Here is a 57,671-nt window from a genome sequence, read left to right as displayed (position 1 = left end):
TGTTGTAGTTGAACGATGCCGCCAACGTGCCGGTGTCATCCTGATAAAGCGGCGTGCCGCGATCCTGCGCGGCCAGGAAGGCCGAACGCCACGAGTAGCTCACCCGCGCGTTCCAGGTGTCGTTTTCGAAGAACAGGCCGCCGTTAGCGGTGGTCTTCGAGGCGCCCACCATGTCGCATGGATTGCCGCTGGTTGCGGTCTGCATGGGAGGGCAGGAGTTCAGGTGCGAATCGGCCAGCGTGACGTTGCCATCCAGGCCGAAGCCCATGCCCAGCGGTACCTGCGCCGCCAGTTCCAGCCCCTTGACCTTGGCGCTGACGTTGATCGGCGAGGTGATGGTGTAGGTGGCGAACACCGCCTGCTTGCGTTCCTGCGAAGCGCGGGTGTCGATGAAGGTGCCAGTGCTGGTGCCGTAGCCCACGTAGTCCTTCAGGTCCATGTAGAACAGGCCGGCCGACAGCAGTGCGTGCGGCGCGTAGTACCACTGCAGCGTCAGGTCGAGGTTGTTCGACTTGACCGGCTTGAGGGCCGCATTGCCGCCGTTGCCGGTGTGGGTTTCGTCGGTCAGTTCCACCGTGCCGCCCAGTGCGCCGTAGTCAGGACGGGTCATGGTGCGCGACAGGCCCACGCGTGCGACCACGTCGGATCGCAGGTCGAACTTCAGGTTCAGGCTGGGCAGCGGGATGGTGCTGTTGTTGCCGGTCGCGGTCTGCTGCACGTAGCCGCCCCACGGGAAGGCTGGCAGGTTGCCGCCGACCGGTTGGTTCGGCAGGATTTGGTAGCCGTTCGAGGTGCCTTCGGTACGCACCACGCGCAGGCCCACGTTGCCGCTCCAGCCTTCGCCTTCCATCTCGCCCTGGACGTAGAATGCCTTGGTCTTTTCCTTCAGGTTGAACATGTCAGGGTAGTAGGTACGGCTGACGTCACGGTTGGAGTGCAGCGTGCCCCATGCGTCCAGGATGGCCCGGTCCAGCATCCACACGTTTTTCGGGAAGTCGCCACCCAGGTCTTTGGCGAAGTTGCCAGGGTAGGTGGTGCCGTTCCAGGCCGGGTTGGTGCTGCTGCCGCCCACATCGGTGTTCGCCCAGTTGGGACCCTGGGCTACTTCGAAGTTGGTGCGGGTGTGTTCGGTGCCGCGCAGGCCGAACCTGATCTCGTGGAAGGCGCCTGCGTTGAGCTGGAAGGCGGCGTCGATCTGGCCGTAGGTTTCCTTGTCGTCGGTGCTGGCCGGCGCGCTGCCGAACACCCAGTCCAGGATGGTGCCGGTGAATACGCTGGTGTTAATGCCCGGGAGCTTGACGGTCGCCGGCGAACCCAGGCCGTTCAGGGTGTAGACGAGGCCGGAGTTGTTGATGTCGCCTTCGTACACGCCCTGTTGCGGCGTCACGCCCTTGCCCTTGGTGCTGCCGACCTTGGCGGTGATGGTCAGGTTGCTGGTCGGGCGCCATTTGCCGTCCAGGTCGAAGAACTCGGATTGGGCGTACTCGCCGTTACGCACGATCTCGTCGACGACCCCATAGCGCAGCGGCGAGGCGGTGGTGCCCTTGTTGGTGAACGACGCCGACACCAGCGTGCCGTTGCGGATCACATAGCCCGGGTCAGGTGCGACGCCGGAACCCAGCGCGCCCGAACCGTTCATGTCGATCATGTAGTTGGTGTTGTAGTTCGAGGCGTCCATCTTCGAGCGGAAGTAGGTCGCTTCCAGGTTGAAGTCGCGGCTGGGCTTGAACTGCAGGTCGATCAGGCCGCCGGTGCGGTGGCGCTCTTGCTGGAACAGCGCGGAGCCGATCAGGCGCGGGAACCAGACGTGGGCCAGGTCGGGATGGGCCTTCAGGGCCGGGTTGTCGGGCTGGACCTGCGTCCATTGCAGCAGTTCCTGGCCGTCGCGGCGCAGCGAACGTTTTTCAGAGAAGCCTTGCGCCATCAGGCCCAGGGTGCCCTGTTCGTTCTTCCAGTTGAACAGGACGTTCACTTGCGGATCGGTCTTCTTCGGCAGCGTGGCGTACACCGCTTCCACGCCCGCTTCGAGCGAGATCGGCTGCCTGAAGTCCAGCGGGTGACGGGTGCGGATGTCGATCGTACCAGACGAGCCGCCTTCCACCTGCTCGGCGGTAGGGGCCTTGTAGACCACCACCTGGCCGACGATTTCCGACGGCAGCAGCGAGTACGAAGTGGAACGGCCGACCGCACCGCCTACCTGGTCCAGCACGAACCACTCGCCCGACGAGACGGCGTGGCCGTTGATCAGGGTCTGGGTCAGCGACGGCGCGGTGCCGCGCAGCGATACGCGGTCGTTTTCATCGAAGCCGCCCGAGCCTGCGCCCGAGGTCGAGATGTTCACGCCTGGCACGCGCTGCAGCGAATCGGCCACGTTCTTGTCGGGCATTTTGCCGACGTCTTCCGCGGTGATCACGTCCACGTTGCTGGAGGCGTTGCGCTTGACGGAGAGCGACTGCTGCAGCGAGCCGCGGATGCCGCTGATGACGACAACGGCGTCCGGCTCCCTGTTATCGGTAGTGGCCTGCTGCTGTTGCTGGGTCTGGGCCTGGGCATTCATCGCCACGCTCAGCGTCAAGATGGCCGCTGCTGCCGCGATAGGCGTCAGTTTGGGCAATTGGGTGCTATTTGAATTGTGATGCACATTCCCTCCCGTTGATGAAGGCTCCCCCGAGCCAAACGATTGTTGATGTGTCATTCGCGGTGATGGCGGCTGTCTCGGATTTCCATCGCCGCTTTTACTTCTTCTTTACCACCTTCAAAACCAATTCAACGCCAATATACTCGCCTTTTAATACCAGAAAACTACCACTTAAAATTCTTTTTTGATATGTTGTATGCAACCTACAGATTGTCCACAAGGCAACCCAAGAAGACCGGTTGGGAGGTGGCGTGGAAGCCCTGATGTGCTGCAATGCAGCGAGAAGAAAGCCTTTATCTACAAGGGCTCGCTCCGGATTTGTTAGAAAAAATATGCAGGGTTTTCTGCTTTCATGGATATGTGGTGGTCTTTTTTGGTATTATCATGTCACAAACAGAGAGGGCATATCCGCATTGCCATGAAAAGCGATCGAACGACACCGCTGGTACATATCCGACAGCACCTCAATGAGACCAGTAACCTGCCTCTGTACCAACGCCTGCAGCGCGCGCTGCGTTCGGCCATTGAGCGGCATCTGCTCAAGCCCGAAGATGCGCTGCCGGCCGAACGCCAAATGGCGGCCGATCTCGATATCTCCCGCATCACGGTGCGCAAGGCTATCGATGGCCTGGTCAGCGAGGGAGTGCTGGTGCGGCGTCCTGGCTCCGGCAACTTCATCAACACCCGCATCGAAAAGAACTTCTCCAAGCTGACCTCTTTTTCAGAAGACATGCGCGCCCGTGGACGCACGCCGCATAGCGTCTGGCTCCGGCGCTCGGAAGGCACGGTGACGCCGGATGAGGCGATGCGCCTGCGGCTCAGCCCCGGTTCCAGGGTCTATCGCTTCCACCGTATGCGCTATGCGGACGATGTGCCCATGTGCCTGGAGTACGCGACCATCGTGGCCTCCTGTTTGCCATCGCTGGACGCGGTCGACTTATCAATGTACGAGGCGCTGGAAAAGGCGGGCAACCGCCCGGTGCGCGCGTTGCAGCGTTTATCCGCTTTGCTGCTGAACACTGAGCAGGCCTCGCTGCTGCAAATGAAGGAGGGCGACGCCGGCCTGGCTGTCGAGCGTCTTGGCTTTTTGCGCGACGGGCGCACGGTGGAATTCTGCCGCTCGTACTTCCGTGGCGATATGTACGACTTCGTGGCGGAACTGAATGCGAACTAGGTCTATCTCCTGTGGGCTGGCCGCGGCCCTTGCGCTACCTGCCGGTGCGATGGAAGTCGTCGGCTACTATCCTGGCTGGAAGCACGAAGCTTTCCCCGTCACCGCAGCCAACGTCGACGCCAGCCGCCTGACCATGGTGCTGTACGCCTTTGCCGACGTGTGCTGGGACGGCAAGCACGGCAACCCCGAACCGTCGGTGAATTTCAGCGCACCTTGCCAGGAGCCGCTCAACGGCGCGCTGGCGTTCCGTGACGAAGCCTTTGATGCCGCCAACCTGCGAGCGCTGGTGGCGCTGAAGAAGGGACATCCAAAATTCAAAGTGGTGCTGTCGGTAGGCGGCTGGGACTGGTCCAACCGCTTCTCCAATGTCGCCTCTTCAAGAGAGGCTCGCGCCAATTTCGTCGCCTCGTCAATGAAGGTCTTGCGGCGCTATGGTCTGGATGGCCTGGACATCGATTGGGAATATCCCGGCGAGGCAGGCGTGCCTTGCGTGGCTGGCGAAATCTGTGCCCGTCCGGAGGACCGGCAGAATTTCATCACGCTCGTGCGCGAGTTGCGAACGGCATTGGACGCAGCCGGCAAACAGGATCGCAAACGCTACAGCATCACCATCGCTGCGGGCGGCAATGCCAATTACGTTGGTGACGGCGCATGGATCAAAGAACTGTCGCAGAGCCTGGACTGGATCAACATCATGGCCTACGACTACCACATGCCATGGGAGAAAAACAGCGGTCATCATTCCGCGCTGTTTGCGGACCCAAAAGATCCCGTCGTCGCCAACGGTTTCTATGCATCCGCATCAGTGGAACGCTACCTGCGTGCCGGCGTGGACAAGGACAAGCTGGTGCTGGGCGTGCCGTTCTACGGCTACGGCTTTAAGGGCTGCGCACCGGGGGCAAACGGCGATGGCGAATACCAGAGCTGCAATGGCGGCACCAGCACCGGCATCAATGGCGGCAATTCATATGGATTCGGCCTGCTGCAGAAGCACGGCATGCTGACGCCTGCCCATGAGGGCGGCAATGGCTACCGGCGCTACTGGAATTCGGCGGCGCGCGCGCCTTATCTGTACAACGCAGCGGAGCAGGTGTGGATCACCTATGAGGACCCGGCGTCTCTGAAGGAGAAAGCCCGCTATATCAGGCAGCAGGGTTTGCGCGGCGCGATGTTTTGGGAACTGAGTGGCGACGGTGGAAACCAGATGCTGCGCACCCTGTCGCAAGCGCTTCGTTAAGAACCGGGCCAAAATTTTAGGCGCTGTCACCGCTAGCTGGGGGGCGTAGGGTGGGCAGGTTCTCCTGCCCACGCGTTCAGCGAGTACAGGCCATCTTCGAACAGTTTCGCTGTTCGTTGAACGCGTGGGCGTTCGTAAAGTTTGACATAGCCAAATTTTATGTCGACTGTTCCGCTGGTGCGGCTGTTCGCTCTTCCTGCGGCTGCGCTCGCGCGGTCATCGGAATGACCTGCGACAGCACGGCCACCGGAATCGCGGACAGCATTACCCAGATGAAGAAGTGCTGGTAGCCCAGCGCGATCTGGATGTCGCCGCTGAATAGTTTGAACAGCACGAAGCCCAGCTGCATGATGCCGGTCGCGAAAGCATAGTGCGCGGTCTGGTATTTGCCCGGCGCGACCACCTGCATCATGTACAGGATCAGGCCGACGAAGCCGAAGCCGTAGCCGAACATCTCCACGCTCAGCGCAGCGCCGATCACGGTCAGCTCGGTCGGCTGGAAAAGGGACAGCAGATAGAAGGCCACATTAGGCAGGTTGACCGCGAAGATCAGCCACAAGATGGCGCGCTTGAGGCCCAGCCACGAAGTGAAGTAGCCGCCGGCGATGGAGCCGAGCAGGAAGGCCACAGTGCCTGCGGTGCCGTACACGCCGCCCACTTCGGCGGTGGACAGGCCCAGGCCGCCGAGGTTGCGTGCTTCGCGCAGAAACAGCGGGCCGATGGACTGCACCTGCGCCTCGCCGGCGCGAAACAGGATGATGAAGGCGATGGACACCCAGATGCCCGGCTTTTTAAAGAACTCCACGATCACTTCCCACAGCGTGCGGCCGATGGCGGCGACGTTGGTGTCTTTGCTGACGGTGTTTTTTGCCAGCGGCAGCGCCCAGCCGTTATACAGCCCCAGGCCGACCATAAGCGCGCCGAGGATGCAGAAGCTGATGGTCCATCCGGGAACCACGCCAATGGTCTGCTCGAAGTGCCCGGCCAGCAGCAGCAGGGCGCCGGTGGTGAAGAACTTGGCGGCGTTGAAGAAGGTTCCGGTCCAGCCAGCGTATTTCGCCTGTCCTTTTTCATCCAGGCTGGTGATGTACAGGCCGTCGCAGGCGATATCGTGCGTGGCGGCAGAGATGCCGACCAGTCCGAGCATGATCAGGCAGGCCGCGAACCAGAATGGTGCGTGCAGCGCCAGTGCGACCCCACCCAGGCACAGCCCGCCGAAAATCTGGAAGAACACCACCACCAGCTTTTTGCTGCTGGCCAGCTCCAGGAAGGGGCTCCACAAAGGCTTTAATACCCAGGCGAAGCCGATCAGGCCGGTCCAGTGATTCAGCTCGTCGTTGGGCACGCCCATGCTCTTTAACATCTGGTTGGCCACGATGGCTACCGCGAAGAAGGGCAGGCCTTGCGCCAGGTACAGGCTGGGCACCCATAGTTTCGGGTTGCGGATTTGTTTTTGTTCTTGCATCTGCTGTCTCCGTAAATTTCATTAATGTTGTCACCGTTAAGTGTTGAAGCGTCGTTCCCGCGGAGGCGGGAATCCATAGACAGCGTGAAATGATGCTCAGCATGGGTTCCCGCCTGCGCGGGAACGACGATTTGAGGTCAACACTTAGCGCAGACAGCCTTCTTATTCAAACCCTGGCACCGGTGCTTTACCGGTTGCTTCAAGCTCGCCCGCCAGCCAGGCGTTGATGGCGTCGAGCGCCGGCTGGGCGAAGCCGTAGGTCATCAGCGCCGGCGCGTCGATGTCCAGCGCCTGGTACGGATTCCACAAGGCCAGGTGCAGGTCGGGACGCCAGGTGCTGCGCGCATGCTGGCCGTAGCGCAGGCGCGAGGTTGAGGCCAGCATGGTGAAGCGGCCGTCCTGTGGCAGTGCGTTCCAGTCGAAGGTTTCGGCGTCGTCAAAGGTGACCAGTTCCACGTCGTACAGCTTGCGCAGCGATGCGGCCACCACCGCGGCAGGCACGCCAGCTTCCGATACGCCGTCGCTCACCACGTCCTGCCGCGCGACCAGCCGCACCTTGGCTCCCTTGGGTGGACGCTGCGGCGCGCGGTAAGCGGTCAGGCTCCGGCGCCAGCCCCGGGCCATGATCTCGCGGTCCGCCGCATCTTCCGTGTACGTACGCGGCGCGCATGGATAGGCGCGCGCCAGCGCGGACAGGCGGTCCAGCCGGATCTGGATTTCGTCCTGCGCAAGTATGCCCGAGTCGATAGCGGCGGCGATGGCATCCAGCGTTTCTTCCTGCGTTTCGGCTGTGCCCAGCGCCATCACCATATCGGCGCCTGCGGTCAGTGCCCGCACGGCGGCATTGCCAACGCCGTAGCGGCCGGCGATAGCGTGCATATCCATGCCGTCGGTGATGATGATGCCCTTGTACTTCCAGTCCTCCCGTAGCAGGTCGTGGAGGATGCGGCGCGACATCGTGGCCGGATTGTCCGGATCCAGCGCAGGGTAGACGATATGCGCGGTCATCATGGCGGGTGCGAAGGCAGAGGCGATGCGAAACGTCGCCAGTTCCTGCCGGTCCAGTTCTTCGGCCGGCTTGGCCACCATTGGCAGGTCGCGGTGCGAATCGACGCTGGTGTCGCCGTGGCCGGGGAAGTGCTTGACGCAGCAGGCCACGCCTTCCGCATGGCTGCCGGCCATCCACGTGATCGCCAGTTCTGCTGCGCGTTTCGGCTCGGCGCCGAAGGAGCGTTCGGCGATCACCGGATTGTGCGGGTTGTTGTTCAGGTCCAGCACCGGCGCAAAGTTCCAGTTGAAGCCCAGCGCCTTGACGGCGCGCGCGACAGCGGCGCCGGTGTCGCGCGCCAAGTCGGTATCATCTGCTGCGCCTAATCCCATGGCCGCAGGTGGCGCGGGCACCCAGGTCGAGCGCACAACGGCGCCGCCTTCCTGGTCGATCGCGATCAGCGAATCCGGCCCCATGACGGCACGCAGGTCGGCGGTCAGCCTGCCCAGCTGTTCGGAGTCGGTCATGTTCCCGCGGAAGAGGCATACTGCGCGGATGCTGTTCGCCTTCAGGAATTCGGCAGTGGCTGGGTCCAGCACGGTGCCGGGGAAGCGGATCATGATCAACTGGCCGGCGGTCTTTCTGAGTTCGTCTTGTTTTGTCATTTCACAGCTCCGTCCATGCCGCGCATGAAGAATCGTTGGGTAAACAAGAAGGCTGCCAGCGTGGGCAGGATGGTCAGCACAGTCCCGGCGGCGATGACCCGGGTGCTGCTGCCGAAGGTGCCGCGCAAATACAGCACGCCGACCGACAGCGGAAATTCGTCGGGCTTGCTCATCACGATGGAAGGCCAGATGTATTCGTTCCAGGCTTCCACCGCTGTCAATATGCCGACTGTGGCCAGCCATGGAGCGATCAGCGGCAGCATGATGCGGCTGAAGATAATCCATTCCGATGCGCCGTCCAGGCGGGCGGCGTCGATCAGGTCCTGCGGGATTTCTTCAAACGCCTGCTTGAGCAACAGGATGGCCACCGCATTGACGACGTTAGGCAGGATCACGCCGGCGTAGGTATCGACCAGGCTCAGTTTAGTCACGGTGATGAAGTTGACCAGGAAGTTCACCTCCGACGGCAGCACCAGCGTGGCGAGGATCAGGCCGAACACCAGCTTTCGGCCCTTGAACCGCATGCGTGCCAGCGGATACGCGGCGGCGGAGCAGAGCACCAGCTTCCAGAACACGGTGCAGGCGGCGATGAACACCGAGTTGCGCAAGAAGCTCCAGAGCGGGATCGTGTCGAACACTTCGATAAAGTTGGCGAACGATGGCTCCTTCGGCCAGAAGGTCGGCGGGAAGGCGAAGATGTTCCCTTCGGTGGACAGCGCGGTCACCAGCGTCCACCAGAACGGGAACACGCCGACCACGGCCAATGCGCACAAGGCGAGGTAATGGGCGATCGTCTTTGTCATCGGTGCCTGGGCTTTATGTAGCGAAGGCACAGCAGGGCGATGCCGATGCAGAAGATGGAGACGACGAAGCTTGCGGCCAGTGCGCGCGGCAGCTTCAGGTGCTTGAGGCCTTGGTCGTAGGCGTAATACAGGCCGGTGAAGGTGGAGTTCATCGGACCGCCCTGCGTGAGCACATCCACTTCCTGGTACGCCTTCAGTGCGGCCAGCACGGAGAGGATCGAGCAGACCGCAATTGTCGGGCGCAGCATGGGCACGGTGATTTTCCAGAAGCGCTGCCAGCGGTTGGCGCCATCGAGAATGGCGGCTTCCTGCATTTCGGCGGGAACGGCTTGCAGGGCGGCGAGGTACATCACCATGTACCAACCCAGGCCTCGCCAGAGCGTAACGAACATGATCGAGAACAGGGCGATGGTGTCGTTGGAGAGCCAGCCGACGGGGCTGTTCACGAGTTGGAGCGTGGTCAGCACGTAGTTGAGCGCTCCCTGTTCGTGGAACATGAAGCCCCACATGATGCCGACCACCGATACCGTGGTCACGACCGGCACGTAAAAGGCAGCGCGGAAGTAGCGGATGCCGGGCAGCTTGTTGTTGACCAGGACGGCCAGGCCCAGGGCGCCGATCTGCACGAAGGGGACGATCAGCAGGAACAGCAGCGAGTTTTTCAGGCCGGTGACGAACATCTCGTTGTCGAAGATGTAGCGGAAGTTGTCCAGGCCGACCCAATGGGTTTCACGTATCAGGCTGTAGTCGGTGAAGGCCAGCAAAGAGCCGAACAGCACCGGCCAGAATGAGAAGACGGCCAGCAGGATGAGGGCCGGTGCCAGGAACAGCCAAGCCGTCAAATCCGCGCGCCGCAGGCGCCCCATAACCCCAGAACCGTCGTCCCCGCGCAGGCGGGGACCCATACTGAGCATCCTGCCACGCGGTCTATGGGGGATCAATGCCGGGGTGCATTGATCCGCCTTCGCGGGGACGACGGAGGTGGCTTGCGCTGGACTGGTGTGGTCGGCACTCATCTCTCAGTGGCTCCGCTGCGAGGCAAGCTTTTTATTCCAGATCGCGACCGCCTGGTCCAGTGCCTGCTTGATGTCCTGCTTGCCTGTGACTCCTGCTTCGACGGCTTTCACAAGGTAGCGGCGCAGTTCGTCGTAGTCGGCGATGCCGGCCACGTACAGGGTATGCGAATGCGGCATTGATACCGCGCCTGCCGCTACGGCCTTCTCCGCCGCGCCGGCTCCCGGCGGCACCGTGGTAAAGAAGGGGTCGTTTGCCGCCTGCGCCATCGCCGGATACACGCTGGCCAGCCTTGCGAAGGCCAACTGGTTCGCATCGTTGGTCAGGTAGCGCGCGAACTTGCCGACTGCGGGCAGCAGTTTGGGGTCCACGTTTTTCGGCACGGCGAAGTGAATCAGCCAGCCGCCGTCGGCAATGCCTGTCGGGCCGAGCGGCGCGGGTGCGACGTCGGTGATGGCGTAGATATCCCTGGCGTCGCTTTCGATCCGCTTGACCGCGGTCGGCGGCGCGAGCAGCATGCCCAGGCGTCCGCCTTTGTAGGCGTCGATCGCGGCGGGGAAGTTATCTTCTGCGAAGAGTGCATCCTTCAGCAGGCCGCCGGCCTTGTAGGTCTCGGCCAGCTTTGCGATCAGCGCCACGTGCGCGGGAGAGTTGAAGACGGCTTTGCCGTCCTTGATGACCGCAAGACCCTGCTGCATCATCAGACCGTCGATTTTCGACAGGGCGGGGCACAGGCCAGCCTTGCCGGTGCGCGCTGCGATCTGGCGTGCAAACCGCAACTGCTCGTCGAGATCGCGCGGTGCGTGCGCAATGCCTGCCGCCTTGAAGATTTGCGTGTTGTAGGCGATGACAGCGACATTGCTATACATCGGGAAGCCGTAGGTCTTGCCGTTGAAGGTCAGGTCTTCCAGCGTGCTGGCGAGGTAGCGCGGGCGGGCATCGGCCAGCAGGTTATCGACCGGCGTGAGCAAACCGTCGCGGGCGAATTCATCGGCCCATGGCACGTTAAGATTGACCAGTGCCGGCGGCGCTCCTGCCACGATGCGCGTGACCAGCTTGGTCTGGATGACGTCCCACGGGAAGTCCACCCATTCCACCTTGACGCCGGGATTGGCCGATTCGTAATTGCGCACCAGCGTCTCGAAATAGGGCGTGAACCTGGGCTTCATGCTGAAGGTCCAGAACTCGATTTTTTCGGAGGCAAAGGCACTTGTCGCCAGCAGCAGCAACGCCGTCACGGCCGCTCGGGCAGCAATGACGGACGGGCGAACACGCTTAGCTGGTCTTGGTTCCATCGCTGGCCAGTTGCTGCGCTACGCAATTAGCGGCTACTTTCAACATCATCGAGGTCACAAAACTCCCCTTCGATATAGACGGCTTTAAGGTTCAGGTCACGGTCCAGCACCACCAGGTCGGCGTAAGTGCCGGGAGCCAGGCGGCCACGCTCGGGCAGGCCGAGATAATCGGCCGCATACATTGAGACACGTGCCGAGGCGTCCGCCAGATCGAGGCCGAGACCGACCAGGTTGCGCAGCGCCTGGTCCATGGTGAGAGTGCTGCCGGCCAGCGTGCCGTCAGGCAGGCGCACGCCACCCATGCATCTCATGACGGTTTGACGGCCCAGCATGTACTCGCCATCCGGCATGCCGGTGGCGGAAGTCGAATCGGTGACGCAGTACAGGCGCGGAATGCAGCGCAGCGCGGCCTTGATGGCGCCCGGATGCACGTGCAGCAGGTCGGGGATGAATTCGGCGTACCTGGCATGCGCCAGCGCGGCGCCCACTATGCCGGGCTCGCGGTGGTGCAGGCCGGTCATGGCGTTGAACAGATGGGTGAAGCCGTGCGCGCCGTGCTCCAGCGCGGCCACGCCTTCGTCGTAGGTGCCCAGCGTGTGGCCGATCTGCACGCGCATGCCGGCGTCGGACAATTCTTTGACCAGTTCCAGGTGGCCTTCGAGTTCCGGCGCCACGGTGATCAGTTTTAAAGGCGCCAGTTGGTCCAGCTTCTTCACGTCGGCCAGCTTGGCCGAGCGTGCGTATGGCGGCTGCGCGCCCAGCTTGCCGGAGTTGATGAACGGGCCTTCCAGGTGCGCGCCTAGTACCCGCGCTTCGCCTTTGCCTCGCTTTGCGGCGGCCAGGCCGATGCCTTCGAGCGCCAGATCGATGTCTTCCGGCGGCGCGGTCATGGTGGTGGCCAGCATGCAGGTGGTGCCGTGCCTCGCATGAACGGCCGCGATGGTGCGGACGGCATCGCCGCCTTCCATCACATCCTTGCCGCCGCCGCCGTGCACATGCAGGTCGATAAAGCCAGGCAGGATATAGACTTCTTCGTTTTGCGCGGGATTTGCCTGGCTGCCGGTGATGGCGGAAATACGTTCGTCGAAAGTGATCTCGCCGTGGACCCAGCCCGCCGGTGTCAGGATATTGCCTTCGATTGCATCGCTCATCTGCGCGACTCCGCTACGAATTGAAAGCCTGGGCCGGGATGGCCTGCGTTGAGCACTATAGGGGTATGCAAACCAGCTTGTCAAAAGGTATATAACTGGTATTAACAAATTAATTGAGGTGCCAGGCGTTTTTTCTTCGGGTGAAGGAGCAAGCTTTTGTTTTTAAACGATATCTTTTCCCGGCACGCGCAAGCGGTCAGTGTGGCTTTTGCATGCCACTTTGGTCTGCCTTTGGTAGGGAAAGGATCGATCAGCCCTGACCGCACCTATGCCGATTTGTACTCGAACGAAGGCTGCGCCTGTTCCAGCTAGGTCATGAACCCGAGATCGCGCTGACTGAAGTTGGCGAGATTCGGCAACAGCATGAGCAGGTCGCTATCCGAAATCCCCAGCCATTTGCCAAGCGTGGCCGCATACTGGTCGACTGAAGTGGTCGGCAGGAGCCGGCCTTGCCCCACATCGTCCGGACCATTGTTGGCAAGGACCGGGGCAGTACCGTAGAAAGCCTTGCCCGTGACTGCGCCGCCGAGCATGAAGTGCATGCTGCCCCAGCCGTGGTCGGATCCGTCGTTGTTTCCGCTCAGGGTGCGGCCGAAGTCCGATGCGGTGAAGGTGGTCACCTTGCTTGCCACGCCAAGTTCAACGGTCGCATTGTAGAAGGCCTCCAGCGCATTGCCGACGCTCGATAGCAGCCCCGGATGCACGGTCAGCAGGCCGTCGTGGGTGTCGAAACCGCCCAGCGACACAAAGAACACCTGCCGCTTCGCGCCAAGCGCTGGCGCTACAGAGATCATGCGCGCCACCATCTTCAGTTGGTCGGCCAGCCTGTTCCCGGCAGGGAAGGGTGTACTCATTGACGGCCCCGTGGCGAGGGCGGACGTGAGCACGCCGTTGGCAGCGATCGCGCGGCCGGTGACCCGGTTGTATTCGGATTCGAGCAACTGGGTCCGCGGCTGGGTGATGATCGTACGCAGCGCCTCGCTGCATGCGGAGGACCCGAAGAGCGGGGTGGCGAGAGCATTGATGGGCGTGGAGCCGCCCGTCGACACCTGGTATTGCACTGCGCTCTTGCCTGAAAGGTAGACGGCGTTGCCGGACACGTTGACGCAGGTGAATGTGGCATTGCCATTTCCTGACTCGAACAGATCCCCCATGCGCCCGCCCCAGCCCGAGGCCGCGCCTTCCGGCGACGAGGATTGCCACACCGACTGCTGGTCGTTGTGCGAGAACAGCTTGGGCGGAAGCGGCACGGCGCGGTTCGTGTACTGCTGCTTGGTGGTCGGCTGCAGGAGCGTGCCGACGTTGAGCAGAATACCTAGTTTGCCGGACGCGAACAGCGGCGCCAGCTTGCCCAGTTCCGGCGCCAACGCGTACTCGTGTGCTACGCCATTGCGGTCTAGCGGCACGTTCGCCGGATTGAGCACCGTGCCCGCAAGCGCGCTGCGGCTATAGGCCAGCGTAGGGCGCAGTTGCTGGTAAATCGTGTAATTCGTGCTGTCGTAGGGCACCAGCGTGTTGGCGTAATCATTGCCGCCGTAGAGGAAGACGCATACCAGCGCCTTGTAGTCGCCGGCACTGGCGGCGGACGCTTCTGCCATTGCCGCCAGATTCAGTGCCCAAGGCGTGGCTGCTCCGGCGACGGACAGCGCGCTGGCGCGGCGGAGAAACGCGCGGCGGGAGGCGTTGGTGGTCATCGCGTTTCCTTTCAGTGCAGGATGGTGAATTCCGGTGCGGCCAGAACGAGCACCAGCGCGGCATAAATACGGTTCAGGCGCACAGTGTCGGAGCCGGTTGGCATCGAATCGAGGGCCGTTCGCAGGATCGTCAGCGTGGCGCTTTGCAACTGGCCTGCCGCCAGCACTGTATTGAGCTCGTCGAGCAGCGCACCGGCGTTGTCGGCCAGCGGCAGCAGCTTGCTGTAGTCCGCCTTCACATCGCCCACGCCCCGGCTGACCGCAGTCTGCATGTAATTGATGTAGCCGACCGTGCTCGACTCGTTGGTCAGCTGGAATTCGGGCGCGACCAGCCCCGCGCTGGCAATCGCGCTGTTCGGCGGCACGTAGCCGGGGCGGAAGAAGTTGAAGACGCTCGGCGATCGCAGCGGGCTCTGGCCCAGCCGGGTCGCCGCGTCCGAGGTGTTTCCGATGTTCCATGCATCGCTCGCCGACGCCGCATTGAATGCGCGCGCCCAGGCCACGAAGCGAAGAATCGGTTCGCGCTGCTTGCCGAAAGCCGGTCCGGCGGCGACAGCCGGATTGCGTGCCTCGTCGTCAAGCAGGATCGCCTTGATCACGGCTTTCAGGTCGCCCCTCACGCCTTTGCCGTCGTTGTTGAAAACGGAGGCGACGCGCGCCACGTACGCCGGCGTCGGGTTGCTGCACACCAGCCGCTGGATCAGCTGCTTGCCGATGAAGGGGCCGACATTCGGATGCGCAAAGATGATGTCCAGGGCCGCTTTCAGGTCGCTGGCGCCGTCGCCGCCCCCGCCAATGTTGGAGCCGAGGAAGGTTTTGGAGCCGGTCTCGTGACGCGAAGCGATCTGGGTCATGGGGCGGCGCTTGAAGTCCGGCGCGTTGTTGAAGTTGCCTCCTGCCATGTCGTAGTCCCAGCCTGTGAACACGCGCGCCAGGCCCGTGATGTCGTCCAGCCCGTAGGTTTCCTGCGGCTGGCCATTGGCGGACTTGGCTGTGCCGTCCAGGTTGAGTTGCACCAGTCCGATGCTAAAGAGCTGCATCAGTTCGCGGGCGTAATTCTCGTCCGGCATGGCGCCGGTCTTCGGATCGAATTTCGTATTGCCGCGGAAGGTGAGGAATTCTCCCATTGCGGCGCTTTGGGAGACCGCCTGCAGCAGGGTTCGGTAATTGCCGAAGGCATTGGTTTCCAACAGATCGAGGTAGGCGGCGCCCGTGAACTGCTTCCAGCCGGCCCCCACGAGGCCGTCGATGCCGACCACAACGATCTCGGACAACGCAAGGGTGATGCGCTGGCGCAACGTGTCAGGTGAGGCGATTAGCTTGCGCCAGGCGCAGGCGTCGAAACCCGCCTCCGAGTTGCGGTTGGCGACGTCGCTGTAACCGGCCGCCACCAGCCAATCCCAGCGCGAGATAGAAGGGGCGAGGCCGAATTGCTCCTCCAGCCAGCCGTCGTAGCCGAGCGCTTTGACGCGCGCGATCTGGTCGCGGTTAGCGCCCATTGACGCCTGCGCCAGGAAGCGCGACGCGTCGGCGTCGGTGATGGCGCCGGCCACAGGCCCGCCGTTGTTGCCACCGCCCGCTACCGGACCGCCCACCGCGGGGGCGGCGCCACCGCCGCCACCGCCACAAGCGGTCAGCAGCGCCGCCGAGCTCAGCATTGCAGCCGCAAGAGCGGGCTGTGCGTCCGGCACGCTGGTCGGGAGCGCTGGGTGAGGTTCCGTTTTTACCATGCCTACCATCCGGGAGTAGTTACTGTTTGGAAATGGTAGATCGAGATTAGGAATTGAACAAGAAATTATTCAACCGCTGCGCGCGGAAAGCCGGAAAGCGAGCACCGCGGGAGGGGCGCCCCCTCAGTCGCGGGCCCGCATGCTGGTGAGCACATCATTTTCCATCCGCGTTGGCTGGGCCAGCACCCACATGAAATACAATTCCTTGGCGGCTTTGGCACGGGTAACTACTGCCCTGGGCTCCAACTCGCGCCCGTTGGTCATGCGGCCGCGCTCGATGCCTTTTTCCGACCGGATCAGTCCCAGCTCGTAGGCATCCTTGACCTTTGCAATCAGGGCTTTTGAGATATCGGCTGTATCGCTCAGGCGTGCCCAGTTCACCAACGGGTAGTACATCGCGCCCTGTGCGCCGGTGTCCAGGTTCGGGTCGTAGCCGGGCATGCCAGGCACGACAGTCTTGCCGTTGTAGTCGGTCATATATTTCGGCTGCGCGGAAAACTTCAGATGGTAGGCGTCGTCCACGATTGCGCCCATCACTTCGCGGGTCAGGGGACCATCGGCGTATCCCGCCAGCGAGCCGGATGGCAGTTGCATGAGCTGGGCGAGGGCGGCGGTGAATTCCCGCGTTTGCATAGCCAGCTGTGGATTGAAATGGCCGTGCGCGTCTTTGTGCAGGACACCAAGCTGGAGCAGCTTCTCGATCTGATTGCGGTAGTACGCGTTCTCGCCAACGCGGATGTCGTTGGCGATTTCGGGATAGATCGTCGACCAGTCACTAGTGGCCAGCGCAGCCTGCACGTCGCTGCGCAACTGTCCCACCAGGCGCGCCGCCACCGGATCGCCCTGTTTGGACAGCCGGCCCAGTTCGGTCACGATAATGCGGGCAAACTGCTTGCCAAGCGTTTCTTTGTAATGGGTGCCATCGATCTTGTTCGCCGGATGGCCGTTGGCGTAGCTGCCGTCGTTCGTCTTGCCGGGCGTCTCGCCGGCTTCGAGCGACATCACCATCGCGGTAACCGCGGCATTACCGGCCTGGTTATAGAATTCGACGCTGCGCGCGTTCAGGTCGACCACGGTAATGCCCTCGTCAGCCCCGATTTTCTTCATCAGGTCGGGAAAGCGTCGCTTCTTGAATGAGTTCGCGTAAGGCACGTCGGGCTTCTGCGCGCCATTCACGCGCGACATCGGGGTGACAAGCACGGGGACCATGCCGCGCGCGCGGATTGCGGGCAGATACACGTTGCGGATCATGTATTCGTACATTTCCTCGGTCGCGCCCCGGCCATAGCGGCGCATTTCGTCCTCGCTTTCGTCGTTATGGCCGAATTGGATCAGGACGATATCGCCGGGGGAGCCGGCCAGCAGCAGGTCATTGAAACGGCCTTCGGCATACGCGTTCCTGAACGAACGTCCGCCCTGCGAATAGTTCACGACCTTGACCTTTTTTGGGTCGAACAATTTGTTGAAGACTTGTCCCCAGCCGCTCATCGGCGCCTCGTCAAAAGTATAGGACTTGACGGTAGAGTCGCCCAGCGTGAACACGGTCGGCAGCGCGCCGGCAGGGCGCGGCTGGACGGCGACCGGAGTGAGGGTGATTTCTTCGATGCCGACGGGCACGTTGATCTTCTTTGGCTCGACTTCGATGTCGATGAACTGCTGACCGTTCACATAGGAGTAGTTCCATTCCTGGCCGTTGACGAGCATGCGCGTCTTATTGGGCAGCAGCCCGGCCGCATCCCAGAACGTATTTCCAAGCAGCCGGCTGGTCTGCATGCCGGAGATCGAGACGATAGTGTCATCCGCGCCCGATGTGGTGCGAATCCGGATGGCATACGTACCCGGCCCCGCCTTGATGCGGAAGGCCATGCCGAAGTTGTTTTGGTTGTCGCTTTCGTGTCCTTTTTCGGCCTCGAAAGCCGGCTCGCTGATGAAAAAGCCGGCGCCATTGCTGCGGATCGAAGCCGTGTGGACGGTGCGGGCCGGCTGGGCGCCCGTTTGGCTCACGAAACCGTAGCCGAGCATTTCGTTGTAGAGCGGGGCGCCGCTTTGCGCATCCCACGTCACGGTCGTCATTCCAGGCTTGGGCTGGCTGGAAAAATTGAAACGCAGTGCGGACGGCGGTTGGTTCGGCACAGGTGCAGCTGCGGCCCATGGCGCAGCGGCAGACAGTACGACCAATGAGAGGGCCCAACCGGCCAACTTGATTGCTGCGCGATGTGTGCTTGATTTCATTAGCTTTTCGTTTCTGGAAGAAGACTGATGCTGAGGTGGCAGCGCCCCCTTCGCGAAGAAGGGGACGCTGCTTGCGAACAGCGGATTGCCGATCAGGCTGTCAGCCAGCGAATTGCGTTGAGCAGGAAACGCGTTTGCAAGGGCGCCGCCATGTCCGGAAGACGGTGGAACAGCAATTTCATACCGGCTTTTTGCGCCGTGAAGCTTGCCGCACCCATGTGGCGGTCGTGATCGCGGCTGTAGGCTGCGATGACTTCGATACCGTCGCCGTCGACGATCAGGCCATTGGATGGTTGACCTTGGATCTGGTGCCAGACTCCGGCCGCAATGTCGGTGGGGATGCCGTCGAACAGGGAATGCGCCCGGAGGATATTCCAGTTGCCCATCCACGGTGCACGCAGGTTTCCGACCGGGCCAGCATAGTTAAACAGGCCCAAGTCGGTCAGCTGCTTGGCAACGCCATCCGCAAGACCGTCTTCGGGAACCATGGCCAGCAGCGGCAGCCCGCCCTTGACTGCGGTTAGCACCTCGGACGGGAGTTCGCCCAAGACCAATTTCGGCTTCTCGCCCTTTTTCGGGGCGGCTTCGAGGCCCGTCTCGTCGCCGATCTGGCGGCGGCTGATTTCGTCAGCCTTCAGGCCGGAGGCGATCAGGCCGTCATATGGCCTGCCTGGTTGGAAGTCCTCGATTTCCACCCCCGGCAATGCAGCCAGGCGCTCGCGCAATGACTTGGCGATTCCCGAAACCGCAATGCGCGTCGGCTTGGCAGCCGGCTTGAGATCCGTTCGAGTGACCCACAAGTCTCGCGTGAACGTCACCTCAGGTCGGCCGGACAATTCAAGGCGGATGGTATGTTTGCCCTGTTTGGAAAACGCCGGCGTCTTCACGTGCTCGGCCAGCACGTAGCTGAACTGATCAGCCACATTGGCGGGTACCGCATAGTCGCTGATTTTGGTCGACTTGCCGTCCGGGTCAATCACGCTCAGGGTCAACTTGCCGGATACCGATTTGCCGGTGTCATTGAGCAGCCAGATGTCCAGGTCCGCCATTTCGCCCGTCGCGTATGTGTAACGGCGCTGCTTTGCGACCGGGCGCACCGGCAAGAGGCTGACGCGGATCAGGTTGGGATCGGCATGGAAGTAACGCAGGTTGTCCACGATGCCGGAATGGTTCTCGATCGAGGTCGATTCCCAGCCGCTGATCGCAGCCATGTCGACCTGGTCGCAAATCCGGATATTTTCCAGGTAATTCTGCCAGGCGTCGTACTGCTTCTTGCCGACGGCCAGGAAGTAGCTTTCGGTGGTAGGAAACGCCTTGCGGAAGCCCCATTTGTCGAGGAATGCGGCGGCACCGCCAACGATCGCCTTGTGGTCCTCGAGGTCGTAGCTCTTGCCGCCACGCCGTTGGATGTCGGCGATCATCTTCACATGGTTGTCGCCGACAGCACAGCCTTGCATTTCGCCAAATTCGACAATCGCCTCAGTCATGGTTTGGCGATGGATGAAATTGTCCTTGTCGACATAGAATTTGTCGTACCACTGGTCGCCCGCGCCTTGGTGATTCACCCACCAGCCGCCTGCCTTTTCAACGTCGGAGCGGTAGAAGTGATCGTCATAAGGCAAGAACATCGCCTGCGCAGCACCTCGCCCCACAAAACCATCATTGAGGATCACGCTGCGGCTCGGATCGAGGTCGTGCATGGCACGCAGGACCGATTCAACATCGGGATTGTTCAGGTCGGCCGATACTTCATTTTGCAGCGTGTAGTGGACCAGCGACGGATGGGAGCGCATGGCGCGCACCATGGCCTTGCACTTCGAGACCATGAAGTCCCTGCTGAAGGCGTCGGCCGGCGACAGGCTTTCGCCCGGTTTGAGCATCTTACCGAGCGCCATGCGTCCCGCCCCCGGTTCCATCGTACGGGTCAGGCCCATCTCGTCCTGAATATCGAGCACCTCCGGCTTGCCGACATTGCGGTGGAAGGCGAGCGAATTGAGGCCCAGCGCCTTGGCGGCCAGGACTTCGCGGCGTGCCAGTTCCGGTGTCGGAAACAGGCCGTTGTACCCCCAGAATCCCCACGAGATGGCCGTATAAAGCTTGATGCGACGGCCGTTCAGGCGGAACAGGGCATTTTTGCCGATGCCCTCGGCGGCGAACCAGCGAAAGCCAAAGCGCACGATTCGTGTGTCGACCGCCTTATCCGCCTTCCATTGCAGGCGCAAACGATAAAGATTCGGGGTGTCGAGATCCCACAGCTTCGCGGATGGTACGTGGACGCGCAACCGTGCCGTCGTCATTCCATCAGCGGTGCTGACCTGTTCAACCTTGACCTCTGCCGGCACCGCCGCGCCTGATTTGTCCAACACTTTGGCGCTCAGGTCGGCAGCGTTCACCACGCGTTTGGTCGAAATTTCAGCATGGGCCATCACAACGCGCGGATCGGGCGTATTGAGAACCCAGGCATCACAGATCCGGCCCTCCATCGGGTGCATACTCAAATGCAGGCCGCGATCGATTCCGCCAAACCCATGCGAATGATAGAGCTTGACCTTGCCCCAAGGGGTGTTGTTGGAGTCCTTCCAGTCGTATCGTCCGCCGGGATTGGTGATGCGAATAGCCAGCCGGTTCGGCTGGCCAGGCTTCATTGCAGCCGTAAGATCGCAATCAATCGGTAATTCCGACATGATGGAATAGCCGACCAACACTTCGTTCAGGAAGACTTCAGCGCGCATTCGGGCGCCGCGGATGTGCAGCCATACTTGCTGCCCATTTGCCGAAGCAGGGATATCGATCTTTTTCACCCACCAGGAAACGCCCGGCACCGCGCCATTCTGTGGCACGGGGTCGTCCTCGGCATAGCGGTATTCGTCGGCTGTATAGGACCGCTCACCGAACTGGCCCCAGAAATGCTCTTCGACCGTTGTCGGCAGGGTCACGGCGAGGCCCTGGCTTTTGTAGAGCGCGTCCCAGCCACCTGTCGGCGGATTGACCGGCAGGGACGACATGGGCGGGACATTCTCCGGCAGGTAAATCACGTCATCTTGCCACTTGGCGGCGCGGTCGAGCCAAAGGGTCCAGCCGTCGTCGGCGATGGCGAGCGGATCGGGCGTTGCGGCCCCGGTCGTCATGGCGTTACCCAAACCTGCTGCTTTAACGGTGCTAACCAGGCCAAGCGCTGCTGAAAGGCCCAGAACATTGCGACGGTTTATTGATATTGACATTGCGAGTTGTTTTTCGTGTGCCGCCAGCCGAATAGTTCTGGTAAGACGACGCCATGCGGGGGACTGGTCGATTAGGTTTTTTATAAATTATGTACTGGGTTGGCCAAAAAAATTTGCGAGGCGATGGTAGTCGCGAAAAATCGATATGAGGGTTGGTTGTTTCCGTAATCATCGGGATGGGGTGGCGGTGCCGGCTAAAGCTTTGGTATTGCTCGTGATGACCTGATGATCCCAACCTGATTCATTTCTTTGTTGTTCCTAACTCGTCGTTCCCGCGAAGGCGGGAACACATGCTGAGTTGGAGCGGTGATTGCGTACGCCGCAAGAATACGGCATGTGTTCCCGCCTTCGCGGGAACGACGGGGATAAGCGGGCGGTACTAGTTCAACGAACACGGATCCCGTTAGATAGTGCTCATCGTGCCCGCGTTCGCGGGCGACGTGGTTACGCGCGCTGCGCCCCATCCAGCCGCGCACGCCCTTTCTCATCGAGCGCAATTGAGGTCAACTTGTCGCCATACCGCACGTTCACCTTGCCATGCGGCTTACCCCGCAGGCTCAGGCGCTGCAGGCGGCCGTTCGCCCAGTCCAGATCGAGTTCGATCCCGCCCCGTGCGCGCACGCCATGCAGCGATCCATCGGGCCACGCCTTGGGCAGGGCTGGCAGGATGCGGATCTCGCCGCCCCACGACTGGACGATCATTTCGAGAATCCCCGCCGTCCCGCCGAAATTGCCGTCGATCTGGAAGGGCGGGTGCGCGTCGAACATGTTGGGGTAGGTGCGCGTCGGCCCCAGCAAGCCGGTGAGGATCGAATAGGCTCGCTCGCCATCGCCCATGCGCGCCCACAGCGCCAGGCGCCAGGCGGTGGCCCAGCCGGTCGATTTGTCGCCGCGGGTATTGAGCGTGACCTTTGCCGCTTCGACCAGGGCAGGGGTATCGCGCACGTTGATTTGTTCGCTTGGGTAGACGCCATACAGATGCGAAACGTGCCGGTGATTTGGTGCCGGCGCCTGTCCATCCCAATCCTCCAGCCATTCCTGCAACTGCCCTTGGGCGCCGATGCGGTCGGCAGGCAGGCGCGCGCGTGTGTCCGCAATCGTTTTGGCAAACTCCGGGTCCGGATCCTTGACCAGGGCGTGCGCCGCCAGGGTCCACGTGAACAGGTCGCGCACGATCTGGCGGTCCATTGCCGGGCCTGCGCAAATGGCGACGCCCTTATGGTGTGTATTCTCCGGCGAGATCGACGGCGACGTGACCAGGCCGCGGCCCTTCGGATCTTCGACCAGCGTATCGACGAAGAACAGCGAAGCGCCTTTCAGGAGCGGGTAGATGCGCCGCAGGTAAGCGTCATCGGGTTGGTATTCGTAGTGGTCCCACAGCGTCTTGCACAGCCACGCGCCGCCACACGGCCACATACCCGAATTGGGGCCGTCGATTGGTGCGGTCCCGCGCCACAGGTCGGTGTTGTGATGGGCCACCCAGCCGCGCGCGCCGTAGCTTTTGCGTGCCGTGACCGCGCCGGTGACAGCCAGGTCCTCGATCATGCGCAGCAGCGGTTCTACGCATTCGCCGAGGTTGGCCGCTTCGGCATGCCAGTAGTTCATCTCGGTGTTGATGTTGATCGTGTACTTCGAGCCCCACGGCGGATTGGTTCCTTCGTTCCAGACACCCTGCAGGTTCGCCGGTTGGCTGCCCGGACGCGAGGATGACAGCAGGAGATAGCGTCCGTACTGCACGTATAGCGCAGCCAGGCCTGGATCGACCCGGGTCTCGGCGCCGGCGATGCGCTCGTTGGTTGGCTGCGCATCGAACGCGCTTGCGCCGAGCCGGATCGACAGCCGATTGAACAGGGCGCGATGCGCCTTGACGTGATCGCTCCTGAGCCGGTCGTACGGCTTGCGGCTTGCTGCTTCGGTATGGTCGCGAACAGCCCTGACCGGATCGCCGCTTACGTCGGCGTAGTTGACGTAGCTGGTCGCCGCGGCCACCAGCAGGGTGATCGTCTTTGCTCCGCGCACCCGCAGCCGGTCGCCGTCCGCTACGATCTTGCCGTCGCCAAGCGCCAGGACGCGCACGGCGTAGCGCAACGCCCCGGGGATGCCTGACGATTCCTGGTTGTGGCCTTCGATCAGAAGTGCGTGGCTTCCGTCAGCGCGAATGGCCGGCTCCACTTGGGCTTCGCCGGAATTGCGCGGCTCCTTGAAATCCCATGGCGCGCCGACCATTGCCGCTGGCGCGGTGCTCGTGTCTCCATACTTCGCTTTACCGGGCTGGCGGTAGGCGACGTCAAAGCTCAATGTTCCCGCGCCCTTGGCTGCCAGCCGAATGACGATGACCTGATCAGGCGCGCTTGCAAATGCCTCGCGCACGTGCTGCGTTTTGCCGTCGGCGAAACGGGTCGTGACAATGGCGGTATCCAGGTCGAGCGAGCGCTGGTAAGCGCTGGCGCCGGCCAGGCCGTCGAAATCGAGCAGCAGGTCGCCTGCTGCGCCGTAGGGCATTTGCCGCCTGGGCCGAGCGATCATCGACTCGGACGCGAGGTCGGTCGCCTCCTTGTACTTCTCCTCGTCGATCAGCGCGCGGATCTTCGGGAGCGCCGCAAGGAATTCCGGGTTGTTGGGATCGTGGGGGCCTCCGGCGAACAGCGTGTCCTCGTTCAGTTGCACGCGCTCCTGCGCCACTCGCCCGAACACCATCGCGCCGAGCCGGCCGTTACCGACCGGCAGAGCCTCGACCCATGCTCCGGCAGGCTTGTCGTACCATAGGCTGAGGCTTTCCCGATTGCCGTTGGACTTTGCGACCACGGTGGCCTGTGCGAGCCCGGGGTAGGCCATCGCCAGACCCATCGACGCCATGAAGCTACGCCGGTTCAATTTGAAGCCCTCTGCTGCCTTGACTGCTTTTGTTTTCAAGTCGTACTCCTGAAGCTCAGTTGGTTGAACGGTTGCTGCGCAGCGTAACGGACGTGCCTTGCAGCCCTTCGGCGCTCACTCGCACTGTGATCGCGCCGCTGGACCCTGGTTTAGCGCGCACGATGCCCAGCAACGGGATGGTCCAGGGGGCGGCCGCCGGCCGGAACAGGCCAACCTACGGTTGACGCGAGTGTTTCACGTATCCTCCAAAGAAAAGGTTGGCCGCGCAATGGGACAGGTTATCGCTGCGAATTCGTCGCGCCCAATTCTGCCGGTCTCGAAATTGCGCTCCCTCGGCCGATCACGATGACCGAGGGAGCGGGCCTTATCGCTGCAGATTGCTGGAAGCCGGCATGATTTCCAGCGGCACGCCTCCGCGCGCTGTGCGCAGGTTGACCAGCTTGACGGGCTCCAGCGCGTTTTCCGGCTTGCCATCCGTGGTCACCGCCAAGGCAATCGTATTCTCGCCGTTAGGATTGAGGATGCCCGGCGGGATGACGAAGGTACGCTGCGGCCCGATGTGCGCGATGAACTGGCCCATGTTCCAGCCGTTGACGAAAATGAGTGCGCGATTTTCACGTTCCGAGCGCGGCTTTGTGGTATCGCCGAACGCGAGGCCAAGCTGGATGTCGTGGCCCTTTGGCAGGTCGAGCGTAAAGCTGGTGCGCAGCCAATAGGTGCCCGGTGCCGGCGGGACATCGCCGGTTTTTGCCTGGGTCGAGCCTGCGTCCTTGACCTTGCCCGGCAAGTACCAGCCGGCCCGCTCGCCGTACAGGCCGCCATTGTTCATTGGTCCGCGCACGAGGTCGGCGATGGCCTCGCCGCCCTTGTTACCCTGGATGCGCCACTGAATCGGCACCGCGAATCGGTTACCGCCTTTCAATGTGAGTGATGCCGCGATCAGGCCCCGCGCTTCGCGATGATAATCGTCGGCCATCAGGTTCCAGTTGTGCGAATTATTGCGCACCATGACCGCAATGACGTGCTGGCCTGGCGTCAGATCGCCAAGCGCCAGTTTCACGCTGTCGGTGGTTTCGGGGAAGGAGCGGCCCACATCGAGCTCATGCTGTCCCACGAATTTGCCGTCGATCCAAACCTGAATCATGCCGGCCCCGCCGGCGCCATAAAACAGCTCGAGTTGATTGGTGCGGGGATCGGCAATGTTGATTCGGCCGCGGTACCACACGTCGCCATGGTGAAAACCGTAATCGCTCATTGAAAGCGTCGGCTGGCCGCGCTCGGGCAGGGTCCAGGTCTGAGCCGCCGAGGCGCGGTGATCGGCAACAATCCAGCTCGAATCGTCGAAGTCGGCATTGGCTTCCAGGCTGTCCATGCGCCGCGTCCAGGCCAGGCTTCCCAAGTCTGGCAGGGTGAATGAATCGGGGCCTTTGACGACGCTTGTCTTAACGCTTCCATCGGGCTGTGACTTCAGGCTCAGGGCCTGTCCGTTGAAACTCACCGAAGAGAAGGCTGTTCCCCAGATTTCGAATTCGCTGTTCTGTGATGTATCGCCCAGCAGGTCCAGTTTGCCGCCGCTGATTTTGGCCGAGCGGACCAGGGCCGGGCTTAACTGGAGCACCTGGCCGGCCGCTGTTTTCTGCGACCAGAAATTGAAGCTGGTCTTTTCGTCGGCCAAGAGCAGTAGCAGCGGGGCGCGCTGGCCGCCCGAGATGCGTACGCGCGCCAGACCGTCGTGCACATACGTCAGCTTGAGGTCGCCCGTTTTAGGGTCGTATTGCGACGCCACTTTGCCTGACAGGACTTCAACTTTGGGAGCGCTCGAATAGCGCAGAAGGGTTTCTCCTTGCTCGCCGTCCCGACCATGGAGCAGCGCGATGTCGCGTTCGCCATTGCTGAAGTGGGTCTGGATTTCCGAGGTCGAATAGACCAGATGCTGCCGTTCCAAGTCGTAGGAGGCCAGCAGCATCTTGCCATCCTGGCCGTTAAGGCGCATTGGAATCTTGTAGCTGCCATCCTTAGAGGACAGGTCGAAGGTAAAGCTGTCGTCGGTCAGGCGGTCGGACGGGCTGTGTACGGCAAACAGGATATGCGTGCCGAGTGTCGGGTTGATGTTGTGATAGACCTTGACCTTGTCGGACGAGGTCTTGATCGGTTCTCCCTTTTCCATCTGGGCCAGCACCTGTTCGGCCGCTTGCACGAACATGCCTTGTTGCTTGAGCGCGTACGCCTTGGGGCGCAGGCCGCGGTCTTCTGAAATGGCAGCGCCATAATCGTATGAGGTGTAAACGACGGGCCCTCCCAGCCATCCCCACGAGGTGCCGCCGAAGGTCATGTAGATATTGTGGATGGTGATGCGGTTGATCAGGTTGGTGCCATAAAAGACGCGCTGATAACCCTTGCCCTGGCGCTCGGCGGTGCAGTTGTAGGTGCCGTTCGAGCCCCAGTAATCAAACCAGCCGCCACCCAGTTCGGCTGCAAAGCCCGGCGTACCCGGGGAGGACAGCGCGCCGATCTTGCCCGGATTCTGGCCATAGATGCCCCAATCGGGCGCCCTGTTCGGACCCCGAGGGTCGGCGTGGACATTGCAGGTGCCTCCGGGATAACCGTCAAAGGCATACAAATCGGTCGGCCCTGGATTGGCCCAGGGCGCGGTCGAATTCTTCGGCGTCCAGTCCGGCAAGCGTCCGGCGGCGTTATGGAAGAAGGGGACGGTAATGCCGTCTGCGCGCGCCTTTTTGGCAAGGTGATCCATCTGGCGCGCGTGCTTGGGTTCGACCTTGCCCAGTTCGTTTTCAAGCTGGTATGCGATCACATTGCCGGCACCAATCGTGATCTGGTGACGGGCGATGATGGCATTTATCTGGGTCATCCACTCATCGACGGCTACCAGATAGGCCGGATCGTCGGTACGGGCCTCCGCGCGGTTCCTGAACATCCAGCCCGGATACCCGCCGCCGGATAGTTCGGCATTGACATACGGCCCGGTGCGGGCGATGACGTACATGCCTTCTTCCTCGGCAATCTCCAGCACGCGTTCGACATTGCGCACATTCGAAAAGTCATAGACGCCAGGCGCCGGCGAGTGGTAACCCCAGTCGAAATAGAAGGCCACGGCGTTAAAGCCGGTTGCTTTCATCTTCTGGATCACATCGCGCCACAACGACGGATTGGGCAGGCGGAATGGATGCATTTCACCCGACCAGATGACGATGCGCTTGCCATCGACGGTCAAGGAATGCTCATCCCAGGCCACCTGTTTTGGCTGCCCCTTCGGTTTGGTGGCGGCGGCAAAGGCCTGGCGGTCTTCATTCAACACCGTGAAATGGCGTACCACGCCCGATACGCCGCCCAGCTCTTTTTTCGGCGACCAGGTCTGGAAGCCGTCATGGCTGTCGGAATACCAGTACCGTTTGGTCGTGTAATCGTCAAAATAAATGCGCCAACCGCCGCCCGGCAGTTGGACCATGGCCTGGCCTTCCAGTGGACCGCCCCAGCCGGCCCAGTCGCCTTTTTTCTCGACAGTCCACGGTCCGAGCAGCGAAGTGGCGGTGGCCAGTTCGACGAAGCGGGTGCTTTCGTTTTTGATGAAGGCGGTGTAGCCCTTGTCGGTTGAGACGACAAACGTATCGATAAAGTTGTCCTGCAATCCCTGCATGGGCTTGGGCGCCGACCATTTGGTGAAGTCGGCATTGGGCTCGAGGACATAAGCGCCGAACGGGCCTTTTTTGCCCCCGGACGAAAGGGAAACGACAACCTTGAGCGAGCCGTCCTTGTCGCGGAACCATTCAGGCGCCCAAGTGTTGGTGGTGCCCGAGCGGGCGATCGGCACATTGCGGACAAACTGCCAGTGTTTCAGATCACTGGAGCGGGCAATGCCGAATTGCGCGCCATCCCAGCCGGTGGTGTAGACCACGTAATAATTGCCGTCCGTGTGGCGGATGATCGATGGATCGCGCAGCAGGCCATTGGGCGGCGTGTAGGCCTCGGAGGCCAGCGTGGTGAAATGGATGCCATCGGTCGAGGTGAGCATGCTCAACTTGTTCTCCGACGTCGCCATGAAGCTCGACATCAGGAATACCGGAGCATCCTTGGCTGCCGCCTGGGCCTGCGTCGCCTGGCGGCTGGCGCCGGATGCCTGGGGAATGCCCAGTTCCTGCGCCAGCGGACTTACAGCAAAAGCGGCCCCGGCGGCGCCTACGATTGCGAATTGCGAAACACGGGACAGGCTGGCGCGACGCTGCGACGAGAGAAAAAGTGTTTTCAGCATACTCACTCAGTACAAAACGATGAATCGGGTGAGTCAGCCAGTGTCAGCCACTACAACGTCACTTGTCGCCACCTGCTGAACTCGGGAAACGATGCGGCCTCATGCTAACCCTCTCTTTCTTTCGGGACAATGTTTGGCTCAGCCTTGCTCACGAAGTTGAGCGGTCCGGGAAAAGCCGGAGGTTGTTGCTATTAAGGCAAGCTAGACCTACACTGGACGCTCTTAACAACATTCCCGACGCGGATCAACCTCCATGCGCCTCATATGTCTTCTCGCAGTCATGCTTATGTCCGTAGTGCAACCTGCATTTGCCGGAGACTGGCTCTCTCATTACTACGAGCATCCGACGCCAGAACGCTTTGTCACGGAGGTCAAGGCACTGAGTAAATCGGGATATCTCTCCAATCCGCAGAGTGCCTCTATGATTTCGGTATTCCTGGCCAGAGTCATGGCCGCGAATCCGGCGCAAGTCGATGGTTGGCTTGGTCAACTCTCTGATCTGAAGGGAGGCGACCGCGAGTCGCTGCTGTTTGCAGCGAGCCTGTCTGGCACAAAAGAAGCGCAAGCCTATCTTGGCCGTCAGCCAGACGCTGAAAAGTACCGAGGGAAGCCGGTTGACATCAGTGCCCTTGAGCCGAATAACCCGACAGTTTTGGACATGTTTTGGGCCGACTTTTTCGCGACTGGCGAGGCCGCGCCAGTCAGGCGTATCGTTGCAGCACTCAATTACGATAAGTATTCCGGCGCGCTTGATCGATATGCAAAGTCCGAAAAGACAGAGAAGGACCGCAACGATGCGGTTCTTGAGGCCGTGTTCAAAGCGGCGGCGTGGTCCCTGGAATCCAATGCACGACAACATCGTCGTGTTGGCGAAATTCTCGAGCAGACTTACTTTTTAGGAGCGTTAACCCAACCAGAGCAAGTCTGGTTATCCGCCATTCTTGCCAAAGCAATGCCGGAGAAATATGAATTCACTCGCTCGGAGGCCGACCAATGGACCTTTAAAATCAAGGCGACTGAAGAGGGAAAAACAGGCTGGCGTGACAGTGCCGGCAAACTCATCGGCGAGACTGTGTCGATGAAGTCCAGGGATGACTTTTCCGGTTGGCTGCTGGCGACGACGGATGACGACTGGGAGAAAAAATGGAACACGTCTCCCGACACCACGCCGAGTTTTAATAAGGCGGACGCGGTCCCCTACGGCAAGAAAATCTACATTCTCCCAATCTTTGCCAATCCGAAGCTTGACCAACAGGGCAACGCGAATGTGCGGTGCGACCTTCGGGTAGTGGCGCCCACCGGCAAGGTTTCCTTTGAACGGAAGGATGCGATCTGCGCTGCAGGAACGATGGAAGGAATCCCTTACGCGCTGCGGTTGTCGACACAGGCGGTCGCCTTCTCGGGTGATCCCGATGATCCGCCTGGCACATGGGTAGTTGAAGTGATGCTTCGAGATGTCGTACGGAACGTTGAACTTCCCCTCCGCACGAGCTTTGAGCTGAAACGACAGTAGTGCCTCACCCTAGCGCCCGCCAGTGGCGAACTCGCGTGCCGGCAAGCGCACCTTTACCGAGGTCACCGGCGAATCCGCCGCTTCGGCCAGGGTAATGGTGTAATCGCCAGCGGCGATCTTCCATTTGTTGGTTTTGGCATCGAACACCGCCAGCGTGCGCGGATCGATGGTTACGCTGGTGTCGCGGCTTTCGCCGGCTTGCAGGGCCAGCTTGTCCCACGCGCCCAGGCGCTTTGGCGTAACGAAAGATTTCGCCTGGATTAGCAATGTGTTCCAGTTTAGGCCATACTGCCCTCGAAAGATGATATCGCTAACAGGCGGTGTATTGACGGGCGGAGAATATGTTTTCCCCGTCGTGATAAACCGCGCATTTTTTCGGCGCCAAAATCGCTATTCTGTTGTCTTCTTAACTTCCTCGACGAGATGCCATGATGAAGAAGCTGGTCGTATTCGCGTTGCTGTTCGGTTTGATGCTGTTTCGCGTGGCGAATGCCGATACGATGAAAGACTTCGTGCGAATTTCCTGCATCCCGGAGGTTGGCTTGCTCGACGTGGAATATCGCGGTCTGCACGACAGCGTTGCCCGCGATCCGAAAGGGTTGGACGCGCGAACTGCGCCTCTTGCAAGGGACGGTTTTCACGATCCGCACGGCCTCGAATTCTCATGCGACCTAGGCGGGGTTACTTACACCATTTCAGCCGACCAAGGCCCGACATCGAATGGAGTGTGCGGAGGCAATCCGGAAGTCCATTTGACAGTGACGCGTGCCGGCGACCAGTTTTTGTCGGACGTGGTTTTCGGTGAAAACTGCTACGAGCGTCCTTCGGTGATGCGCGTAACGGTCGGCGATGGTCCGAATTCATGGCGCGGGCGGGAAACCCAGTTGTGCCACGCGACAGGGAAGGGAACCGATCCCGTCGTTTGTGATTGGACCTTTGGTGGACCTGACGCATTCGGTAAGCGGTTCCCGATCAATCAGAACCGCCTGCAGAACATGGTTACCCGTCAGGAACCTCGCTGAGTGCTTTAGCCAACAAAAGGACCATGATGAAGAAGCTTGTTGCCCTCGCTCTGATCTTCCTGACTGCTAGCGGAGCAGCATCAGCCGGCTTGCCTGGTACGGATAGCGCGGCGCCAGCGCATCGCGTGACGTTCTCCTTTCACAGCGCGTTCCTGATGAACCTGCATCACTTCCTTTGTGACATGGCGGTTCACAAGGATAAGCTTTCCAATGTCGTCTGGCAGATCACTCCCACCGAGAACGAAATGCGCACGCTAAGTAAGGCAATAGACTTTTACCGTGCAAACTATGCGTTGCTTGGAATAAGGGAAGATCCCACGATGATCAGTATCAAGCGCGCCCTGTCCGTCGATGACACCAGGTCGGATATCACTGGCCTCGGTCTTCCACCCGCTCTTGCAGCAGTACTTGCCGAAGCTGCTCCCATTTATGCCAAGGACCTTTGGCCAGTGCATGATAAAAGCAACCGCGCATGGATCGCACGTGCGAGTGACCTTGATGCTGCATACGGGGCAGAGATACAAGCTGCTGTCGAACGTGACATGGAGGCGCCGTTTCCTTCGGGGCCAATTCGGACCGATGTGGTTTTCGATACCGGCAGCCGCCAGGGGGCATACACCGATGAACAGATAGTGATGCCCAGCGCTCGCGTTGACTATCAAGATTTTGCATCACTGGAGATGCTATATCACGAAGCAACTCACACGACAGTAACAGAGCCATTAGAGGAAGCGATCGACACGCATCTGAAGAACACCGGCCGCAACCCCGACTCCGATCTTTGGCACGTTGTGCAGTTCTATACCGTCGGCGCAGCCACTCATGATGTTCTCGCACGTCACGGTAAACCGGGGTATGAGACTTACGCTGACAAACGCGGTCTTTACACCGGCTACTGGGCGCCATTCATGCCTGTCATTAACTCAGCCTGGCGCAGGCATATGGCAGGGGAGATCGATATGCGCGAGGCCGTCAAACAGATGGTTGACCGATTGCCAGCCCAATAGGTCCTTTCGCAAGTAAATCCAGGCTAGCCGGCGATGTGGGCGCGCGTGGAGGAAGGGCAGTTTGACGCCAGCGGCAAATGGACGATGGAGCGCAACTGGAACGGTGACCAGACCGATTACGGCCTGAACCTGCCTGCGACGCCGGTGGTGTTGAAGGTAAGGATACGCAGCTATTGAAAACGAGCTGGACTCTGCGCATTGTTCAGCTTGCACAATTTAGTTAGCTCCGAATTCGTCGTTCCCGCCTGCGCGGGAACGACGTGCTGTTTTGCGTCGGATTGTTCGCGGATTTTGTGTCGATGGGCATGGTCATAGCCAAATCGGCACAGAAGAGGGCTCTTTCCGTGAACAAACGTCAAGATGATGAGCACCAGCATGTTGATTTCCTGCTGGTAGGTGGCGGCGTGGCCAGCGCCACGGCTGCGGAAACGCTGCGCCATGAAGGCGCGGAAGGTTCCATCGTGATTGTTACCGACGAGCAGGAACTCCCATACCACCGGCCCCCGTTGTCGACGACCTTCCAGCTTGCCGATTCGCCCGCAATACCGCTGGTGCTCAGTGCCGACTACTACCTCGAGCACGCCATCCACGTCATGCTCGGTACGCGTGTGCTTGCTGTCGACCCGCAACGCCAGCTCGTCCATACCGACCGGTCTGGCCCGGTCCATTACGGCAAGCTCCTCATCGCCACTGGCTCGCGGCCGGTACGGCTCAGCGTGCCCGGGTGCGAGCTTGCTGGAATCCACTATTTACGGAGCCTGGTCGATGCATGGACAATCAAGCGTGCCGCAAGTGAAGCCAAGCGCGTCGTGGTGGTTGGCGGAGGTTTTCTCGGCCTGGAATTGGCGGCTACATTCGTTCAGCGCGGTTTGCAGGTTAGCCTGCTCGCGCTGCGACACGTCCTGTTCGAAAAACTGCGCGCGCCTGAGGTCAGCGCATATGTGCAAGAAATGTACACGCACAAGGCGATCGAGATTATCCTGGACGATACGGTCGCCGAATTCCGTGGCAATGGCCGAATTGAATCGGTGGTCACCCAAGCAGGGCGCATTTTGCCTTGCGACTTTGCCGCCATTGGCATAGGCGCTGCGCCCGATGTGGAGTTCCTCGCCGGTAGCGGCCTTGCGCTGGATAACGGTATCTGTGTCGATCAGCACTTGCGGACAAGTGACCGGAACATTTTCGCCGCTGGCGATGTCGCCAATTTCTTTGACAGGGTTTTTGGCGTGCGCCGGCGCATCGAGCATTGGGACAACGCGCTAAAACAGGGGCGGGTGGCGGCCAAGAACATGCTGGATTTGCGCCTGCCGTACGACGAGGTGCCGTATTTTTCATGCCAGCTGTTCGATTTCGGTTTCCAGTTTCTCGGAATGCTGGAAGAGACCAGCGACTACGCTGCCCTGGGCTCGCTGCGCGCCAAATCGTATGCGCTGCTGTATTTGAAGAACGACGTGCCCCGCGCCTTGTTTTCGGCTGGCCGTCCGGCCAAGGAGACGCGGGCCATCGAATCGCTGATTCGGTATCGCACCAATCTTGGCTGGGCGAAGGACCAGTTAGGCAAGCCGGGGTTTTCGCTGATGCGCATCCCGAGCCAGACCGCCATCATATTGCAAGGTGGCGGCGCGCTCGGCGCTTTCGAATGCGGCGTCGTACACGCGCTGGAAGACGAAGGCGTCTATCCGGATATTGTGGCAGGCGTGTCGATCGGCGCTTTCAACGGTGCCATCATCGCGGCCAATCCACGCAATGCCGGCAAAGCGCTGGAAGCTTTTTGGCAGGAGTTGTCGATGCTGGCGCTGGATTTGCCCGATGAGCAGTCGCGCAGGCTTTTGGCATCATGGCAGGCCTTGGCCTTTGGGGTGCCGTCCTTCTTTCGGCCGCGCTGGGCTACTCCGCAATTCAATGTGCCGGCCCAGGTCTTTTGGACGAGCCTGTACGATCCCACGCCAGTCAAGGAACTGCTGGGTAAGTATGTCGATTTCAATTTTTTGGAATCGAGCCCGGTGCGGCTGCTGGTCAGCGCGGTCAATGTGGAAACCGCGCGGCTCGAAGTATTCGACAGTTATGTTGACCACCTCACGCCCGATCACATCCTTGCCAGCGGCAGCCTGCCGCCGGGCTTCCCCTGGACCACTATCGACGGCAAGCACTACTGGGATGGCGGCATCATGAGCAACTCGCCCCTCGAACTGGTGCTCGAGCGCTGCGGCGCCGGGCGTAAGCAGATTTTTATTGTCGACCTGTTTCCCAACAAAAAAGCGCTGCCCACGAACCTGGTGGAAGTGGTGGGCAGGCGCGATGAGATCGTCTATACCGAGCGCATTCGCCGCGACAGCATGGAACAGTCCCTGGTCAGCGATTTTCGCAAACTGGTTGGCGCCATTCTCTCGGTCGCAGTCGATCCCGGCTGGGCGGAACAGGTCCGCCAATGGCCCATTTACATTCAGTTGATGGGAGATGACGATGCGAAGCTGGACATTACGCGGATTACGCGCGAGGGGAGCGAAGGCGAATCGGCGTCAAAAGATTACGACTTTTCGATGACGAGCATCGCCAATAATGTGCAGGCAGGGTACGAAATGGCGCAGCGCGCGATTAACGACCGGCGGCAAAGTTGGCGCATGCAGCCGGTGGCGAGCGGGCACGGTTAGGCGCGCATTCACCGTTAGCTGGGGGCGTAGGGTGGGCAGGGTGAGGCTGGCCAGTGGCCGGCCGAACGCCCACGCGTTCAGCGATGGCCGGTTATACCCGAACAGGTTCCCTGTTAGTTGAACTTCACCTGTGACAGCGCCTTTTTAACGGACGGCCTGTTCGAATAAGTTTGTCCACCCTGCGTTCCACTCAAAAAGCCCCGATATTCCTGCCGGGGCTTTTTGTCGAGTGGTTATCTTTCCGAGGCTTGCGACCAAAGTCAATGGGCGCACGGAGGTGTCGCCAGAGGGCGACATAGGCCTGATGTTGATGCCCTCGCCCTGCAATCTTTATTGACACGCAGCAATCTCATCTGTTAAAACTATTTCAAATCTGATATATCACAGAATATATCAGCTTTTCATCTGTGCAATGTGCGGCCACCCGCATCGCGTTGTGACGCGAAGCGGTTGGCCGACCGCGTGTGGGGCATAAAAAACGCGCCCGGCGGACATTGGCGGACCAGGTATAAAACAGAGGAGATTTTGTAGTGGAAAAGTTATCAGTCGTTGGCACCCGCCATGCGAAAACCTGCCTGCTGGGCCTTGCCGCCAGCCTGGCCTTGGTTGCCTGTGGAGGAGGTGGTGCCCACGATACCGCTGCCGGCCCCGGCAGCGGAACCGGCGGGAACACGATTCCCACGCCGCCGCCCCCGCTGCCGCCGCCATCGTCAAGCACAGCTGGCTCATGGCCAGCCTCGGCGCAATCGGACCCTGCCGTGCAGGGCAAGGAGCCTTCGCTTCCGGCCACGGTCTGCGCGACCGTGAATGCAACCCTGCGCAAGAACACCCGCGGCCTGCTTGACGACGCTGTTGACGCGCCGCCGGCCAATTCGCAGCCGGATACCGCACGTATCCAGGCCGCGATCAATGCCTGCCCGGCTGGCCAGGCGGTGAAACTGGTCGTGGGCAGCCAGGGCGAGAACGCCTTCCTGTCCGGCCCGATCGCGCTGGCGGGTACGGTCACCTTGTGGGTCGATAAAGGCGTAACTCTGTTCGCCTCGCGCAAGCCGTCCGACTTCCAGATCGCAGGCAAGAACAACTGCGGCGAAGGTGCCAGCAGCGACAACGGTTGCAGTGCGCTGATCACGACCACGCCAAACAACAACGGCGTGGTTGGCGAAGGCGTCATCGATGGCCGCGGCGGCGCTGTCCTCACCTCGGGCCTGTATGCCAACAAGCTGACGTGGTGGGATGTGGGCGCGCTCACCAAGACCATGAGCAACTTTAGCCAAAACAATCCGCGCCTCATCCAGGTCAATAACGGCAGCAACTTCAGCCTGTATCGCATCACCCTGCAGAACGCGCCGAAGTTCCATGTGGTCTCCAGCGGCACCAACGGCTTCACCGCCTGGGGCACCAAGCTCCTGACTCCTTCGCTCGAGTATTCGGTCGCGGGCTACAAGTGCCCTGGCAACAGCACGCCCGTGGTATCCGGCGCGCCGAACCTGACCACGCCAAGCACCTGCTTTACTCCGGCGACCGTCAAGAACACGGACGGCATCGATCCGGGCCAATCGCAGAACATCCTGCTCGCATTTAACCACATCAGCACCGGCGACGACGGTGTCGCGCTCAAGTCGCACAACAGCACGACCGGGCCGATGACCAACGTGCAGATCCTGCATAACCGCTTCTACTTCACCCACGGCATGTCGCTCGGCAGCGAGACCGACAGCGGCATGAACGGGATCACCATTCGCGACCTCGCGCTGGACGGCTTCGACATGAACGCCACCACGGGTTTCCGTATCAAGACCGACGACAGCCGCGGCGGCGAGGTGCAGAACGTGCTGGTCGACGGCATGTGCGTGCGCCGGGTGCAGCAGCCGATCGTGATGGACGCCTACTACGGCGACGCGTCGGATTCGGCAAACAAGAAGTTCCCAAACATCCACAACGTCACGATCAAGAACTTCCGTTACCTGGATGTCGCCGGTTCCATTTACAACGGCGCCAGCGCCCAGTTGCTGTTCCGCGGCTATCAGTCGCAGGGCCAGTTCAATTTCCTGTACGGGATCACGCTGGACAACGTGATCTTCGATTCGCTGCCCGGCTGGGTTAACACCAAGCTGGCAATGCCAATCCCGTCCTATGCCGAGCTGACGATGGGCCCTGGCCCGGTGTCGTTCGCCAGCCTGCTGCAGGGGGTTAAGGGCGCCAACCAGGTGAGGTTGTTCGACCTTCGCTCGACCACGCCGGCCCCTTACGACTGCAGCGCTGCATTCGTCGACTTCCCGGCAGCCAATGCCCCCATGTCCATCCATTGAAGTGCCCATAACGCCAAAAACAAGGAGATCATATGAATCGTTTCGTTAAATGTGCGGTGCCGCTGGCCATACTGCCCGCGCTGCTGGCCGCGTGCGGCGGCAGCGACCGCCAACCCGAGGAGCAGCCGGCAGGCCCTCCGCCTACGATGAGCGTGAAGGAAACGGTAGACAGCTCGGCTGTCTTCGTCGGCGACCGCGTCACCTGGACGATCGAGGCCACCAACCGCGGCGGCAGCGCCACCACAGGCACCGCGACCCTGGTCGCGACGGTGCCCGGAAACCTGTCCGCGGTCTCGGTGTCGGCCACTGGCGCGAACTGCGGTCCGGTGGTCAGCACGGTGACCTGCACGATCGACGCCGGCATGAAGGCTGGCGCCACCGCAAAGGTCGTCCTCTCGGGCACCACCACCATGATCAGCACGCTGACCAGCTCGGTCACGCCGTCGGGCGCCGCCGCCAACGCCTGCGCCTCGGCCGGCGATTGCAGCTCGTCCACCACGGTCGCCGCGCGCCCGACCCCGCCGAACGTGACGGTGGCCGCCAGCGTCGACACGACGTCCACCAGCATCGGCAACACGATTAACTGGACCCTCACCGCCACCAATACCGGCGGCGTGACCACCGCGCCGATCACCCTGACCGACACGCTGCCGGCCAGCGGCATCGGGGCCGTTACGGTCACCCCGACTGGCGCGACCTGCAACCCGGTATCCGGCAACACCCTGACCTGCAGCATCCCTGCGGGCCTGGCCAACAACGGGACGGCGAGCGTGCGTATCTCGGCGCCGGTCACCGCCGCCGGCAACCTGGTTAACACGGTCGCACCGGGCGCGGGCGCAAGCTGCGCATCGGCATCCACCTGCACCACCACCACGGCGGTCGCTGCGGTCGCCGCTCCGAACGTCACGGTGAGCAGCAGCGTCAGCGCGACCACCGGCGCTATCGGCGCCCCGATCACCTGGACCATCACGGCAACCAACTCGGGCACCGGCGCGACCACCGCACCGATCACCCTGACCGACACCTTGCCGGCCACGGGCATCAGCGTCCCCATCGTCACGCCGACCGGCGCGACCTGCAACGCCGTTTCCGGCAACACCCTGACCTGCACGATTCCGGCCGGCCTGGCTGCGAACGGCGGTACGGCCAAGGTGGTCGTGTCGACCACCGCCAGCGCCGCTGGCAGCCTGGTCAACACGGTGGCACCGGGCGTTGGCGCTTCGTGCACCTCGGCGGCCAACTGCACCACCACCACCGTCATCTCCGCCGGTGGTACCACGCCGGTGCAGATCGCGGGCTCGTGCGGTGTGATGATTGACGCCGATACCCTGAAAAACGTGTTTGGCGGATCGTCCGGCTCGTTGGTGACGCTGACCGGCCTGGGCACCACCTCGGCCAGCGGCCCGAACACCAGCGTCTACCTGGCGGGCCTGTCGGCCACTGGCGACCCTGCGACCTTCGAAAGCTGGCCGGGTACGACCAACGGTCCGGGCAACGGTACGATGGTTACGGCCAGCGACAAGCAGTTCATCTGCGCCAGCCAGAACGGCAGCTCGAGCACCGGCGCCAGCTCGACCGTCAAGTACACCTCGGACCTGACCAACCCGACGTCCGGCAGCCCCACCAGCCTGGTTGGTAACATTCAAGTCTCCAAAGCGCAAACGACTGCGGGCTTCTTGATGTTCAACCTGCCGAGCCTGAGCAACTTCAGCTTTGAATACTTCCGCAACGGCTCGAACGGCTACCAGCTCGACTACAGCACCGACGGCACGACCTGGAAAAACATCGTGACGACCTCGGCTTCGCGATCCACTTGCACCAATTCGGTGTGCACCGAGGTGAACCTGCTGACGGCTTCGCCGAGTGGCGCTACGTCGTTCACGCCGCCGGGCGCGATCAATCAGCCGGTGTTGCTGCGCCTGTCGAACATCAACATCAGCGGCACCATGATCATCCAGAAGCTCATGATCAAGCCGTGATTTGATTTGGGGCCGCCAGGCGGTCCCTGATCGAGAGGAGGGGGCGTTCCGGAAGGGCGCCCCTTTTTTGTTTTGACATCGCTCCCGCGTACGCATGAAAGGGTGTAGGGTGCACGGGGCCGCCGAGGACCCGTGCGCACGCGGATGCAAACTCTGCTTAACTGTACAGCGTGCGCACAGGTGCGCACCCTACGGGACTACAACCAGGCCGCGGACCGCGACACGCTGGGCATCGCACGGCACAGCAATTATCTTGTGGCGTAAATCTGGTCGAACAATCCGCCATCGCTGAAGTGGATCTTCTGTGCCCTGGCCCAGTTGCCGGCGATATCGGCGACCGTGAACAGTTTGATCTGCGGGAACTGTTTTGCAAATTGCTGGGCCGCTTTCGGGGTGGCAGGGCGGTAGTAGTGTTTCGCGATGATGGCCTGTGCCTCGTCGGTGTACAGGAAGTTCAGGTACGCCTCGGCCACCTGGCGGGTCTTGTGCTTGTCAGCGAATTTGTCGACCACCGCGACCGGCGGTTCGGCAAGGATGCTCACTGACGGCGCAATGATGTCGAACTTGTCCGGACCCAGTTCCTTGATCGCCAGGTACGCTTCGTTTTCCCACGCGATCAGCACGTCGCCGATGCCACGCTCCACAAAGGTCGTGGTCGCGCCGCGCGCGCCGGAATCGAGCACCGGCACATTCTTGTACAGCTTGCGCAGGAATTCCTTCGCGCTCGCCTCATTGCCGCCCGGCTGGCGCAGCGCATAACCGTATGCGGCCAGATGGTTCCAGCGCGCCCCGCCCGAGGTCTTGGGGTTGGGCGTGATGACGGAAACGCCAGGGCGAACCAGGTCGTTCCAGTCCCTGATGTTCTTCGGGTTGCCCTTGCGAACCAGAAGCACGATGGTCGAGGTATAGGGCGAGCTGTTGAGTGGAAGCCGTGCCTGCCAGTTTGGCGCCAGCAGGCCATGCTCGGCCAGCGCGTCGATGTCGTAGGCCAGCCCGAGGGTGACCACATCCGCTTCCAGCCCGTCGATCACGGAGCGCGCCTGCTTGCCCGAACCGCCGTGCGATTGCTTGATCGTCAGGATGTCGCCGCTTTTGGCTTTCCAGGCTTTGGCGAAGGCGGCATTCACGTCCTGGTACAGCTCGCGCGTGGGGTCGTACGAAATGTTGAGCAGTTTGATATCGGCGGCGAATGCAGGCTGCAGCAGGGCGCTCACGGCAAGGAGGGCGGCAAGGCTTTTCTTGATCATCGTTTTTTCTCGGCAGAAGTGAAGTAGTGCGACATAGGCTAGTCCCGCTGCCAGGCCTTGCAAACGAATCATTTCCGAGATCGGTATCCGGTTTTTGCATAAGCGATGCGTGTTCGACTTCTTGGTCACAATGTGGTCACATTCGCACGCTAGACTTTCTGCCGTTGTATCCCAACTCATTCAGACCAAGGAAGTGAACAGATGAAGATGATCAAGACGATCGTAGCGGGCGCAGTGGCGGCATTGACGTTTTCCTCGGCGATCGCCGCCGAGATCACCGGTGCGGGCGCAACCTTCCCGTTCCCGATCTATGCCAAGTGGGCCGAGCAGTACAAAGCCGTCAGCGGCAACAGCCTGAATTACCAGTCGGTCGGCTCGGGCGCCGGCATCAAGCAGATCAAGGCCAAGACCGTCGATTTCGGCGCGTCCGACATGCCGCTCAAGGTGGAGGAACTGGATGCCGAAGGCCTGATGCAGTTCCCGGCCATCATCGGTGGCGTGGTCACCGTGGTGAACGTGGACGGCGTGGCCCCGGGCCAGCTGAAACTGACCGGCCCGGTCCTGGCTGACATCTATCTGGGCAAGATCACCAAATGGAATGCAGCGGAAATCGCAGCCCTCAATCCTGGCGTCAAGCTGCCGGATGTCGAGATCACCGTGGTGCACCGCTCGGACAGCTCGGGCACTTCGTTCCTGTTCACCGACTACCTGTCGAAGGTGAATGCCGACTTCAAGAGCAAGATCGGCGCGGGCACCGCGGTCAAGTGGGCGACCGGCGTGGGCGGCAAGGGCAATGAAGGCGTGGCCGCCAACGTGCAGCGCATCAAGGGCTCGATCGGTTATGTCGAGTGGGCCTTCGCCAAGAAGAGCAAGATGACCCACACCCAGCTCAAGAACAAGGACGGCAACTTCCTGCAGCCGGACGACGATGTGTTCAAGGCCGCCGCCGCCGGCGCCGAGTGGACCAAGACCCCGGGCTTTGCCGTGGTGCTGACCGACCAGGCCGGCAAGTCGAGCTGGCCGATTACCGGCATCTCGTACATCCTGATGCACAAGGCACAGGCGGACGGCGCAAAGGGGCGCGAAGTGCTGAAGTTCTTCGACTGGTCGTTCAAGAACGGCCAGACCGCCGCGACGGAGCTGGACTATGTGCCGCTGCCGTCGTCGGTGGTGAGCCTGGTCCAAGGCGCATGGAAGGCGCAGCTGAAGGACGCGTCGGGCAAAGCCATCTACTGATGATTGCCTGAACCCGCACCCCGGCCGGCACTCCCTGTGCCGGCCGGGTGCTTTTGTTTTTCCACAACGTCCTCAATGCCCAGGCACTCCGAACCTTCGCTGCCGCCGCACCTCTTCCTGCCCTGATCCGTCTTTACGCTGCTGATCCGCGCAACACTGATTTTGTTTCCGTACGGAAATGAGCGATAATCGCTGCGCCGCGATTCTTATCGTTGCTCGCGGGGATGCCCCACGGTTTTCGCCTGTGCCGCCTCGGCGGCGCTCCGTTCCCGGAAGCGGGAAATATTTACGTCACCACGTACTGATCCATGGCCCGACTTCGCTACCGCCCGAAGCGCCTGATCGTGTCGACCGCGCTTGACACGCTTGGCGCAAACCTGCGCCCGCTGCTGGCGTGGCTGGTGTTTTGCGCACTGCTGATCGCGGCGGTGTGGAGCTGGACGCTTGCCGTCGTCGAGCAGGACCGGCAGGACATCCGCAACAAGCTTCGCGAAACCGCGGCCATCGACGCCCAGGCCTACGCCGGGCAGCTGGGACGCCTGATCAGCCAGATCGACTACATCATGCTGTACCAGAAGTACCAGTGGGAGAAGACGGGCGGCGCGCGCGACCTCGACGGACAGCGCCAGGCCGGGCTGCTGCCGGCGTCGCCGGACATCATCGTCACGATCGTCGACGCTGCCGGCAACCCGGTGACCAGCACGCTGCCGTTCAAGAGCAACAGGACGAATGTGGCCAGGCTCCCGTACTTCCGCGAACACGAGATGAATCCTGGCCTGGGCCTGACGATCGCCCAGCCACGCATCGGGCTGCGGCTGGGGCGCGAGGTGCTGCTGATTTCGCGGCGCCTGGATGAGCCGGACGGCGGGTTCGGTGGCGTGGTGGTGGTCGCGATCGAGCCCGACTACCTTGCGCCGCAACTGGGCAGCGGATCGCTCGAACCGGACGACCTGGCGGCGGTCCATCGCTTTGACTCCATCTTCCTTGCTGGCCCCCCGGAGGCGAAGGCGGCCGTCATGCCCGTGCTCAAAGGCGATTCGGGTACCGCCACGCAGGACGGCGGCCGCTACCGGGATGGGCGGCCGCGCGCGATCGCCTGGAAAAAGGTCAAGGGTTATCCGCTGTATGCGGTGGTCGCGCTGTCGGAGGAGCAGCGCATGCGCTCGTACGGCGCGCGCGAACGGGAACTGAAGCGGTTCGCCTGGTTCGCGACCGTCCTGCTGCTGCTGGTGATGGCCGGCGTGGCCGCTTACCTGCTGTGGAGCGCCTACCACAAGGTGCGGCGCCGCGAGCTCACCGCAGCCTACCGCGTGGCGACCGATAACGCGGAGGAGGGCTTTTTTATCATGCGTCCGGTGTACGGCCCGAACAAGCGGATCGTCGATTTCGCGATCCAGGATTGCAACGAGTTCGGCGCCACCGTGGCTGGCCTGCCGCGCGAGCAGTTGGTCGGCCAGCGCCTGTCGACGCTGCGCGGCGGGGCCGAATTCGACAATCACTTCCCGGCTTGCCTGGAGGCGTTCGAGCGCGGCGCGTACGAAGACGTGTTGCGCGTGCCCCACCCGCAAACGCGCACGGTGCTGTGGTTGCACCGGCGCCTGGCGCGCTCGGGCACCGGCGTGTCGGTCACCCTGCGCGACATTACCGCCGCCAAGAACCAGGAGCAGGAACTGGAGCAGCAGGCGAACATGGACCCGCTGACCAGCCTGCCGAACCGGTTCTGGCTGATGAAGCACCTGCCGGGCGCGCTCGAGCGAGCGCGCGCAGCGGGCGCGCGGCTGGCGGTGCTGTTCATCGACCTGGACGACTTCAAGAACCTGAACGACACCCAGGGCCACGCGGCCGGCGACGAGCTGCTGCGCATGGCGGCGCTGCGCCTGAAGGACGTGCTGCGCGATTGCGGCGGCGAGGCGGTGGTGCGGCTGGGCGGCGACGAATTCACCATGATCCTGCCTGCGCCGGGCAGCGACGGCCAGATCGCCGCGGTGGCGGCGCAGGTGATCGCGCAGCTGCGCGAACCGTTCGTGCTGGGCGATGACGTCCGGTACACGCTGGGCGCGTCGGTGGGCATCAGCGTGTTCCCGCGTGACGGCGAGGATGGCGCGGCACTGCTCAAGCATGCGGACATCGCGATGTATGCGGCCAAGGGCAATGGCAAGTCGCAGTACCGCTTCTTCCACGCGCGGCTGTCGGAACGCCTGGTCACCCGGCTGACCTTGCAGGCCGAACTGAAACGCGCGGTCGAGAACCGGTGCCTGGCGCTGTACTACCAGCCGCGCGTGCATGCCGGGACCGGCAAACTGACCAGCATGGAAGCGCTGGTGCGCTGGAACCATCCGGAGCGCGGCATTGTCCCGCCCGACGCGTTCATTCCGGTGGCCGAAGCGACCGGGCTGATTCTGCCGATCGGCGAACAGGTGATCGACATGGCGTGCCGCCAGTTGGCCGAGTGGCAGGCGGCGGGCGTGCCGGTGGTGCCGGTGTCGATCAACGTGTCCCCGTACCAGCTCGAGCAGCAGCAGGTGGGCGCGGTGCTCGCCGCCGCCCTGCAGCGGTACGGGATCGATGCGGCGCTGCTGGAAGTGGAAGTGACCGAATCGGCCACCGTGCAGCAGGGCACCAACGCGGCGGGCGAGGTGGCCGCGATCAAGGCGCTGGGGGTGAAGCTGTACGTCGACGACTTTGGTACCGGCTACTCGTCGCTGTCGCAGCTCAAGCGGCTGGACATGGATGGCCTCAAGGTCGATCGTGCCTTCACGGGTTCGCTGACCCATGGGGCGTCGGACGTGTCGCTGTTTCGCGCGATCGTATCGATCGGCCATGCGATCGGGATGACGATCGTGGCCGAAGGCGTGGAGACGCGCGAGCAGCTCGCGATCCTGCAGGAGCTGGGCTGCGACGAGGTGCAGGGCTATTTCATTTCGCGTCCGGTGCCTGCGGCCGACGCGCTGGCGCTGTTCGGCAGGCGCACGTTGTTCCCGGCTACGCCTGCCTGATCCCGCGGCGCATCTCAGTCTTCGCCGGTATAGGCTGGAGGAGTCGCGGCATCACAATCGGGGCCGGTGCCGCGCGCGAGCGGTGCCAGCGCCGGTCCCTCGATCACCTGTCCGTCAGGCCGGAAGCGGCTGCCGTGGCAAGGGCAGTCCCAACTGGTTTCGGCCTCGTTCCACCTCAGCTTGCAACCCAGGTGCGTGCATTTGGCGGCGACCAGGAACAGCCGGCCCTGGTCGTCGCGCCAGGCCGCCACCGGCTTGCCGTCGATGTCTTCCTGCCGGCTGGCGCAGGCGGGCAGGTCGCCAAAGCGTTCGGCCACATCGGTCTCAAGTGCGAGCAGGTTCGGCTGCGGCGGTGACATCGTTTCCTTCGCGAAGGCCTTGGGACGTGGCGCGCTTGCGAGCCGCGCCGGCTGGAACAACGGCGCCCAGGCGTTTTCCGTGCCCGTCAACGCGTCGGCCAGCAGCATGCCCGCCAGCGTGCCCCAGGTCAGGCCATCGCCGGAAAAGCCGGTGGCGATCCAGGTGTTGTTGGCGTCGATGTTCTTGCCGATGTAAGGCAGCGCGTCTTTCGGGCGGTAGCGCTGGGCTGACCAGCGGTAGGCCAGCGGGCCGCCCTGGAACTGCAGCCGCCCGAACGCTTCCAGCGCGGCGTGCCGTCGCTCGGTATCGTCCACATCGCCGGTCTTGTGCGCGGCCCCGACCACGATCAGCCAGGTTTCGTCGTTTTTGGTGAAGGTGCGCACCGAGTGGTTATGTTCGCCGATCGACCAGTAGATGCCGGGGTCCGGCGCCAGGCTGTCGAGCCGGAAGGCGATCCCGTATTCGCGCACGACCTCCAGGCCAGACTGGACCAGGTGAACGCCGAGCGGCGTGTGGGTGGCAAGGATCACCTGTTTGCAGCGCACCTTGCCGGCCTGCGTGTGCACCGTGGCTGGTTCGTCGTCGATGCCGGTGACGTGGGTATTTTCGAACACGAGGCATTGTTCGCCGCTGATGTGCTGGGCCAGCTGGCGCACGTAGTCGAGCGGCTGGAACTGCGCCTGGTTTGCAACCTGCACCGTGCGCGTGGCGGCCAGCGGTGCGGGCGGCGCCGCTGCCAGCGTGGCTTGCAGTCCGGCGCGCTGGGCCGCGGCCAGTTCCTGTTCGACCTGCGCGTCAAACTCGTCGCTTGACGCCAGCAGGTACCATGGGCAGCGCGTGAAGGCGCAGTCAATGGCGAGCGACTGGCTGGTGCGTTCGATGAAGTCGACCGCGGTTGAACGCGACTGGGCCACCGCGCGCAGCACATCCGTGCCGTGTTTGTCTTCGATTGTCGCCAGCCGCAGGTCGACTGGCGCGTACAGGTTGCCCGTCGCGTGGCCGGTGGTGCCAGTGCCGATCCGGTGCGATTCGAGCAGCGCGACCTTGCGGCCGCGCTGGGCCAGCAGCATGGCCGCCGTCAGAGCGGTGATGCCCGCGCCGACGATCGCCACGTCGACCGAAATTTCGCCCTGCAGCGTGGGATAGCAGGGGCGTTTGTCGGCAGTGCCTTGCCAGAGTGAGGTGCGGTCCATCGATTCCTCCGCGAGACCTTGCGGTCGTTTCAAATGGCGCTGTCAACGTAGGGTGGGCAGGGTGAGGCTGGCCAATGGCCGGCCGAACGCCCACGCGTTCAACCATAAACGGCCATACCCGAACAGTTTCCCTGTTAGTTGAACGCGTGGGCGTTCGTAAAGTCGGCCATTGGCCAACTTTACCCCGCCCACCCTACGAAAGCCACACTTACCGGTGACAGCGCCTTTCAAGATGAGCATGCCTGAAACTACCTCTAGACGGGTATCTCGGACGTCCCGCCGGTAGCTCCGCCATAATTCTGCAGGTTGTCGAACAACAGGCGCCGGTCGTTCAGCGCGGCCAGGATCGCCTCGAGCTGCTCCTCATCGGGCTCGATGTAGACCATGACCTTGTCGATTTCGTTCTTCCAGTAGTGGCCGTAAGGGACCTGGGTTTCGGCCATGACCTTGGCGGCGAAGGTGCCGTCCTGCAGTTCGCCAAACAGCGTGACCCGCCCGGTCTGGGCGGTGGTGTTCTTGACGGTGATGCTCATGGTTGCCGTGGGTATGATGACGTGTTCACAAAGTCTAGTGTGCTTTGGCACGGGCAGGCGCACCGCTGGCGCGCGCCAGCGCGGCCGGGTTGGCCTGTACCATGGTTGTCAAACGAAGGAGTTCAAGCATGGAACCACCGCTCGTGTGCACGATCGGCCATTCGGACCGGCCGATCGAGGAATTCGTCGAACTGTTGCGCAGCAACGAGGTCGAGTGCGTGCTCGACATCCGAACGGTGCCCAAGTCGCGCCACAATCCGCAATTTAACCGCGATACGCTGCCCGCGTCGCTCGCGGCGGCGGGGATCGGCTACCGCCACATTGCCGGCCTGGGCGGGCTGCGCCACGCGCACAAGGATTCGCCCAACATGGGCTGGCACAACGCCTCGTTTCGCGGCTATGCCGACTATATGCAGACCGAGGAGTTCGCGCACAACGTCGACGCGCTCGTGCAGTTGGCGCAGGAGGAGCGCTGCGCCCTGATGTGCGCCGAGGCGGTGCCGTGGCGCTGCCACCGCTCGCTGGTGGCCGATGCGTTGCTGGTGCGCGGCATCCCCGTCGAACACATCATGGGTCCGAATAAGCGCAAGCCGCACACGCTCACGCCGTTCGCGCATGTGATTGGTGCGACGATCACGTACCCGGCCCCGCCCGACGGGGCGTGAGCGCATCTTTAATTGCGGTGGCCCGAAGTTCATGGCGCGGCCTGGTCGTGCGGCTGCGCGCCCGCGACCTGCGTCCGGTTGCGCCCGCCGCCCTTGGCCTGGTAGAGCGCATCGTCGGCTTCCTGCAGCAGCGATTCCCACTGGTCGCGGCCCGGGCCGAGCACCGCGATCCCGGTGCTGATGGTGAACTGCAGCGGGCCGCGCCCGGTGTCCAGGCGCAGGGCCTCGATGCTGCGGCGAATACGCTCGACGCAGGCGAACGCCTGGTCGGCCTCGGTCTCCGGCATCACGCAGACGAATTCCTCGCCGCCGAAGCGGCCGAACAGGTCGCCTTCGCGCAGGTTGTGGCGGCAGACGTTCGCCAGTTCGCGGATCACGTTGTCGCCGGCGACATGGCCATAGATGTCGTTGACGCGCTTGAAGTGATCGATGTCGATCATCGCCAGTGCGAGCGGGCGCTTGTGGCGCCGTGCCAGCGCCACTTCGCGCGCGCCGGCCTCGTTCAGGTAGCCGCGGTTGGCCGCGCCGGAGAGGCTGTCATGGCGGGCGCTGTGCAGCAGCTGTTTTTCGAACAGGAAGGCCTGGCGGCGGAAGGCGACGAGCACCGCCATCATGGCCGCCGCGATGCCCGCCGCGAACAGGTAGAGCACGATGGTGTTGATCAGGCCGTAGGGCGACATGGTGCCCAGGCCCAGCACGATCAGCAGCAGCGTGGACGGCAGCACGATCAGCACGAAAGTGGACAGGCGCAACGCCACCAGCGACACCAGGAACAGCGTGGCCGTGATCGCGGCCAGGCCGATCAGCAAGCCGTTGGGCAGCAGCGCGGCGCCTGCCACCATTCCGCTGGCATGGGTGGCGTAGATGAATCCGGCACGGTGGACCGGAGTCCAGGGCAAGCGCCACTGGCGATAGGCGATCGAGCCGATCAGCACGAGGGCCAGGCGCAGCGGTGCGGTCAGCGCGATCCGGGCCGGCATGATCCAGAAATCCCACAACGTGAACAGCACGACGGTGGCGCCGAACAGCGGCCCCCATAGCGGCAGCATGTGCGCCAGCGCCGCGTTATGCTTGGTGGCGAGTGCGCGCTCGTCTTGCTCGGGCAGCGTTTGGCCAAGGCTCAGTCCGAATGGCATGGTGAATCCCTCTCCGGCGTGCGGAACCTGTTTTGACCCGCGTGCGGGGCAATGCGTCATGCGGGAAGCGCGGCGATTGAGACGGATCAGAGATGTGGTATTGGCGATCGGGCGTCGTGTTGCCTCGTCTATGCTTGGTCCAGTCGAAAACAGGACCGACCACGATGGAATGTGAGATCAATTCGGACGAGCAAAAGACATTGGTGTCGGCGCTGCAAGCCAGCCTGCAGGCGCGTGGCGGCGTGGAACTGTTCGAGACCCACATCTCCTGGGTGCTGGTGGCGGGCGACGAAGCGTACAAGCTCAAGAAAGCGGTGCGCTTCGACTTTGCCGATTTTTCGACGCTCGAATTGCGCCGCCACCTGTGCGAGGAAGAGCTGCGCCTGAACCGCCGCCTGGCGCCACATCTGTATCTGGGGGTGCTGCCGGTGTCGGGCACGCCGGCGCGACCGCTGCTGGGCGATGCTAGCGCACCGATCGAGTATGTGGTGGGCATGCGTGCGTTTCCCCAGCAGGCGCTGTGGAGCTGGCGTATCGAGGCCGGACTGCTCGGCGGTGCCGAGGTGGATGACCTGGCGCGGCAACTGTCGGCATTCCACCAGGCGAACCAGCAGGCGCCGCGCACCAGCAGTTGGGGGACGCCGGCGGCGCTCTCCCAGGCATTCGAGCAGAACATGGACGCGCTGCTGCAATTGGTGCGCGGGCAACAGCACGAACAGGCCGTCGCGCTGCGCGACTGGCGGGGCCAAGCGATGCCGGTGCTTTGGCCGTTGTTCGCCGCCCGCAAGGCCGGCGGCGCGATCCGCGAGTGCCACGGTGATCTGCACTGCGCCAACATCCTGACGCTCGACGGCCACGTTGCCGCATTCGACTGCATCGAGTTCGACCCGGCGCTGCGCTGGATCGACGTGGCGCACGAACTTGCCTTCACGTGCATGGACCTGCGCCAGCGCGGCCGTGTGGCCTTGGCGGCGCGGCTGTTGGACCGGTATTTGGAAGCCGGCGGCGCCTACGAAGGCGTCGCCGTGTTCGAATATTACGTGGTCCTGTGCGCGCTGGTGCGGGCGAAGGTAGAGCTGCTGCGCGCAGGGCAAGTGGAGCCGGTAGCCGCCGCCAGGCACCGTGCAAACGCGTCGGCATTGCTGGCGACGGCGACTGCGGCCGCGCGCGTAGAAGCGCCGTCGATCATCGTCATGCACGGCCTTTCGGGCAGCGGAAAGTCGGCGCTGGCGGCGCAGTTGGCCGAGCTGTTGCCGGCGGTACGCCTGCGCTCGGACGTTGAACGCAAGCGCATGCATGGGCTGGCGCTGCATGCGCGGCCGGACGCAGATGCGAAGGCGCGGATGTACGGTCAGGCGGCCTCTAGCGCCGTCTATAACCGGTTGGGCGAACTCGCAGAGATTCTTGTGCGTGCCGGGAAGACCGCGCTGATCGATGCGTGCAGCCTGAAGCGGCGCGAACGCGACGCGTTCCGTGCGCTTGGTGCGCGTCTGGGGGTGCCGGTGCGGCTGGTCTCGGTGCGCGCGTCCGAGGCCACGCTGCGGCAGAGAATCCGGGAGCGAAGCGCACGCGGCGGCGATCCGTCGGATGCGGACGAGCGGGTGCTGGAATTGCAATTGCGGGTACAGGAGCCGCTCGCGCCGGACGAGATGGCCGATGTGCTGGTGGTGGAGAGCGATGAGTCACTCGATTTAGAGCGTGTTGTGCAGGCGCTCGTGAAGCGGTCGTCGTAGGGTGCGCACCTGTGCGCACGCGGTACGGTTGAATATCGTTGGCTCCTTTGCATACAACGCGCCGCGTGCGCAGGCGAACGCAAACTAGCCGCAACCGTACAGCGTGCGCACAGGTGCGCACCCTACGCCGCGATCAAGCACAGGCGCAGGCGATATGCTCCTCCGCCAATTCCAGGTAATGACAGGCCCTTCGAATCCAATGCGGCGAATGGCGGAACTTACTATCGAGCAGATGGCGCGTCGCGATCACCGCACGCGTGCTGGCGCGGCAGCTCTGATAAAAATGCAGCAGCGGCGCCGGCGGGTCGTCACCCGACAGCAGACGGTAGCTGCGCAGGATCGCATCGCCAGCCTCGGCGGCGCCCAGGCGCTCGCATTCGAGTGCGAGGAAGGCCAGTTCATCGGCCATGTCCGCCACGCGCAGCTCGCGCGCGAACTCGAGGCAGTCGATGACCGCGAGCGGCGTGCCGAGATAGACATGTTCGGGGCGCAGGTCGCCATGTCCCTCGACGATGCGGCCGGTGCGCGCACGTTCGTCGAGCAGCGGCCCCAGCGCGCGCAGGGCCGCGAGCTGGGCCTCGCACAGCGCCTGCACGTGTGCTTCGGGCAAATCTTCGCGGCCCTGCGACAGCTCGCGCGAACTGGCCGTGAGCTGGCCCAGGAAGCGGTCGCGGTAACGCTCGGCGCTCACTGGCTCGGGCGCGAGCGCCAGGTAGAACGCGACAAGCCGCTCGACCAGGCGCATCACGTCACCGTCGCGCAGCCTGCGGTTCATGATCGCGTAGTCGAGCATCTGCTCGGCGGGCAGGCGCCACATCCGGACCAGCCAGTCGACCACGCGGCCCTTGCCGGCCAGCGCCAGGTGGTGGCGCTCGACCGTCAGCGGCACCAGGCCCAGGTACACGTGCGGCGCCAGGCGCAGGTTCAGGCGCAGCTCTTCCTGGCAAAAATGCAGGCGTGCGGACACCGAGCGGAAATCCTGCAACTCGTAGCAGACCGGCTTCTTGAGCTTGTAGACGACGTCGTCGAGCAGGAACACCCACGACATGTGGGTTTCCAGTGCTTCGACCCGGTAGGTGGCTTCGGGGTAGCTGGACGGATGGCGCAGGAACGCGACCTTGGCGTCGAGGCCGGGTTCGGCCGCGCGGAGGAATCGCACCGGTGCCATTATCAGGTCACGGCAGCCTCGGCGCCGGGCGGGTGGCGCTCGAGGCGCTTGGCGTCGCCAGGCCGCAGCACCATGACCGGGATCGACGAATAGGCCAGCACGTTCTGGGTCACGCTGCCGGCCAGCAGACGGGACAGGCCGCGCCGGCCGTGGGATGCCATGAAGATCAGGTCGCAGTTGTACTTGCTGGCCGCGGCGATGATTTCCTGGTACGGCACGACCGACAGCGCGATCTCGGTACGCACCGGCACCCCGGCGGCGCGCGCTGCGGCCGCGACCTGCTCGACATTCTGCCGGGCCAATTCCATCAGCGTGCGCGTTTCGAGGCCGGGATCGATCACCATCGCGGCTTCCGCCGCTGGCACCTGCGGATAGGGCTCGGCCACCGAGAACGCGATGATCTCCGACCCGCACAGGCGGGCGAAGTCGATGGCGGCCGCGGCCGCCTGTTCCGACAGTTCGGAGCCGTCGGTCGGCACCAGAATGCTCTTGTACATGGTGGGAGCGCTCCTCGGAATCGGTATCCAGTCTGTGCGCCAGCACTCCTGGGGTCTTTGATGCACCTCAAATTGTCCCCCGGAGCAAGCACGGCCAAGCACGGTCCAAAAAAAGCGCAGTCCACTGGGCCGCGCCACATGCAATTTTGCTGACTTGAGGAGAAATACGATGGCGAGCAACCTAACGCGCTTCGAACCGTTCGGCGATATCTCGCGGTTGAATCCCCTGCGCACAATCGACGAGCTCTTCCGGGAGCTGACCCCGCGCGGCATGCTGCGCGAGCTGCAGCAGTCCGAGCCGATGATCAACGTGGAGGTGACGGAGAACGACCAGACGTACACGGTCCGGGCCGAAATTCCCGGGGTGAAGAAGGATGACATCAAGGTCGACGTGCGCGGCAATCGCGTGTCGATCACCGCCGAAACCAAGCGCGAGCAAGAACAGAAAGAAGGCAACCGGCTGCTGCGCAGCGAGCTGTACTACGGCCAGATGAGCCGTACCATCATGCTTGAACAGGAGGTCGATGACACCAAGGCCCAGGCCAAATATAACGACGGGGTGCTGGAGCTGACCCTGCCCAAGCGGGCCCCGGCGGGCGGCAGCAAGCTGCAGATTCAATAAGCCGTACGGATGCCGGCCGGGCGCCGCATGCCGCGGCGACGGCGCGGCATCGATTGTGCTCAGTGCAGGTGCCCGGTTGCTTGCGCTGTGGGTTCTTGTGCTGTGGCGCGCGTGGCGCATCGGGCTCCCGCGTTGGCAGTGAAGCGAACAACGGCCGGACGAGCGGACCCGCCGCCGATTCATTCGGGCGGATCGAGCAGCTTGTCCTGGGATTCGACGCCGGCTGGGTCGACCAGCGCCGCCTCGTTGAGCAGCGACGCCGGCCGGCTGTGCACCAGCAGCGCGCCACGCTCTGCCATCAGGGCGAGCGCGCGCTCGCCGTCGCCCGGGTTGGCATCCACCGCGCGCACCGCGTCTTGCACCACCATCACGCGAAAACCGGTGGCGAGCGCATCGCTGACGGTATTGAGGACGCAAAAATCGGTGGCCAGGCCCAGCACGGCGAGCCGCTGCACGCCGTGCGCGCGCAGCTGTTCCGCGAGCGCAGTGCCGCGAAAGCCCGAGTACGCGTCCTCGTCGCGCCCGGTCGCCTTCGAGATGATCGCCGCGTCTTCCGGCACCTGCAGCGCATCCGGAAACGCCGCGCCATGCGTGTGGGCGATGCAATGCGGCGCCCACGGTCCACCGCGTTCCTGGAACGAACAGTGACCGGGCGGATGCCAGCAACGCGTAAAGAATAGCGGAAAGCCGTGCTCGTGATAGAGCCGGATCAGCTGGTCGGCCGGTGCAATCACGTGGTCGCCTTCCGGCACGGCCACGCTGCCGCCGGGCAGGAAATCGTTCTGGATGTCGACGACCAGCAGCGCGTCGCCGCGGGTCAAGGCAATTTGTCGCATGCGTCTTCGACACTCGCAACAGCCCATGGTTTGCGCGCCTGTTTGCGCGGCCTCAAACACCCGAGCGACTGCCTTCGTACGCTAGCGGGGCATACGGACCCCGGGGGTGCGATGGACACAGCCGCGTCGGTGCTGCTGACCGACTTGTACGAACTGACCATGCTCCAATCGTATTACCGTAGCGGCATGAACGAGCCGGCGGTATTCGAATTTTTCGTGCGTTCACTGCCGCAGTCCCGCAATTTCCTGGTTGCCGCCGGCCTCGAGCAGGTGCTCGAATACCTGCAAACGCTCGCGTTCTCCCCCGAGGACATCGGATCGCTCCAGGCGCTGGGCCGCTTCGATGCCGGCTTCCTGGAGTCGCTGCGCGATCTGCGCTTCGGCGGCGATGTCGACGCCGTGCCCGAGGGCACGATCATGTTCCCCGGCGAGCCGCTGCTGCGCGTGCGCGCGCCGCTGCGCGAGGCCCAACTGGTCGAGAGCCGCGTGATCAACCTGCTGCAGTTCCAGACCATGATCGCCTCCAAGGCCGTGCGCTCGGTGCTGGCTGCGCGCGGCAAGCAACTGGTCGATTTCGGCATGCGCCGGGCGCATGGCGCCGAGGCGGCCCTGCTGTCGGCGCGGGCCAGCTACCTCGCCGGGTTCGACGGCAGCGCCACCGTGGCCGCCGGTGTGCGCTTCGGTATTCCGCTGTTCGGCACGATGGCGCACTCGTTCGTACAGGCGCACCAGAACGAGGCCGAGGCGTTCGCGGCCTATGCGCGTACCTTTCCCGGGCGTACCACGCTGCTGATCGACACCTATGACGTGCAGGCTGCCGCCCGGCTCGTCGCGCGCCTGGCTGGACAGGACGGGCTCCGGTTCGAGGGGGTGCGCATCGACAGCGGCGACCTGGCCGACTACGCGCGGGAAGTACGCGCTATTCTCGATGGCGCCGGTTGCCGCGAGATCGCCATTTTCGCCAGCAGCAACCTGGACGAATACCAGGTCCAGGCGCTGGAGCAGGCGCGCGCCCCGATCCAGGGCTACGGCATCGGCACCCGCATGAACACGTCGGCCGACGCGCCGTTTCTCGATTGCGCCTACAAACTGGTCGATTATGCGGGGCGGCCGGTGTCGAAACTTTCCACCGGCAAGGCAACCTGGCCAGGGGCCAAGCAGGTATTCCGGCGCGACGGTTTACGTGGCGAGATCGCGACCGATTGCCTGGCGCTGGAGGGCGAACAGGACGCGGGCACGCCCTTGCTGGTGCCGGTGATGCGCGCCGGCCGGCCTCTGGCGGCTCCCGAGCCGCTGGCCACGCTGCGCGAACGGGTACGCCTGCAGCTCGAGCGGTTGCCCGCGCCACTGCGCGCGCTCGCCCCGGCGCAGCCGTACCCGGTGACGATTTCACCGGAGCTGCAGGCGCTGGGCCAGCAGGTCGAAGTGCGGCAACGGCTGATGCACGCCTGATCTCGCGCAAGCGCGCGAGCCGCCGCGGCTTCTATTCTGGTGCTCGTCTCCACACCGCCGAATTGCCAAGCCCATGAGTCTCACCATGTCCCAGGCGCCACTGCAGCTTTTCGCGCTCAACACCAGCCGGGTGTTCGGAGACGAAGTATCGAGCGCACTCGGGCAGGCCTTGAGCCCGCATGAGGAGCGCGAGTTCGAGGACGGCGAACACAAGGCGCGGCCGCTGGCCAATGTGCGCGGGCGGGACGTCTACGTGCTGCAGTCCCTGCATGGGGACGGCACCCAAAGCGTCAACGACAAGCTGTGCCGGCTGCTGTTCTTCGTCGGCGCACTGCGCGATGCCGCCGCCGGCCGGATCACGGCGGTGCTGCCGTACCTGGCCTATGCGCGCAAGGACACCAGGACCAACCCGCGCGATCCGGTCACCCTGCGCTACGTGGCGGCCATGTTCGAGGCGGCGGGAACGGATACGGTGCTGACTCTCGACGTGCACAATGTCAGCGCATTCCAGAATGCGTTTCGCTGCCGCACCGACCACCTGGATGCCTGCCAACTGTTCGCCGGCCACTTCGCGCCGCTGGTGCAGGGTACCGAGGTGGTCGCCGTGTCGCCCGACTCGGGAGGAGTCAAGCGGGCCAACCTGTTCCGCAAATGCCTCGCGGCTCGCCTGAACGCGCAGGTCGGCATGGCCTACTGCGAAAAGTATCGCAGGGCCGACACGCTCAGCGGCGAGCTGCTGGTCGGGGACGTCCGCGGCAAGACCGTCATCATTTATGACGACCTGATCAGCAGCGGCCAGACCACCGCGCGCGCCGCACGCCTGTGCCGCCAGCAGGGCGCCAGCAAGGTGTACGCAGCGGCCAGCCACGCACTGTTCCAGCCGGGTGCGGCCGAACTGCTGGGCAACGCTGGCATCGACGCGATCGTGGTCACGGACAGCGGCGGGCCGTGGCGGCCGGGGCAAAGCCTGCCGCCGCGGCTGTCCGTGGTGAGCTGTGCTCCGCTGTTCGCCCAGGCGATCAGGCGCATGCACGAAGACGGATCGGTGTCCGACCTGGTGGCATGGTGAGCCATGGCCTCAACGAGCGTTCCGCGCGTCAGCGTACTGATCCCCACCTTCGAGCAAGCGCACTTCATCCGCCGTGCGCTCCACAGCCTGTTCGCCCAGAGCCTGGTCGACTGGGAGGCGGTGGTCATCGACGACGGCTCGCTCGACCACACCCTGGAGGCAGTGGCGCCGTGGCTGGCAGACTCGCGCTTGCGCTATGTGCGGCTGGCGAGGAACAGCGGGCTCGGCGCGGCGCTCAATGTCGGGCTGGCGCAGACCCACGCACCGTTGGTGGCCTACCTGCCCAGCGATGACGTCTTTTACCGCGACCACCTCGCGCTGCTGGCCGCCTGCCTCGAACGCGCGTCCCAGGCGGTGCTGGCGTGCTCCGGCGTGCGCCATCACTACAACCGCAGCGCCCCCGGCCAGATCCCCGGCGGCTGGCTGCAGCTTGCGCAATGCATGCACCGGCGCACCCCAGACCGATGGACCGAGCGCGACGAACTCGAGTCCGACGACCTGGAGCGCCTGTTCTGGGGGCGCCTGCGCGCCCGGGGCAGTGTGGTGGAGAGCGGCGTCGTCACCTGCGAATGGGTCGACCATCCGCACCAGCGCCACAAGCTGATGCAAGAGCCTGTCGGTGGCATCAACCCGTTCCGCCAGCATTACCGCGTGATCCAGCCGCTGCGCTTCCACACCTCGGTCGGCAATGCGATCGACGAGCCCGGCCAGTACCGCGCACCGCGCAAACGGCCGCACGCGCCGCTTGCCGAGGACGGCCTGAAGATCCTGCTGGTCGGCGAACTGGCCTACAACGCCGACCGCGTGCTGGCGCTGGAAGAGCAGGGGCACGCGCTGTACGGCCTGTGGACACGCCAGCCATACTGGTTCAACACGGTCGGGCCGCTGCCGTTCGGCCATGTCGAAGACCTGCCGTACGACAACTGGCGCGAAGCAGTCATGCGCGTGCAGCCGGACCTGATCTATGCCTTGCTCAACTGGCAGGCGGTGCCGTTTGCGCATGAAGTCCTGGTGGCCACGCCCGGCATCCCCTTCGTCTGGCATTTCAAGGAAGGGCCATTCATCTGCATTGAAAAAGGCAGCTGGCCGCAGCTGGTTGACCTGTTCCGTTACTCCGACGGGCACATCTTCAGCAGCCCCGAAATGCGCGACTGGTTCGATACCGTGGTGCCCGGACTGTCACGCTCGCGGCCCTGCCACGTGCTCGACGGCGACTTACCCAAACGCGACTGGTTCGACACGCGGCGCTCGCCGCTGCTGTCGAGCACCGAAGGCGAAGTGCATACGGTAGTGCCGGGACGGCCGATCGGCCTGCATCCGCACACGATGGCCGAGCTGGCGGGGCAGGGCGTGCACCTGCATTTTTACGGCGACTTCACACATGGCCAATGGCGCGAATGGATCGCCAAGTGCCGCACCCTGGCGCCGCGCCACCTGCACCTGCACGCGCACGTCGACCAGGACCGCTGGGTGGCGGAGTTTTCGCGTTACGATGCCGGCTGGCTGCACGCCTTTGCCAGCGAAAACGGCGGCGAGATCCGGCGCGCCAACTGGGACGACCTGAACTACCCCGCGCGCATCGCCACGCTGGCCATGGCCGGCCTGCCCTTGATTCAGCGCACGAACGACGGGGCGGTGGTAGCCACCCAGGCGCTGGCGCGACGCCTGGGGATCGGCGTGTTTTACGACAGCATCGAGGAACTGGGCGCCAAGTTGCACGACCACGACAACATGGGGCGATTGCGAGCGCGCATGTGGGACCAGCGTTGCCAGTTCTGCTTCGATAACCACGTCCCTGCGCTGGTTGCGTTCTTCCGCAAGGTGGTCGCCGGGGCTGGCAGCGGACGGCGGGTGGCTGAATGATTGGCCCGCCGCCTCGGTCCAGGTAGCGGCCGCAGTCTCAGAGGTCGAATCAAAAGGCGTTGTCACCGGTAAGTGTGGGTTTTCGTAACGTGAATCAACCGCATGTCGAAGGCGTGACTATGCCTCGCCGAAACAT

The 57,671-nt window shown here is 62.9% G+C and carries 38 protein-coding genes (1 of these 38 running past the window's edge); 17 read left to right on the top strand and 21 right to left on the bottom strand.

Translation table 11 applies throughout. The features are described 5' to 3' along the window. Positions 1 to 2,575, bottom strand: partial view of a TonB-dependent receptor gene (locus E4O92_RS14110; RefSeq protein ID WP_167759792.1) — the 5' portion only. It extends 143 nt beyond the left edge of the window; only the first 2,575 of its 2,718 coding nucleotides appear in the window; the start codon lies at positions 2,573 to 2,575; its stop codon lies off the left edge, out of view. Between the two features lie 481 nt (positions 2,576 to 3,056). Between E4O92_RS14110 and E4O92_RS14105 the strand changes: the two genes are divergently transcribed. Further along, positions 3,057 to 3,812, top strand: a complete 756-nt coding sequence (locus E4O92_RS14105; RefSeq protein WP_135190371.1) for a GntR family transcriptional regulator — start codon at positions 3,057 to 3,059, stop codon at positions 3,810 to 3,812. 49 nt (positions 3,813 to 3,861) lie between these two features. Then, on the top strand, positions 3,862 to 5,049 hold the full coding sequence (locus E4O92_RS14100; RefSeq protein WP_229483358.1) for a glycoside hydrolase family 18 protein: 1,188 nt from the start codon (positions 3,862 to 3,864) through the stop codon (positions 5,047 to 5,049). Between the two features lie 157 nt (positions 5,050 to 5,206). Here E4O92_RS14100 and E4O92_RS14095 read toward each other — a convergent pair whose 3' ends face one another. The 12 genes from E4O92_RS14095 to E4O92_RS14040 all read right to left on the bottom strand — a co-directional run bounded on the left by E4O92_RS14095 (position 5,207) and on the right by E4O92_RS14040 (position 28,448). Beyond that, positions 5,207 to 6,514 carry an MFS transporter gene (locus E4O92_RS14095; protein ID WP_135190369.1) on the bottom strand — a complete coding sequence of 436 codons (1,308 nt, stop codon included), beginning with the start codon at positions 6,512 to 6,514 and terminating at the stop codon, positions 5,207 to 5,209. Positions 6,515 to 6,676: 162 nt separating this feature from the next. Then, complete coding sequence (gene nagZ, locus E4O92_RS14090; RefSeq protein ID WP_135190368.1) at positions 6,677 to 8,167, bottom strand: beta-N-acetylhexosaminidase; 1,491 nt, start codon at positions 8,165 to 8,167, stop codon at positions 6,677 to 6,679. Then, positions 8,164 to 8,970, bottom strand: coding sequence for a carbohydrate ABC transporter permease (locus E4O92_RS14085; protein ID WP_135190367.1), 807 nt, complete (start codon positions 8,968 to 8,970; stop codon positions 8,164 to 8,166). Before E4O92_RS14085 ends, nagZ begins: the two co-directional genes overlap by 4 nt. After that, a complete protein-coding gene (locus E4O92_RS14080) occupies positions 8,967 to 9,875 on the bottom strand; it encodes a carbohydrate ABC transporter permease (RefSeq protein WP_229483356.1) in 909 nt (302 codons plus the stop codon). The genes E4O92_RS14085 and E4O92_RS14080 overlap by 4 nt, the downstream gene beginning before the upstream one ends. Positions 9,876 to 9,989: 114 nt before the next feature. Next, complete coding sequence (locus E4O92_RS14075) at positions 9,990 to 11,222, bottom strand: ABC transporter substrate-binding protein (RefSeq protein ID WP_135190366.1); 1,233 nt, start codon at positions 11,220 to 11,222, stop codon at positions 9,990 to 9,992. Between the two features lie 83 nt (positions 11,223 to 11,305). Next, on the bottom strand, positions 11,306 to 12,430 hold the full coding sequence (gene nagA / locus E4O92_RS14070; RefSeq protein WP_135190365.1) for an N-acetylglucosamine-6-phosphate deacetylase: 1,125 nt from the start codon (positions 12,428 to 12,430) through the stop codon (positions 11,306 to 11,308). A gap of 308 nt (positions 12,431 to 12,738) precedes the next feature. After that, positions 12,739 to 14,124: a DUF1501 domain-containing protein gene (locus E4O92_RS14065; protein WP_135190364.1), complete on the bottom strand. Its 1,386-nt coding sequence runs from the start codon at positions 14,122 to 14,124 to the stop codon at positions 12,739 to 12,741. A gap of 11 nt (positions 14,125 to 14,135) precedes the next feature. Then, positions 14,136 to 15,782: a DUF1800 domain-containing protein gene (locus E4O92_RS14060; RefSeq protein ID WP_135190363.1), complete on the bottom strand. Its 1,647-nt coding sequence runs from the start codon at positions 15,780 to 15,782 to the stop codon at positions 14,136 to 14,138. Positions 15,783 to 15,977: 195 nt separating this feature from the next. Beyond that, a complete protein-coding gene (locus E4O92_RS14055) occupies positions 15,978 to 17,927 on the bottom strand; it encodes a GDSL-type esterase/lipase family protein (protein ID WP_206076872.1) in 1,950 nt (649 codons plus the stop codon). Positions 17,928 to 18,178: 251 nt separating this feature from the next. Continuing rightward, a complete protein-coding gene (locus E4O92_RS14050) occupies positions 18,179 to 21,214 on the bottom strand; it encodes a glycoside hydrolase family 2 TIM barrel-domain containing protein (protein ID WP_206076871.1) in 3,036 nt (1,011 codons plus the stop codon). 537 nt (positions 21,215 to 21,751) lie between these two features. Next, positions 21,752 to 24,220, bottom strand: a complete 2,469-nt coding sequence (locus E4O92_RS14045; protein ID WP_206076870.1) for a glycoside hydrolase family 95 protein — start codon at positions 24,218 to 24,220, stop codon at positions 21,752 to 21,754. Positions 24,221 to 24,545: 325 nt separating this feature from the next. Continuing rightward, positions 24,546 to 28,448 carry a beta-galactosidase gene (locus tag E4O92_RS14040; protein WP_135190360.1) on the bottom strand — a complete coding sequence of 1,301 codons (3,903 nt, stop codon included), beginning with the start codon at positions 28,446 to 28,448 and terminating at the stop codon, positions 24,546 to 24,548. 286 nt (positions 28,449 to 28,734) lie between these two features. Between E4O92_RS14040 and E4O92_RS14035 the strand changes: the two genes are divergently transcribed. Then, positions 28,735 to 29,961, top strand: coding sequence for a hypothetical protein (locus E4O92_RS14035; RefSeq protein ID WP_135190359.1), 1,227 nt, complete (start codon positions 28,735 to 28,737; stop codon positions 29,959 to 29,961). 9 nt (positions 29,962 to 29,970) lie between these two features. On the opposite strand, the gene E4O92_RS14030 is transcribed toward E4O92_RS14035, so the two are convergent. Further along, the gene (locus E4O92_RS14030; protein ID WP_229483354.1) at positions 29,971 to 30,228 is read right to left on the bottom strand and encodes a fibronectin type III-like domain-contianing protein; all 258 of its coding nucleotides are present in this window, start codon (positions 30,226 to 30,228) and stop codon (positions 29,971 to 29,973) included. A 161-nt stretch (positions 30,229 to 30,389) separates the two neighbouring features. On the opposite strand from E4O92_RS14030, the gene E4O92_RS14025 reads away from it, so the two are divergent. From E4O92_RS14025 to E4O92_RS14005, 6 genes are all read left to right on the top strand, one after another. Beyond that, a complete protein-coding gene (locus E4O92_RS14025) occupies positions 30,390 to 30,983 on the top strand; it encodes a hypothetical protein (protein WP_135190357.1) in 594 nt (197 codons plus the stop codon). Between the two features lie 23 nt (positions 30,984 to 31,006). Further along, the gene (locus tag E4O92_RS14020; RefSeq protein WP_135190356.1) at positions 31,007 to 31,990 is read left to right on the top strand and encodes a hypothetical protein; all 984 of its coding nucleotides are present in this window, start codon (positions 31,007 to 31,009) and stop codon (positions 31,988 to 31,990) included. 33 nt (positions 31,991 to 32,023) lie between these two features. After that, positions 32,024 to 32,167 (top strand): DUF5597 domain-containing protein, encoded by a 144-nt coding sequence (locus E4O92_RS24850; RefSeq protein ID WP_229483352.1) that lies wholly within the window; start codon positions 32,024 to 32,026, stop codon positions 32,165 to 32,167. An 83-nt stretch (positions 32,168 to 32,250) separates the two neighbouring features. Then, positions 32,251 to 34,641, top strand: coding sequence for an FAD-dependent oxidoreductase (locus tag E4O92_RS14015; protein WP_229483350.1), 2,391 nt, complete (start codon positions 32,251 to 32,253; stop codon positions 34,639 to 34,641). Positions 34,642 to 35,171: 530 nt separating this feature from the next. After that, positions 35,172 to 36,950, top strand: coding sequence for a glycoside hydrolase family 28 protein (locus E4O92_RS14010; RefSeq protein ID WP_135190355.1), 1,779 nt, complete (start codon positions 35,172 to 35,174; stop codon positions 36,948 to 36,950). A 32-nt stretch (positions 36,951 to 36,982) separates the two neighbouring features. Further along, positions 36,983 to 38,929, top strand: coding sequence for a DUF11 domain-containing protein (locus E4O92_RS14005; RefSeq protein ID WP_135190354.1), 1,947 nt, complete (start codon positions 36,983 to 36,985; stop codon positions 38,927 to 38,929). Between the two features lie 248 nt (positions 38,930 to 39,177). Here E4O92_RS14005 and E4O92_RS14000 read toward each other — a convergent pair whose 3' ends face one another. After that, positions 39,178 to 40,176, bottom strand: coding sequence for a sulfate ABC transporter substrate-binding protein (locus tag E4O92_RS14000; protein ID WP_135190353.1), 999 nt, complete (start codon positions 40,174 to 40,176; stop codon positions 39,178 to 39,180). 207 nt (positions 40,177 to 40,383) lie between these two features. Between E4O92_RS14000 and pstS the strand changes: the two genes are divergently transcribed. Both pstS and E4O92_RS13990 read left to right on the top strand, forming a co-directional pair. After that, entirely contained in the window at positions 40,384 to 41,412 is a 1,029-nt protein-coding gene (gene pstS, locus E4O92_RS13995) for a phosphate ABC transporter substrate-binding protein PstS (protein WP_206076875.1), read from the top strand. 308 nt (positions 41,413 to 41,720) lie between these two features. Further along, entirely contained in the window at positions 41,721 to 44,408 is a 2,688-nt protein-coding gene (locus E4O92_RS13990; protein ID WP_135190351.1) for a bifunctional diguanylate cyclase/phosphodiesterase, read from the top strand. Positions 44,409 to 44,422: 14 nt separating this feature from the next. Here the strand turns inward: E4O92_RS13990 and E4O92_RS13985 are convergent, their stop codons facing one another. Both E4O92_RS13985 and E4O92_RS13980 read right to left on the bottom strand, forming a co-directional pair. After that, the gene (locus E4O92_RS13985; RefSeq protein WP_135190350.1) at positions 44,423 to 45,961 is read right to left on the bottom strand and encodes an FAD-dependent oxidoreductase; all 1,539 of its coding nucleotides are present in this window, start codon (positions 45,959 to 45,961) and stop codon (positions 44,423 to 44,425) included. A gap of 254 nt (positions 45,962 to 46,215) precedes the next feature. Further along, on the bottom strand, positions 46,216 to 46,494 hold the full coding sequence (locus tag E4O92_RS13980; RefSeq protein ID WP_135190349.1) for a hypothetical protein: 279 nt from the start codon (positions 46,492 to 46,494) through the stop codon (positions 46,216 to 46,218). Between the two features lie 128 nt (positions 46,495 to 46,622). Between E4O92_RS13980 and E4O92_RS13975 the strand changes: the two genes are divergently transcribed. After that, positions 46,623 to 47,159 (top strand): DUF488 domain-containing protein, encoded by a 537-nt coding sequence (locus E4O92_RS13975; RefSeq protein WP_135190348.1) that lies wholly within the window; start codon positions 46,623 to 46,625, stop codon positions 47,157 to 47,159. Between the two features lie 29 nt (positions 47,160 to 47,188). Here the strand turns inward: E4O92_RS13975 and E4O92_RS13970 are convergent, their stop codons facing one another. Beyond that, complete coding sequence (locus E4O92_RS13970) at positions 47,189 to 48,295, bottom strand: GGDEF domain-containing protein (RefSeq protein ID WP_167759791.1); 1,107 nt, start codon at positions 48,293 to 48,295, stop codon at positions 47,189 to 47,191. A 164-nt stretch (positions 48,296 to 48,459) separates the two neighbouring features. Here E4O92_RS13970 and E4O92_RS13965 point away from each other — a divergent pair, with 164 nt between their 5' ends. Beyond that, on the top strand, positions 48,460 to 50,028 hold the full coding sequence (locus E4O92_RS13965; RefSeq protein ID WP_167759790.1) for a bifunctional aminoglycoside phosphotransferase/ATP-binding protein: 1,569 nt from the start codon (positions 48,460 to 48,462) through the stop codon (positions 50,026 to 50,028). Positions 50,029 to 50,161: 133 nt separating this feature from the next. Here the strand turns inward: E4O92_RS13965 and E4O92_RS13960 are convergent, their stop codons facing one another. Together E4O92_RS13960 and E4O92_RS13955 are read right to left on the bottom strand one after the other, a co-directional pair. Beyond that, positions 50,162 to 51,196 carry a hypothetical protein gene (locus tag E4O92_RS13960; protein WP_135190345.1) on the bottom strand — a complete coding sequence of 345 codons (1,035 nt, stop codon included), beginning with the start codon at positions 51,194 to 51,196 and terminating at the stop codon, positions 50,162 to 50,164. A 2-nt stretch (positions 51,197 to 51,198) separates the two neighbouring features. Further along, positions 51,199 to 51,693 carry a universal stress protein gene (locus E4O92_RS13955; RefSeq protein WP_135190344.1) on the bottom strand — a complete coding sequence of 165 codons (495 nt, stop codon included), beginning with the start codon at positions 51,691 to 51,693 and terminating at the stop codon, positions 51,199 to 51,201. 169 nt (positions 51,694 to 51,862) lie between these two features. Between E4O92_RS13955 and E4O92_RS13950 the strand changes: the two genes are divergently transcribed. Then, on the top strand, positions 51,863 to 52,315 hold the full coding sequence (locus E4O92_RS13950; protein ID WP_135190343.1) for an Hsp20/alpha crystallin family protein: 453 nt from the start codon (positions 51,863 to 51,865) through the stop codon (positions 52,313 to 52,315). Positions 52,316 to 52,494: 179 nt separating this feature from the next. Here the strand turns inward: E4O92_RS13950 and E4O92_RS13945 are convergent, their stop codons facing one another. Next, on the bottom strand, positions 52,495 to 53,151 hold the full coding sequence (locus E4O92_RS13945) for an isochorismatase family protein (RefSeq protein ID WP_135190342.1): 657 nt from the start codon (positions 53,149 to 53,151) through the stop codon (positions 52,495 to 52,497). Positions 53,152 to 53,262: 111 nt separating this feature from the next. Here E4O92_RS13945 and E4O92_RS13940 point away from each other — a divergent pair, with 111 nt between their 5' ends. The 3 genes from E4O92_RS13940 (at position 53,263) to E4O92_RS13930 (ending at position 57,535) form a co-directional block, all read left to right on the top strand. Then, complete coding sequence (locus E4O92_RS13940; RefSeq protein WP_135190341.1) at positions 53,263 to 54,603, top strand: nicotinate phosphoribosyltransferase; 1,341 nt, start codon at positions 53,263 to 53,265, stop codon at positions 54,601 to 54,603. Between the two features lie 85 nt (positions 54,604 to 54,688). After that, positions 54,689 to 55,672, top strand: coding sequence for a ribose-phosphate diphosphokinase (locus tag E4O92_RS13935; RefSeq protein ID WP_135190340.1), 984 nt, complete (start codon positions 54,689 to 54,691; stop codon positions 55,670 to 55,672). Positions 55,673 to 55,675: 3 nt separating this feature from the next. Then, positions 55,676 to 57,535 carry a glycosyltransferase gene (locus E4O92_RS13930; RefSeq protein ID WP_135190339.1) on the top strand — a complete coding sequence of 620 codons (1,860 nt, stop codon included), beginning with the start codon at positions 55,676 to 55,678 and terminating at the stop codon, positions 57,533 to 57,535. The last annotated feature ends 136 nt before the right edge of the window (positions 57,536 to 57,671 follow it).

Source organism: Massilia horti (assembly GCF_004614195.1).
Taxonomy (GTDB): Bacteria; Pseudomonadota; Gammaproteobacteria; order Burkholderiales; family Burkholderiaceae_D; genus Telluria; species Telluria horti.
Note: the sequence above shows the minus strand (reverse complement) of the source record. Positions and strands in the feature narration are given on the sequence as shown.

Bases quoted from the DNA above. Each gene is read 5' to 3' on its own strand.
- E4O92_RS13940 (WP_135190341.1), top strand. From the start codon at position 53,263: ATGGACACAGCCGCGTCGGTGCTGCTGACCGACTTGTACGAACTGACC.
- E4O92_RS13945 (WP_135190342.1), bottom strand. From the start codon at position 53,151: ATGCGACAAATTGCCTTGACCCGCGGCGACGCGCTGCTGGTCGTCGAC.
- nagA (WP_135190365.1), bottom strand. From the start codon at position 12,430: ATGAGCGATGCAATCGAAGGCAATATCCTGACACCGGCGGGCTGGGTC.
- E4O92_RS14025 (WP_135190357.1), top strand. From the start codon at position 30,390: ATGATGAAGAAGCTGGTCGTATTCGCGTTGCTGTTCGGTTTGATGCTG.
- nagZ (WP_135190368.1), bottom strand. From the start codon at position 8,167: ATGACAAAACAAGACGAACTCAGAAAGACCGCCGGCCAGTTGATCATG.
- E4O92_RS14080 (WP_229483356.1), bottom strand. From the start codon at position 9,875: ATGGGTCCCCGCCTGCGCGGGGACGACGGTTCTGGGGTTATGGGGCGC.
- E4O92_RS14105 (WP_135190371.1), top strand. From the start codon at position 3,057: ATGAAAAGCGATCGAACGACACCGCTGGTACATATCCGACAGCACCTC.
- E4O92_RS13985 (WP_135190350.1), bottom strand. From the start codon at position 45,961: ATGGACCGCACCTCACTCTGGCAAGGCACTGCCGACAAACGCCCCTGC.
- E4O92_RS14005 (WP_135190354.1), top strand. From the start codon at position 36,983: ATGAATCGTTTCGTTAAATGTGCGGTGCCGCTGGCCATACTGCCCGCG.
- E4O92_RS13990 (WP_135190351.1), top strand. From the start codon at position 41,721: ATGGCCCGACTTCGCTACCGCCCGAAGCGCCTGATCGTGTCGACCGCG.
- E4O92_RS14095 (WP_135190369.1), bottom strand. From the start codon at position 6,514: ATGCAAGAACAAAAACAAATCCGCAACCCGAAACTATGGGTGCCCAGC.
- E4O92_RS13950 (WP_135190343.1), top strand. From the start codon at position 51,863: ATGGCGAGCAACCTAACGCGCTTCGAACCGTTCGGCGATATCTCGCGG.
- E4O92_RS13965 (WP_167759790.1), top strand. From the start codon at position 48,460: ATGGAATGTGAGATCAATTCGGACGAGCAAAAGACATTGGTGTCGGCG.
- E4O92_RS14085 (WP_135190367.1), bottom strand. From the start codon at position 8,970: ATGACAAAGACGATCGCCCATTACCTCGCCTTGTGCGCATTGGCCGTG.
- E4O92_RS14000 (WP_135190353.1), bottom strand. From the start codon at position 40,176: ATGATCAAGAAAAGCCTTGCCGCCCTCCTTGCCGTGAGCGCCCTGCTG.
- E4O92_RS13970 (WP_167759791.1), bottom strand. From the start codon at position 48,295: ATGCCATTCGGACTGAGCCTTGGCCAAACGCTGCCCGAGCAAGACGAG.
- E4O92_RS13955 (WP_135190344.1), bottom strand. From the start codon at position 51,693: ATGTACAAGAGCATTCTGGTGCCGACCGACGGCTCCGAACTGTCGGAA.
- pstS (WP_206076875.1), top strand. From the start codon at position 40,384: ATGATCAAGACGATCGTAGCGGGCGCAGTGGCGGCATTGACGTTTTCC.
- E4O92_RS13980 (WP_135190349.1), bottom strand. From the start codon at position 46,494: ATGAGCATCACCGTCAAGAACACCACCGCCCAGACCGGGCGGGTCACG.
- E4O92_RS14055 (WP_206076872.1), bottom strand. From the start codon at position 17,927: ATGACGACCGTGACGTGGGATGCGCAAAGCGGCGCCCCGCTCTACAAC.
- E4O92_RS13935 (WP_135190340.1), top strand. From the start codon at position 54,689: ATGTCCCAGGCGCCACTGCAGCTTTTCGCGCTCAACACCAGCCGGGTG.
- E4O92_RS13960 (WP_135190345.1), bottom strand. From the start codon at position 51,196: ATGGCACCGGTGCGATTCCTCCGCGCGGCCGAACCCGGCCTCGACGCC.
- E4O92_RS14020 (WP_135190356.1), top strand. From the start codon at position 31,007: ATGATGAAGAAGCTTGTTGCCCTCGCTCTGATCTTCCTGACTGCTAGC.
- E4O92_RS14040 (WP_135190360.1), bottom strand. From the start codon at position 28,448: ATGCTGAAAACACTTTTTCTCTCGTCGCAGCGTCGCGCCAGCCTGTCC.
- E4O92_RS14060 (WP_135190363.1), bottom strand. From the start codon at position 15,782: ATGCTGAGCTCGGCGGCGCTGCTGACCGCTTGTGGCGGTGGCGGCGGT.
- E4O92_RS14035 (WP_135190359.1), top strand. From the start codon at position 28,735: ATGTCCGTAGTGCAACCTGCATTTGCCGGAGACTGGCTCTCTCATTAC.
- E4O92_RS14050 (WP_206076871.1), bottom strand. From the start codon at position 21,214: ATGACGACCGGGGCCGCAACGCCCGATCCGCTCGCCATCGCCGACGAC.
- E4O92_RS14065 (WP_135190364.1), bottom strand. From the start codon at position 14,124: ATGACCACCAACGCCTCCCGCCGCGCGTTTCTCCGCCGCGCCAGCGCG.
- E4O92_RS14100 (WP_229483358.1), top strand. From the start codon at position 3,862: ATGGAAGTCGTCGGCTACTATCCTGGCTGGAAGCACGAAGCTTTCCCC.
- E4O92_RS24850 (WP_229483352.1), top strand. From the start codon at position 32,024: ATGTGGGCGCGCGTGGAGGAAGGGCAGTTTGACGCCAGCGGCAAATGG.
- E4O92_RS13930 (WP_135190339.1), top strand. From the start codon at position 55,676: ATGGCCTCAACGAGCGTTCCGCGCGTCAGCGTACTGATCCCCACCTTC.
- E4O92_RS13975 (WP_135190348.1), top strand. From the start codon at position 46,623: ATGGAACCACCGCTCGTGTGCACGATCGGCCATTCGGACCGGCCGATC.